This window comes from Planococcus sp. S3-L1, assembly GCF_030063085.1.
In the GTDB taxonomy this organism is placed as follows: Bacteria; Bacillota; Bacilli; order Bacillales_A; family Planococcaceae; genus Planococcus; species Planococcus kocurii.
In genome coordinates this window covers 1-57236 of record NZ_JASISN010000017.1, presented here as the reverse complement: position 1 = coordinate 57236, position 57236 = coordinate 1, and the positions used below count along the sequence as shown (strand labels likewise).

The following is a 57236-nucleotide window of genomic DNA, read 5'->3' as shown; positions in this document are numbered from 1 at the left end:
GGGATCGAAAGAAGGCCGATATCCAAACCTTCTAATAAAGGTAATTTAGTTTTCAGCAAGGTTTCTTGGACATTTGCTGCCAAATCCATTTCTACTTTTAGCTCTTCCTGTTGTTTGATAAGACTCTGTCGTTCTTGAAGTGCCAATCCGTAATTGATCATCATTTCAATCAAAAAATCAAATGAATGCCAGACTATATCTGGCAATTCACCATAAAGTTCTTGAATTGCTACTTTATGCATACTGATCACTTCTTCAGGAGCGATATTCTCCAAGATGAGCTGTCGGCTAAAATTTTGGCCGACATACAAATTTTGTTCTGTTTGTTTTTTCATGTATTCATTTAAAATCTCTTTATATTGATTCTCGATTTCCTGAACCATTGGGTGTTCCCCCTAACGAAGCCACTTAGTAGCTCGTATATCTGTGCCTTCACCTATACTAGTTTCAATTTTAAAATCATCCATTAACCGCTTAACGCCTGGAAGTCCTGCTCCCAATCCGCCAGAAGTTGTAAAACCATCTTCCATCACTTGACGGATATCCGGAATCCCTGGACCATTGTCTGCAGCAATAATCAAAATGCCTTTAAGGCCATTTTGGGTTAATTGTTGAATTTCGATCCTGCCTTTTCCAGCATATAAATAAATATTGCGCGCAAGCTCGCTGATAGCCGTTGTAATACGGGCCTGGTCAACCGTGCCAAAGCCAAGCTCTTTCGCTACATTGCGTCCGAGTTGTCGTGCAGCAACAATATCCCATTCTGTTAAAATTTCAACTGAGGACTCACCGTTCATTGTTAAGCCTCCAATTCCAATTGAAGTTTATCCAAACCATTTTCTAAATCTAGCGCTGTCATAACATCTTCAAGTCGAATTCCCAACTCGATTAAAGTGATAGCAACTGCTGGTTGGATACCGGTAATAACTACTCTGGCCCCCATCAAACTCGACATACTGATGACATCCCCCAGAACTTTCGCAATAAATGAATCGATAAAATCAATCGACGTCAAATCGATGACGACACCACGTGCACTTGTTTCATGTAATTTCGCCAATAAGTCTTCTTGAAATTGAAGAGCCGTTTGGTCATCAAGTTCCCATTGAATCGAGACGATTAATGTATCTCTTAACTTTAAAATTGGAATTCTAAAATTCATCAGTCTTCAACCTCCACAATTTTTCGATTCGTCCAAGCTAACGCCTGTTCTACGCCTCGCTGTAAAGTACTCGTTGTCGTAAAGTCGTTCAAATTAATGCCGAGCGTAACAATTGTCTGGGCAATTTCAGGACGAATTCCGACGAGCATACATTTCGCGCCTACTAAACGTACAGCATCTGCTGCTTGAATAATATGATGTGCGACCATGGTGTCTACTACTGGAACGCCAGTAATATCGAGCAATACAACTTCTGCACGATGCTTCACGACACCTTCCAATAAGTTCTCCATAATCAACTTTGCTCGCTCTGTATCTATTGTGCCTACTAGCGGCATGACTGACACTTTATCGAACACAGGAATTAATGATGCCGACAATTCTTGCAACGCAATTTTTTGCAAGCTTACCGTACGTTCCCATGTTTTTGAGTAGGCTTGAATAGTACTTTCACGAATTGGTGATATCCACTTAGAGAATTCTTCTATATAAGCAGCCAGATTACCTTCATGGATGATTTCTTCTTTTGTTAAGTCTTCGTAAACAATTTCAGCAAAATGATTGATTGCCTTCGTAACAAATGTGATAGACCAACCAAGACGCACAACTTTCTCAGCAAAATCGTTTACACGACTTTCATAAGCTTGATGGCTTTCCAGTAAATTAGAAATCATTAGTTCTGCGAATTCTTGGCTCGTTTGATTCATTAGTTCTTCAGGCATCAACTGAAAAGAACGTTCGTTTTTTTCATCTTTCATTTTTTCTTGCCATTTTGAAACGATTTCGGTTAAGTTGCCCTGTATATATTGAGCCATTTGTTTATTCATATAGATTGAAAACCCTCCCTGTGACACTATGTATCGCTAATTTTATCTGCTACTCTTTATTGTATCGGAAATTCGTTTTTTTCACATCTTTTTTGTCAGTAAGGTTACTTGTTTAAAAAAACACCTCGAGAAAGATTCTCGAGGTGCCTTTAAAAGAATATGTATGCTTAAAATTTAACAAGACCTACGCTGATTTCTAATGCTTCGTCTACTTTTTCCATCAAAGTGTCGTCAAGCTGCGTAATTTTGTCGGTCAGTCGCGACTTGTCAATGGTTCGCAATTGTTCTAGCAAAATAACGGAATCGCGCTCAAAGCCGTATTTCTTGGCGTTGATTTCTACATGAGTCGGTAATTTGGCTTTTTGAATTTGCGCCGTGATTGCTGCAATAATAACAGTGGGACTAAAACGATTCCCTATATCGTTTTGAATCACCAGTACAGGTCGGGTCCCACCCTGCTCAGACCCGACGACTGGCGATAATTCCGCAAAAAAAACATCTCCGCGTTTTACAATCAAGTTGTCACCCTCCGCTTACGAGTCGGACAGTCATATGCTCCGCTTCATACTCAGCGTGAGAACATTCACAAGCAATCGATAGATTGATTTGAGACATCTCCACGTAGCCTTTGATCATCGCTTCTCGAATATGATATGAGTCATACAGATTTTTTGTCACCCGGCTTGTGGAAACATAAATATAATCTCCACTTTCTTGGACATGCTCATTTGAATGAGTTGTCAACTCTGAAATAAATTGCTTTGGCATTTTCACAACCACTTCTTTTGTCTTTGACTTCTCGTACACAGCCGACACCTCCGAAAATCCCGTTCTTCTGTCTTCGTCTGCTTCATCTTACCATTTTATCAAGCTTGTGAAAAGACAAATCGGAAACCTCCTCGCTTTCGGAGTAAACACGCGGTACTCGTTTTGTTAAGATACAAGGAATTTCATATGGAATTGTCTTCAGTCTATCAGCCCACTCATCAATAAAAATTTGCTGCTCTCCTTGACGTCCAATCAACTGGACTTTTTCACCCACAGGCACCTTTTTAGAAAGTCGAATCATACATTGATCCATACAAATCCGCCCAATAATCGGAGTACGTTGTCCGTTTACTAACACATCCTGCCCTTGTAGTCCTCGCAACATGCCATCTGCATAACCAATTGGAATCGTTCCAACCCACTCGTCTCGTGCCGCACGGTAAGTCGCTCCGTAACTTAACGCTTCTCCAGCTTTTACTTTTTTCACATGAACAATTTCTGTTTCCAGGCTCAGTGCAGGATACAAATGAAATTCCATTTCCTGACCGACGTACGGAGAAGGCGCAATGCCGTACAACGAAATTCCTACGCGCACCGCGTCACTCGTCAACTCTGGATGCATGATGGCGGCTGCACTATTGGATACATGGACCATCACAGACGGGTCTTCCAATTGTTTAATGACACTATTCATGGCGTGAACCTGTTGGTTAAATAGAGAAGAATCCTCTTCGTCTGCAGTTGCGAAATGCGTAAAGATCCCGTTAAAACTAAAGTCGTGATCCGCAATAATGCCTAGCGCCTGATCTACTTCATCCAGTTGAATACCAATGCGTCTCATCCCGGTATCGACTTTCAAGTGAATTTTTAGCATCTCTAACTTCTCTTCCAAATGACTCGCAGCCATCGATAACCAATCAAGAGAAATAGCTGTCACAATAATATTGCGCTGTTGCGCAACCCGAATAAATTTGGCAGGTGTCGCACCTAGTACCAGTAACTCCGTTTCAATGCCTTGGTCGCGCAGGAAAAGAGCTTCGTCTGGTGTTGCAACTGCTAGCATATCGACACCCGTTTCGATAACTGCCTTTGCCACCGCTAAAACCCCATGTCCGTAAGCATCTGCTTTTACCACTGCAATCACTTTCGCATCTCCACTTTTTTCTTGAAACACGGTTAAATTTTTTTTGATTGCTTCTAGACTAATGACCGCTTTTGTCGGTCGATACTGTTCTGTCATGTTGACACCACCCAGTTAAATTGTTTGTAGAAGAACTTGTGCCGCTGCAAATTCTTTGGAATGAGTAATCGATACTAGACCCGTTTCCATATGCTTGAAATAAATAGACGGCTTGCCTTTAGCATCTTTTCTAATTTCAATATCTTGAAAAGAACAGGCACCACCAATTCCAGTGCCTTTAGCTTTAGAAAATGCTTCTTTAGCCGCAAAGCGCCCTGCTAAAAACTCTGCTTTTCTCGTTTCTGTTAACCGACTGTATTCAGCCTGTTCAAATTCAGTTAATACACGTTCGCGAAATTTTGGTGACTTGGCATCTATTCGTCGAATTCGCGACAATTCAACGATATCTATCCCAATTCCTGTAATCATAAATGTTTCTCCTTTCAATCACAAACCAGTAACAGGTATAATTAAATGTATGAAATAGAGGTGACAAAATGTTTATTCGAACAGAAAGCTTTAAGCAATACTTGCGGCTATATCCGGTCGTTTCTACTTTGATCACGCTTAATTTATTGGTCTATGTACTGGGTTTATTGCCTTTACTCGGTGATTGGCTTTACTTTTATGGCGTTGGATCCAACTTTTACATTGCTGAAGGTCAGTGGTGGCGATTCATTACACCCATGTTTTTACATGGAGGATTGATGCATCTCCTGTTTAACATGTTCTCCTTGTTCTTGTTCGGACCTGAATTAGAACGTTTGACTGGAAAAGTTCGTTTCATTACAATCTACCTGTTGGCAGGATTTTTCGCTTCTGCGGCTACTTACTTTTTACAGCCGCTCGATTACGCACATGTCGGAGCGAGTGGTGCGATTTTTGGAGTCTTTGGTGCATTTGGCGCATTGGTGTATTACGGAGGACGTGCTTTACCGCAACTCAAACAAATTATACTCCCTATTATCGTCATTAGTATAGTCATGACTTTCCTGACGCCAAACGTTAACGTAACAGCCCACATCGCCGGAATGATTACCGGGTTCCTTATTGGACTCAGCTACTTCCACCCTAAACGAATTGTTAGCTGGCGAGCTAAAAAATAAAAACAGCCGGAATATTACATTCCGGCTGTTTTTTTGGACTTCTTTACTCTTCAACCTCTTTTGTTCCAGATGGTTCATACCAAGACAAAATCCGACTTGCGTCTTCTTTTTCCATGTGGGCAATCGTTGCAGTAGCTCCTGCCATACCCGCTTTAATCGTTGCATGAATCGATGCAATTCCTTTACGACGCTGGAAATAGCTTTGCGTCACTTGAATAACTTGAATCCTTTTTTTCAAAATATAATAGCGATTTTTACTAAGCCCTCTAAATTGCATCGTTAGTTGCTTTTCAGCTAACGAATAGCCGACCGTCCTGTGCTGCCAAACTCCAGAGATGACAATAATCGGCACAACAAAAAACGTTAGCAATCCATATGGATAGAAAAAATAACCTAAAGCGACAATCCCAGGAAACAGCCAAACTAAATTCAGGCGATAGAAAAAGTGAATGCTGCGTTTCGGCGCCTTAACCAATTCCGGTGTCCATTGCAGTTCCGGAAACAGCTCTGTTAGTATAGGTCGCATCCGACTCACTTTCACTAACGGAAACAGACGAATTTTTTCATCCTTATCGCCAACTGAGCCACCTGCACTTTCAACTACGACCGTCGCATATCCAAAAAGCTCACGCAAAGGATTCTGACTCACTTTAATTCCTTGAACTCGCTTTAACGGAATTGAAATTTTCTTTTTCTCTAATAATCCTCTAGTAATATAAATATGGTCTTCATCGCGTTGAAGGCTAAATTGGTAATTTGCGACAATTGTCATAATTACGGAAATAATCCATGCAATCAATAAGATAAAAAAGAGTGTTAACGCAACAATCAATACACCAAAACGCAAAAATAGCATGACTTCTTCATAAATGGCATCATACGGTATAAACTCAGAAAATTGGGAAAGAAAAATTGCGACTGCTGAAATGACTACGCCAATTCCGCCGGAAGTCGTTGCAAGAATCATTAATTCTTTTATAGACATGCGATAAAGTTCTGTAGTCACTTTTTTAGCAGGGACTTCCACATATTCTATCGGTCCCATTTCTGAAAAAACTTCTTCTGTAGGATGTTGCTTAGCTTTTTCTATTTCATTTTCGATACGATCTGCATCTTCTCGCGAAATTGCTGTTAGTTCAGCTTCGGCCTGCCCCACTTTTCCTGAGCCTGCTGTTTCTACTTTCACTTTTACTAACCCAAATGGCCGATGAAAAATTCCTTCTGTATAATTTAGACTTTGAATCCGTTCGAACGGAATATACCTCTTTTTCTTTACAAATAGGCCATACTCAATCCGTAATTCTCCATCCTCGAACCAATACACAAAACGCTTCCACTTAATAATTCCACCAACTAACAGAAAAATTAACACAACGCTTCCTATTAATACCGGAATTAACCCCTGCCATCCTTGATTGAACATCGAGCTAATTCCACCGTCTCTGAATAGATTGACTCCAAAAATAATAATAAACGGTAGGATTAATTCCTTTAATCCTTTAATGAAATTTAAAAAAGCAGAAATGGGATGCAGTTTATAGCGTTCTTTAGACATCATCTTCCGCCACCCTTGCTAAACTAGAAATTCTAGCTCTTAGTTCATCAGCCTCCGCCGTTATCAATGCCGGAATTGTATGAGTGGTTGCCGCTGTCGAAATCGAAATTTGTGCCAAATCATATTTTCGTAAAATTGGTCCTTGCTCAGTATCTACGTGCTGGACACGAACCATGGGTACTAATGTACGGGTCACAATGAACAAGCCATGCTGTAATTCAATTTCCTGTTCTCGCACTTCATAACGCCAGCGCTGCCAACGAATCTTCGGAAATAAGTAAATGAGCAAAAAGCCAAACAGCAAAATAACCGCACCGTAAACAGCATATAACCATTGTGGCCAATCAAAGAAATACGTTAACACACCTGCCCCAATAGCAACCAGCGCAATAACCGTAGTTTCCATACTGCCGTAAACACGCCAAACCGTTAAGCCTTTTCTTGAAATTTGATTTTTGGGCTGATTTTCCATTTATTTCTCTCCAATCGCTTCTTTATCAGTATACGAGTTACTTATTCAGACGTTTCATTCCATTGTACATGATATGTAGACAGCAAAAAAGAACGTACGCCAAACAGTTTCCTGTTCGGCATACGTCCTTTGAATTAATCGGTATTAAGATTCGCTACGACGAGTCGTACGTCCTGGACGTCCGCCGCCAGTTGCACTTCCGCCTTCACGACGACGGCTTGCGCCTGAGCTTGCTCCACGGCTTGATGATGGACGAGCTGAACCTGATGAACGATTACCTTTGTAACCGCCGCCTCCAGAACTGCGTCCGCCGCCGCCTTTACCTTTATATCCGCCGCCTCCACGTGATGGCAAAGGACGTTCTTCGGAAATTGATACTGGAACATCTTCCGGTTCTTTAGTCATTGTTTTAAGAGCTGCTGCAATCAAGTCAACCGCATCATGCTTTTCAAGCATTTGCGCCGCGAATTCACGGTAATCGCCAAGATTGTTTTTCTCTGTCATTTCAAACAATTGTTCCATCGCAACGCGTTTTTGACCAAGTACAGCCTCGTTCGCAGTTGGAGGAATTAAAGCTTCCATTTTTTTCTTCGTAGTGCGTTCAACAATGCCCAAGTAGCCCATTTCACGTGGTGTTACAAACGTTACTGCGACTCCTTTTTTACCTGCACGACCCGTACGGCCGATACGGTGAACATAGCTTTCAGGATCTTGTGGAATATCAAAGTTGTATACGTGTGACACGCCTGAGATATCAAGTCCGCGAGCTGCTACATCTGTTGCTACCAAGATATCGATTTTGCCGGCTTTAAACTGTTTTAAAACAGACATACGTTTTGCTTGGCTCAAGTCACCATGAATTCCTTCAGCAAGGTAGCCGCGGATATTCAAAGCTTTAGCTAATTCATCAACACGGCGTTTTGTGCGTCCGAAAACGATCGCAAGTTCCGGTTGTTGAACATTCAAAAGACGTGAAAGGAAATCAAATTTCTCGCGCTCTACAGACTTCACGTAGAACTGCTCAATGTTTTCAACAGTCATTTCTTTTGATTTGATTTTAACGATTTCTGGAGTTTTCATGAACTTCTCTGCAATGCGACGGATTGCATCCGGCATAGTTGCTGAGAACAACAATGTCTGACGAGTATCAGGAACACTTGCCATAATTGTTTGAATGTCTTCGATAAAGCCCATGTTCAACATTTCGTCTGCTTCATCAAGGATTAATGTGTTTACATTGTCCAATTTAAGCGTACGACGGTTGATATGGTCTAATAGACGTCCTGGAGTACCAACGATAATTTGCGGACGGTTTTTAAGTGCACGGATTTGTCGGCTAATTTCTTGGCCGCCGTATACTGAAAGAATACGTACGTTTTTATCTTGTCCCAATCTGTAAAGTTCTTCAGAAACCTGGATTGCCAATTCGCGTGTTGGTGCGATGATTAATCCTTGAACGTTACCGTCTTTAGTGTCGATTTTTTCAATCAAAGGAATACCGAAAGCTGTAGTTTTACCAGTACCAGTTTGCGCTTGTCCAATAATGTCTTTACCTTCCATTCCAAGACGGATTGTTCCCTCTTGAATTGGTGTTGCTTCTTCAAACCCCATACGTTTTACGGACTTTAAAGTTGTTTCGCTAATATTTAACTCTGAAAATTTTACCAAATTTTTCAATCTCCTTTTGTCTTCATCTGATTTACAAATGGTGTACATTTTAGATGAATTCGTGACAAGGGCGAGCCTTTATGAGGAAGTTTCACGTCGAAAATCATACTCTGTAGTTTTAAGTCAGAGGGGATGTGTGAACAGGAAAAGCTCGGGCTTTGCCGAGCGGTCTGATCGGCGGGCGTTTGATGCCCTATCTATAGAACAAACCGTTTTGCTCAAAAAAATACTCTTCACGGGGAAGAGTTTCTCAAAAATGTATCCATTGCTTTCAAAAGAATAACATGTATTTTTTTTATTTGCAATCAATACGCAAAGGTTCCAATAATCAGTTTACTCTAGTCCTCTGTTCATAAACTCAAAAACGTCCTCGAACCACTCTTCTCGATCTTCGCTATAGCAGATTAAATGTTTGCCAAGCTCCGAACGAATCATCTGTTTTTCAACTGCCCCAATATGGTTATAGATAAAGTCCGCGGCCGAAGCAGGCACGATGCTATCCCTGTTACCTTGGACAATACAAACAGGCACAGTAATCTTAGAATAATAAGGTTCTACCATTTTGACTACTCGCAAAAATTCAATAGCCGAGCTGACAGGTGTATTCGTCAGTTTGTATTGGTAAAGATGCAAAGGTGCATTTTCTGCTATTTTTCCAGATACTATATCTTTTAATGCCTCTTGCACTTCTTTAAGAATCTGTACTGGGCTAATGTATTTAGCAGCAGCACTTAATAGTACAAGCCGGTCGATCTTATAGCGCATGGCCAAATACATAGCAATCAAACCACCCATCGAAAATCCGACAACAATGATGTGATCCGCTGATTTTTTTAGCCTTTTTAAGGCTAATTCCGCTTCCATCATCCAACTTTCTGCCGACATTCTCTTTAGCGCTAGTTTTTCACCGTGCCCTGGCAGTGTCGGTATTTCTACAATCCAGTCGGTTTGTTCGTTTAAAAAATCAACAAAAGGCTCAACTTCAAACGGTCCTCCTGTAAAGCCGTGTATACAAAGAACACCAGTTTTCAATCCACTCGCCTCTTCTCACCACTTAACAACGTGGTATTTCAAACATCACCGTCAATTGCACTTTTCCACAACTACGCTGTGACGAAAGGTTCGATAATGTTTTCTAAAGCCATCCCCCGAGAACCTTTTACCAAGATAACGGAGTCTTTATTTGTATAAGTTTGCAACAGCTTGATAATCGGTTCATATTCCGTTTCGCTCCATAATAGCTTGCCTGCATAACTCGGCTGCAACTTATCGTAAAGCCACTTCATACGAGGACCATATAGACAAACGCCTGCTAAATTATCCGAAATGTACTTACTAAGTGCTTCGTGATAGTTTTGCTCATTGTCTCCAAGTTCAAGCATATCCCCTAGCACTACCCACTTTTTGTCTTTCATTGTCGTTTCACGAATAAAATTTAGCGCTGCAGTCATTGATGACGGAGCTGCATTGTAAGCGTCGTTAATAAACATCGCACCGTTATCTGCTTGAATCATCTGCATCCGCATATCGGTCAGTGCTGCATCTTTTAAAGATTTACGGATTTGCTCTTCCGATAAGCCTGCTTCGAGTGCAACCAAAATAGCGGCAAGCGTATTTTTCACTTGATGCTCCCCTAAAACTGGAATAGTGAATGCAGCGTCTATAATCCCACTAACCATAAAGCTGCTGCCATCTTCAGTAGCTTTAATATCTGTCACTGTCAACTCATTGTTGTCGTCGAATCCAAAAGAAACACCTTGTGGAAAAGTTTCCATAAAGGGTTGCAATAGAGGCTCATCGCCATCATAGAAAAGCTTGCCATGCTGTTGTAAACCTGCAGTAATTTCGAATTTCGCTTCGGCGATAGCTTCACGAGATCCAAGGTCTTGCAAATGTGCTTCGCCTATATTGGTGATAATGGCATAATCGGGACGCGCTAATTCTGACAAAAACTCAATTTGTCCTTTGCCGCTCATTCCCATTTCGAGGACAGCAACTTTCGTATCTTCTTCTAGAGACAAAATGGTTAGAGGCAAACCTAGCTGATTATTAAAGTTACCTGGCGTTTTCTGCACTTTAAAATAAGGCTTTAAGACACTTGCTACCAGATCCTTTGTCGAAGTTTTACCATTTGAACCGGTGATTCCAATCACAATCGCTGACAATTCATCGCGGTACGTACGAGCCATCTCTTGCAAAGCTACTTCGCAATCGTCCACAAATAGCAACGGTAAATCTTCTGGTGCTCCTGGCTCATCGCGCTGCCATAAAGAAGCTACCGCACCTAATTCGATAGCTGAACGGACGTACTTATGTCCATTTACTTTTTCTCCACGAAAAGGGATGAACAAATCACCCGGCTCGAGCGTTCTCGTGTTAATTGAGACCCCTGTAACGTCGAAGCCCTTTAAATTAGTTTTGATGTCTAGCCATTTGGCTACTTGTTCAATCTTTTTTTTCATTTGGTTTCTCCACTCAGTCTATTTTAACTTGCAGTAATTGTTTTTCTTCGTGCCGTTCGATTGCTAAAGCGATAAGGCGTTCAATTAACTTCGGATAAGGCAAACCAGTATGTTCCCACAGTAACGGGAACATACTGTAAGGTGTAAAGCCTGGTAATGTATTCACTTCGTTAATTAGAATTTCACTATCCACTGTGACAAAAAAATCTGCTCGGACAAGCCCAGAACAGTCCAGTATTTTAAAGGCTTTCTTAGCATCTGTTTCTAGTCTTGCATAAACCGATTCGTCTAATTCAGCCGGAATAATCATGGCTGTATTGCCGTCTTTGTACTTCGCCTGGTAATCATAAAAAGCTTTTAATGGCTTAATTTCACCTGCTACTGAACAAGCTGGTTCGTCATTTCCGAGAACGCCAACTTCGATTTCACGAGCTTCCACTCCTTGTTCAATGACGATTTTGCGATCAAATTTCAATGCTTCTTTTACGGCTAAAATTAGTTCTTCGCGATTGTCAGCCTTGCTGATTCCTACACTTGATCCTAAATTAGCAGGTTTCACAAAAAGCGGCCATACAAGTTCTGATTCTATTTTATCCAACCAAAAACCTTGGTTCTGATCCCAGTCTCTTCTTATAAAATACACATAAGGCGTTTGTTTTAAACCTGCCTGCTCAAATAATTGCTTCATTACGACTTTGTCCATACCTGCAGAAGATGCCAGTACACCATTCCCAACATATGGGATATTCATCACTTCAAGAAGACCTTGAACCGTTCCATCTTCGCCATTTGGTCCATGCAACAAGGGAATAATAACGTCCAGCACGTCACTACTTTGTGATGGAAGAAATCCAGAAATATCATTGGGTTTCGAAGATTCTCCAGGCAATTGAAGCTGTTCAATTGTTTTTACTGCGCCTTCAAGACGATCCCCTTTTCTCCACTCGCCGTCTTGCGTGATATAAATTGGGTAAATTTCATATGCTTCAAAATCTATTGCATTTGTAACTGCTAAGGCTGTAGACAGAGAAACTTCATGCTCTGCCGATTTGCCTCCATATAATAAACCGACTCGTTTTTTCATCCAAGAGACCTCATTTCGTTATCCATATTTCTTAGTTTATCACGAACCTGCAGTGACTAATATTTTTTTCATGTCAGCCACCGAAAATTTTCAGGCCAATGACTCCTGCTAAAATACAGGATAGAAAAAATATTTTTGCTAGTTGCTTGCTTTCTTTGAAAAATAGCATACCGACTAGAACGCTTCCTGCAGCACCGATGCCTGTCCATACAGCATAGCCTGTTCCAAGCGCAATTGTTGTTAACGCCAGTGACAGCAAATAAAAGCTAAGCGCGCCGCACAAAATCGTTAGCGCTGTGTACCGTTTTATCTTAAAGCCGTTGGATAGTTTCATAGTAGTGACAAACGCCACTTCAAACAATCCCGCAATTATTAATATCAGCCAATCCATCATGACTGCACGCCCTTACTCGAAGTTTCTTTCCCGTCTAAAACTTTTAACCCAATTATCCCAACTAGCAATAAACTTAAAAAGAACAGCTTTTCTAAACTAGCGTTTTCATTAAATAAAACGATACCTAAAATGGCTGTACCTGCAGCACCAATACCAGTAAATACTGCATAAGCCGTACCGATTGGAATTGTTTTCATCGCAATCGCAAACAACATAAAGCTGATGACGATAAAAACAAATGTTATAAGTGAAGGAACTAAGTTCGTAAAGCCTTCAGCAAACTTCAAGCCGATTGCCCATAAAATTTCTGTAATTCCCGCAATCATGAGATAAATCCAGGCCATGTAATTCCCTTCTTTCTTTTTACACTTGCTCAGTTGGAGTAGAGCATCGATTCAAAAAAATGATACCTGCTGACAGGTATCATTTCCACGTTTTTTGTTTTCTATCGTAGATAATCTTACGTGAAACCCCTTGTTTTGTATATTCTTCAATGTCGGACCAAAATTCATCCAAAAATGAAATCTCTTCTACTGGACGAATGTGCAATTCAATCGTGTTTTTCGTTTTTTCGGGGTCTGCCAATGAAATGAGTACGCCTTCACGATAATTCTTTTTCAAGGATTGAAGAATTTCAGCAGGCAACTCTGGGATTAAGTCTTTTGCTTTACGTCGCCAAAAGTTCTGTCCGTTCTCTTCTCGCCGAATTAAATACGTAAAGTAATTTCCGACCAGCTCATTCAGGCGCTCTAATTTGCGGAAGTAAATTTTTGTGGTTTCTTCTTCTTCACTCGATAAATAGACAAATTCATTTTGAAGAGTTAAATAAAACGGTGTCTTGAGCGGCTCTTTTTTGTGGCCAATATACAGCAATTCGGCTTGTTCTTGAGGCGTCAAAGAATTTAATTGCTTTTCACTCCTAAAATCAATCCAACAAAATTCACTTTTCTTATTTGCACGCGCTCTTCTCAACTGACCAAACTCTTCTTGTGTAGCAAACTCCATATGGGTATGCATATTAAAAGATGCATCTTCATAGGGATGCTTTAATAATAGAAGATTTTTAGGCAATTTCATAGCATCCAAAAAATGGGCAAAAGTCAGTCCGCTGAATAAGGCAAATTGATCAGATTCGTTCAAGTATATATATAAATGCTGTATGTAGACGTCCGCGTTCAACGGTTTTCTCTCCATTTCCTCCACTCCATTCCGTTTCTTATTATACGTTCAAAAAGAAGAAATATGAAACATACCTGCTTCGAAAGCGTCATTACTTTTATCATGCGCATATTGCAGTTATATACGTTATAATAGTTTTCGACTCACAATAATAAAAAGTACAGGTGAAAATACCATGCAAACTAACAAAAGCTTTACCGATCGAATCGACTGGTCGCTAGCTTTCATCTTATTTCTATTCTTCATCATCAGTCTAGTGGCCATTTCTTCTGCTCAGACTTCTGGTCAGTATTTAACGAACTTTGTTCCAAGACAAGCTTTATTTTATGTTGTTTCTGTCGTAATGATTGGGGTTTTGATGTATTTTGATCCTGAACAATACAAGAAGATGGCTTATTACTTATATGGTTTCGGTATTTTCTTGCTGATTCTACTTATGATTTCGCCTGATGGTGTTGGTCAGATAGCTGAGCCAGTCAACGGTGCCAAAGCTTGGTTTCACACACCATTTGTCAACATTCAGCCCGCTGAGTTTATGAAAACTTTCTATATATTAGCGCTGGCAAAAATGATTTCTACTCACCACGAACAAAATTTGATAAAATCCATCAAATCCGATTTTTTTCTTCTCGGAAAAATTGGTCTTTGTCTGGCTATCCCTCTTGGCTTTATCCTGCTTCAACCTGATTTAGGAACTGCTCTTGTTTTTATTGCTATCACTTTAGCCGTTGTGGTTGTGTCAGGAATTTCTTGGAAGATTATTGCGCCGAGTTTTGGTGGTGTCGCTGTTGTTGGCAGCATTTTACTATGGATGACTATTAATGCCCAAGATTTTCTGTCTAGCGCTTTTGGATTAAAACCATATATGTTCGAACGTATTTATACGTGGCTTGACCCGTATTCCTACGCAGAATCTGGCGGATATAATTTAATTGCTGCATTGAATGCTATCGGATCAGGAGAAGTATTCGGCAAAGGTTATCAAGGACGACAGGTTTACGTGCCAGAAAATCATACAGATTTTATCTTTACTGTGATCTCAGAAGATTTCGGATTTGTCGGAGCGAGTACTGTTATCATCTTGTTTTTCATGCTTATCTATCATTTGACCAAGATAACACTGCAATTCAAAGATATGTTCAGCACTTATGTGTGTGCAGGAATTATTGCGATGATTACATTTCACGTATTCCAGAACATCGGCATGACGATTCAACTTTTGCCAATTACGGGGATTCCGCTTCCCTTCATTAGTTACGGAGGTAGTTCGTTGATCGGGAATATGCTAGCACTCGGAATTGTCTTTAGTATGAAATTTCATCACAAGAACTATATGTTCGATAAAAACAAAAAATAAAAACTCCGGCGCAGTGCGCCGGAGTTTTTATTGTTGAGATTGCGCTTGGATTGGTTGCGGCAAGGCAATTGCTTTTATTAACTCGACTCGGGATTTTGTGATTTTTGCTTGGATTCCTAGTTTCGATAAATTTGAAACAATGTTGCGAACGTCTACGTTTTTCGCCATCCAGATCACCTCTTTGTATTTTTCGTTACCTATAAGGACGTATGTAAACTTGCTACGTTTCATAAGCAAGATGCAAATCGTTGACTTTTCTGTGTCTATGTATATAATACCATCATTTCAGAATTTTAAACTTATCATTTTGATGACAATTGCGAAGAAAATGTAAATCCTTTGATTTACATACCCCATAGAGGTATAATATAAGCAGATCTAGGAGAGGAGAATCTTCAGATGAGCGAATTAATTGAAAAACCCTTTGCACTGGATAACTCTTGTCGAAAAAGCCACCATCCCCTCTCTGTTAAAAGGGATTTGACCAACCGTCTGAACCGCGTGGAAGGACAAGTCCGGGGTATAAAAGGTATGGTGGAGAAAGATGTTTATTGCGATGACATCATCACACAACTTGCGGCTACTCAGTCTGCACTAAACAGCGTTACTAAAGTTTTGTTAGAAGGCCATTTAAAAGGGTGCGTTAAAGATCGTCTCGAAAATGGTGAAGAAGAAGTATTAGATGAACTACTTATAACCATCCAGAAAATGATGCGGAAATAATAAGGAGGAAATTACGATGAAAGAACAAATTAATTTACAAGTAGGCGGCATGTCGTGCCAACATTGTGTGAAATCTGTAACAGAAAGTGTTATGGCTTTACCAGGAGTTGACAAAGTAAAGGTCTCTTTAGAAAACGCTTCGGTTGATGTAGCTTATGACGCCTCAGCTATTGATGTGGCTCAAATTGCGGAAGCCATTGAAGATCAAGGATACGATGTTGCAGCTTTAAGTGAGTAACTGCGGAAACGCAGTTATTTTTTTCAAAACATTATACCCCCAATAGGTATATGATTTCAGGAAAGGTGGGAGAATCATGAGTACAAAAAAAACTGAAGTGGCGATTACTGGAATGACCTGTGCAGCGTGTGCAAATCGCGTCGAAAAAGGTCTTCAAAAATTGCCCGGCGTTTCACAAGCTACAGTCAACTTTGCCACCGAAAAAGCTTCGGTCGTCTATGACGATGAGCAAGCCTCTGCATCGGCAATGCAACATAAGATAGAACAATTAGGATACGGAGTGCGACAAGAAGAAATCGACTTTTCTATCCAAGGGATGACGTGTGCCAATTGTTCGGCGCGTATTGAAAAAGTATTGGGTAAAATGGAAGGTGTTCAATTAGCCAATGTCAATCTAGCCATGGAAACGGGACACATTTCGTATAATCCCAACGCTGTCAAGCCTGAGGATTTTGTCAAACGGATTCAATCACTCGGTTATGATGCGATTCTTAATCAGGAAAGCGATGAAGCCACCGACTACAAACAACAGGAGATCAAAAAGAAAACTCGTTTGTTCTGGATATCAGCCGCATTTTCCTTCCCTTTGCTGTGGACTATGTTTAGCCACTTCTCTTTCACGTCCTGGATGTATGTACCTGATATTTTGATGAATCCACTCGTCCAGTGGGGACTCGCAACGCCTGTTCAATTTTGGATTGGCGCTTCTTTCTATAAAGGTGCCTATTTTTCTTTGAAAAACAAATCAGCTAATATGGACGTTTTGGTCGCACTCGGCACATCGGCCGCTTACTTTTACAGTGTCTATTTAGTTCTTGCCAATTGGAATATGAGCCATAATATGGGGTTATACTTCGAAACGAGTGCGGTCTTAATCACGCTGATTATTTTAGGAAAAGTATTTGAAGCAAGAGCCAAGGGTCGTTCTTCAGATGCAATAAAAAAACTGATGAAGCTTCAGCCTCAACATGCATTGGTCGAGCGCGGAGACGAATTCGTCAGCTTGCCCATCTCAGAAGTTAAAGCAGGCGATATTCTATTGATTAAACCAGGAGCATCGATTCCTGTCGATGCTGCTGTTCTTTCGGGCAATTCGGCCGTTGATGAATCCATGCTAACGGGTGAAAGTTTGCCGGTTGATAAAGAAACAGGCGACGCTGTGTTTGCGGCGACCGTCAATTCTAACGGCTCACTTCGCGTGCAGGCTGACAAGATTGGTAAAGATACCGTCTTATCGAATATTATTCGTGTCGTCGAACAAGCACAAGGATCTAAGGCGCCGATTCAGCGACTCGCTGACCAAATTTCCAGTATTTTTGTTCCTGTTGTCGTAGGAATCGCAGTCATTACGTTTATCATCTGGTATTTCCTAGTGTCACCAGGAAATTTTCCAGCTGCTCTCGAAAGTACCATTGCAGTACTCGTTATTGCCTGCCCTTGTGCACTTGGTCTGGCTACACCGACTTCCATTATGGCAGGGTCTGGACGTGCTGCTGAACAAGGGGTTCTTTTTAAAACAGCTGAGTCGCTAGAAAACACCAAACATATCGATACGATTGTCTTGGATAAAACAGGAACGATCACCAATGGGCGTCCTGTTGTAACAGACTTTATTCCAGTAGCTAATTTTGACTTAACGGATTTGAAAAATTTGGCGGCTAGCGCAGAAAGTCAATCTGAACACCCTGTGGCGCAAGCCATCTCTGATTTTGGTGACGCTAACCTAAACGTTAGTTCGTTTAAAGCGATACCAGGACACGGTATTCGCGCAACAGTAGCAAATCGCCAAGTCGTAATGGGCAATCGACGCTTGATGGAAGGAATCGCAATTGACGAATCTCAAGCAGAAATCTTTGAACGAGACGGCAAAACCGTTATGTTCATCGCAGTCGATGGCCAGTATGTTGGACTTGTTGCAGTAGCTGACACGGTTAAAGAAAATGCCAAACAGGCAATTCAGGAAATGCGCGGTATGGGTCTACATGTCGTCATGCTAACCGGAGATCAAGAACAAACAGCAATGGCGATTGCTAAACAAGTCGGCATTGATGAAGTATTTGCAGGCGTTTTACCTGCCGAAAAAGCAGATGTTATTTTAAAACTTCAAGAACAAGGCCGACGCGTTGCGATGGCTGGAGATGGATTGAACGATGCACCTGCTTTAGCTACTGCTGATGTTGGTATGGCAATGGGCACTGGAACAGCGATTGCGATGGAAGCTGCCGACATCACATTAATGCAAGGTGATTTGCTGAGAGTGGTCGACGCGATTCGAATGAGTCGCTTAACTGTCCGCAATATTAAACAGAATCTGTTTTGGGCACTCGCTTATAACACAATCGGCATTCCAATTGCAGCAGCTGGCTTCTTAGCTCCTTGGCTTGCTGGTGCAGCGATGGCTTTCAGTTCCGTATCAGTTGTGATGAATGCGTTGCGACTTCAACGTGTAAAACTAAATAAATAATTATTCATTTTTGAGAGAGCCATTTCTGGCTCTCTTTTTTTCGATCATTGTTCTATAGAAGAAACCAGGGTAAAATAAGGACACATTCTTTTCAGAAAGCGGGAATTTCTTATTATGAAAAAAACCATCTTACTATTGATGTCCGTTCAGTTTTTTGTTTACTTAGGTTTCGGCATTATTATCCCAATTTTACCCGAAGTAATCGTTCAACAAGGTTATTCAGAAATCCATGTCGGTGGACTCATCACAATCTATGCCCTATCTTCTTTTTTCACTGCACCACTATGGGGAAGACTTTCTGATCGAACCGGGCGCAAGAAACTGATCCTTGTCGGTTTAGCCGGCTTTAGCTTGAGTTTTTTCTTATTTTCACTATTTCTAGATCATTTAATGTTATTGTACTTTTCACGTATTGTCGGTGGTCTATTCTCTGGTGCACTTTATACGGCTGTCACAGGCTATGTAGCAGATATCACCACAAATGAAGATCGCAATAAATACATGGGCTTTCTTGGCATGTCGATCGGTCTTGGGTTTATTTTTGGACCTGCAATCGGAGGCTTGCTCGGTTCTGTGTCTCTTTCGTTACCGTTCACGGTTTCTGCAGTACTGGTTCTGCTATTGATGGGCTATGCAAGCCTCGTCTTAAAAGAGCCTGTTCGTAAAGGTGAAGCAACAAAACGCGCACTTTTGCCAAAAGGCTCTAGCACACTCTGGCAATTCCGTATCCGCTATTTATTTTTAATGTCCTTTATGGTTACCATTTTACTAGCGGGGTTAGAATCAACTTTTCAATTGTTTCAAATTGACCAAATTAGTATTACTCCACTTCAGCTTGGTTATTTGTTCATCGCTAGCGGACTGGTTGATGCCGCGATTCAAGGTGGCGTCGTCCGCCGCATAAAAGATGGTGCTGAAACAAAATGGATCATTGGTGCACAAGTCGTTACAGCTCTCGGCTTGGTTCTTCTCCCCTTTACCAACAATTTGATTTTCGCAGGTGTTGCACTAAGCATCTTTACTGCTGGGAATGCCCTTTCTCGTACTGCATTGGTATCACTGACATCAAAAGAATCAGGGGGTAAGTACGGTACAGCTGCTGGATTGACTTATTCAATGGACAACCTAGGTCGCATTATTGGTCCTTTGGCATTTACATGGCTGCTCACCATGCAAGCAGGGGGAATTTATTATTTATCTGCAGCGTTGGCACTAGCTAGCATCTTGCTCATCCTACTGTTTAAAGCTTCTACTAAATCTTTAGCCACAACAAACAAAGCCAATGCTTCTGCGTAATTGGCGTTTCTACTTAGCATAAGCATCGCTGCTAGCGGTGCTTTTTTCGTAGTCGAATTTCTTCTAGCTACACAAACAAAATGATTAGCCACATTAAATGAAGTAGGAGAACGCCTGAATAAAGCAAGTTTGCGAAAAAAAGTGTATAACGCCATGTGCGGGATTGAATCTCGATGAATGGTGTAAAGAGAAAGCTGAAGAGACAACAAGACAATAAGATTTTGATGCCGAGGAGAGCTAAGGGAGATAATGACACTAACAATGGATTGGCTTCGTTTATAACACCAAATGAGAGACCTATATAGGTCAACATCCCATCAAAAAAATTCAAAATGACTAAGCACCAGACATATTTTTTTAACGGGTTACTTTGCTGATCAGAGCTCATGCTTTACACCCCATTTACTAGAAATGCATGACCTTAGTAATGGGTTACCCTTATTTTTTAATTTTCAGACAATAAAAACAGGTATTTGTTCATATATTTTTTATACACTTAGGAATAACCGGTCGATTCTATTAAAACCAAGAAAGTTACTATGCATGCCCCATGTCATTGATTTACCAAGAACTTGGCGACAACAAACTCGCAAAAAAAGCCCATCACTCTTCATGATAGGCTTTTTCTTTTGTATGATAGCGCTGATAGACGTCGTGAAACTCGAGAAAATGCTGCCAATCCTTTTCGAACTCGGGTTGGATGCAAGAAACTTGGAACAACTGACGCACTTTCAAATAATTGCTGGCACAATGTAACTCAAATCCTGAAAGATGAGCATCTTCAACTAAAAATCGAGTCTCTTCTATTATTTTAAATGTGCGAGACGTCGGGTAGCCAGTAGCCAAGTTTGGCCAGTCTTTCGTATCTTCTTTCATTTGTATAAACCGTTGTTTTAAGCGTTCATAACGCGCAGGATACGCTTTTAATGCGCGATGCATGCTTTCTAATAAACTTGCAGAAAACGTAAACGGTACATCTGTTGCATAAAGCCCCAAATCCAAATAACTTGGCAAGTTGTCGTCTGGATCAATTTTGTGGCTACTAAAAACGATAGCGACTCCACTTAATGTTCCAAGTGCTTTGCCACTCGTTGCTGTCGCAAGCCACACATTTTCCAATGACAACGGTACGGCACCAAAACTGCTAATGCAATCTAAACACAATTTCACATTTCGCTGTTTACATGTATCAGCGAGTATACGAAAATCATTTAATTGACCGGTAGACGTTTCGCCATGAGCCATCAAAACCCAACTGACATTCTCTTGTTCCAGCTGACGCGCTATTTTTTCCATTTGAAAAGCTTGACCCCACGCTTCTTCAATTACTTCAAATTCCATGCTTAATCGCTGTGCTTGTTGAACTAACCGTTTGCCAAATTCGCCATTTACTAAAATCAGCCCGTTGGAGTTTAGCCGCTTGATTTGCCCAAGCATTGCTTCGTTTGCTAAAGTACCACTCCCTGAAAGCAGATGTGGAGTCATTTCCGTCATTTCTTCGAGCATGCGGTCTACTTCTTGTCGAACTTCACGGAAAGCCGCGGACCTGTGAGAAATAGGTGGTTCTTGAAAAGGAGTAGCGAGTTCCGCAGTTAACGCCACAGGACCAGGTAAAAATAAGCGGCGCTTTGCTTGTAACCTCGCTGCGACAGAATCATTGTACTGATGGCGTGTCGTTACCATTGGAACAAAGACAGCTGCGCCTGTCCCCATTGGTTCCGCAAATGCTCGAAAGCCCAGCTGTCCATACAGTTTCATCTGACGGACTGTTCCGGAAATCACTGCCGAGTCAAACCCTTGCTCGAGACAATAATCGGACAGGGCGCGTGCTAAAAGGAAAAAAACACGCCCATTACGATGTTCTTTTCGAACGGCCAACAAACGGATTTCACAAACCTTACCGGCATCTGGTAGGAACTCTTCAATAGATCCAATTTTGAGATCCAGCGAAAAAGGACGTTCAGAACGTAGCGCAATCATTCCAACTACCTCCACTCCTGACAACACAATCAAGTAGGTATTCTGTTTATGAAATAGATCCGTGCGCGTCCCACTGTCATTTGCTTGGTGTTGAGGAATTTCTTCCACAAAGGTTTCGTAGTTTAAACGCGCAATGTCCTTAAATTCCGCCTCGGTTCGAGCAACTTTGCACCAATACATGATCTTCCGCCTCCCTTCAGCTTCTAAATGCATCTTCTACTTGGTAAAGACTTAAATCGATATCAACAAGTTCCCCAAGTGCGAGTTTTGCTAGTTGCCCTCCCAAATAAGGACCTGCAGTCAGACCTGAAGCGCCAAGTCCGTTTGCCACATAGAAGTTTTCGTAGCCCGGAACTTGACCAATAAACGGCAATGCACTTGTGGTAGCTGGACGAAATCCGGTAGCAGCACCCGCCATTTCCGTTTGCCCAAGCCCAGGTGCTGCTTCTAATGTTTTATCTAGAATGTGATGAATACCGCCCGCCGTTAATTTGTCATCAAAGCCCACTCCGTTTTCATGGGTAGCTCCAGCGACAATTCTACCGTTCGCAAAAGGCACAATGTATTGACCATAAGGAACCATAGCAACTGGCCAATCGCCTGTACTCTGTTCATCTGCTTGCAACTGAAGAATTTGCGCTTTTTGTGGCACAATATCTAAATCTAATTCCAAGGGTTTGAACAAATCTGCAGCCCATGCGCCTCCTGTCGAGATGACTCGGTCTGCATAGATTTTTTGTCCTTCTACTAGAACGCCAACCACTTGTGAGTTTTCTACAAACAATTCAGCATCGCCGGTTAAACGCTCTGCTCCAAGTTTTACAGCCGAAGAAATCAAAGCGTCTCGAATGGCTTTTCCATCCACTCGAGCCGCTCCGCTGACCCAAAGCGCTCCATATTCCTCTGTCGCATACGGAAAAAGGGCTATTGTTTCTTTTGATGACAGTCTCTTGATGTCTCCCATTTCAGGTGCATCCACTCTTCGTTCATATGCTTTTTGCTCCATCTTATCTAGTTTGCTCTCTTCATGGATGCTAACGATGCCGACTTGTTTGTAACCCGTATCGGTTTCACCTAAAGCTTCAAGCTCACGAATCAATTCAGGATAATACTTGGCACCGCTTTTCGCTAGTCCGTACCATGCTTTGTTTCTCCGCTGCGAAATCCATGGACAAACGATACCCGCTGCCGCTCCCGTTGCTTGTCCTTTATCGCCTCTATCTATTAAAGTGACTGACGCTCCAGCTTTGGCTGCATGGTAGGCCGTAGAGGCTCCTAAAATTCCTGAACCAATAATAAGTAATGATTTCATATAAACACCCAGTTTCCAAAAGTCTTGTGTCTTCATTCTAATCCAGTCAGCCAAGAGACTCAAATCCATCTCATAGATTTAGCCTGATACGGATTCAAATTTAGAATTTCGGGTAAAGCTATTAGTAGTAATGTCAGCAGAAGTTTACCAGAGGAGGAACTATTCTTATGGAAAGAAGTCGATCAACTGAAAATCTATTGCCCATAACTTCTATTCAGAGCGGGTCTGGAGTCGAGATAGCTCCCGATGTATACTGCTATACGGTTCAAGTAGCGAATGTCTTCTTTATCGGCAATCCCACTACTAGTAACGAGTGGGTATTAATTGATGCAGGCATGCCACATGCTGCGAATAAAATCCTCGAGGCCGCAGAAAAACGCTTTGGACCTGAGCATCAGCTCAAAGCCATCATTCTAACACATGGTCATTTTGATCATGTGGGTAGTCTCATTGATATTTTAGAACAATACAAAGTGCCGGTTTATGCGCACCCCCTTGAATTCTCTTACTTAAAAGGCATCACTGATTATCCAAAGCCTGATACGACAGTCGAAGGCGGACTGTTGGCAAAAATGTCAGGCATTTTCCCAGTCAAAGCAATTGACATTTCTGCGCATCTTCATGAACTACCGTCAGATGGCAGCGTCCCAACAATGCCGGGGTGGCAATCGATTCATACACCAGGACATTCAGCGGGTCATGTCTCACTGTTCCGCGAACAAGATCGTCTTCTCATTGCGGGCGATGCTTTTGTTACGGTGAAACAAGATTCATTGTATAAAGTTCTGCGACAGAAAAAAGAAATACATGGTCCACCTGTTTATTTCACAACAGATTGGCGTGCCGCTTGGGAGTCTGTCTGCAAACTGGCTGACCTTAAGCCTTCAATCGCTGCAACAGGTCACGGCAAACCAATGACTGGTGCAGCTCTCGCTAAAGGATTGGTTGATTTGGCAGAGAATTTTCAAAAAACCGCGGTGCCTGCTCACGGTAAATACGTCCACACAAAATAACTACCATTTATCAGCAGAAACAGCTTTCTCGTTCCTGCTGATTCCCAAAAAGAATGACAATTCAAAATACAATGTTTAGAATTTTGTAGTGTGGGTAAATAACTATGATAACCTATTTTACTAAACGACCAATAACACGAAAAGGAGTTGAGTTTTTATGAGTAAGAAAGCATTATTTATTTCGGATCATGGCGATCCATTAGCTGAACTCGGTGGCAAACAAGCGGGTGGCCAAAATAATTACGTAAAGCAATTAGCACTCGCATTAGAAAACAAAGGATGGCAAGTAGACGTCGCAACTCATTGGTGCGATTCTTCAGCACCTCAAATAGAAACGTTTGGGGCAGCATGTCGAGTAATCAGACTGGAATCTGGACATAAAGGATTCGTGTCAAAAGATGAGATGTACACAATGCTTCCTGCCTTTTATGAAGAGCTAAAAAGCACAGTAAATCTGGAATCCTATGATATTGTCCATACTCATTATTGGTTATCTGGTTTAATCGGTAAAAAATTGAAGAAAGACTTTGGATTGCCTTATGTACACACCGCTCACTCACTCGCATGGGCAAAAGAAAAAGCAACAGGAGTTCATGATCAGCGCCGGATAAATGCAGAAGGAGCTATTTTAAAAAATGCAGACTATGTACTTGCTACTACTAATAACGAAAAACAATTGATCCAAACTTTTGTCAACTCTCCTTCTCCCATCAAAGTTATCCCCATCGGTGTAGACCAAGCATTTAAAGTACGTGGAAACCGATCACATTTACGTAAAAAATTCGGTTACCACAACCCTCTCTTTGTTTTTGCCGGAAGACTGGAAGTAACTAAAGGAATTTTTACGCTGCTAAAAGCTTTTCAATTACTAGTAGAAAAAACGGGTCCTACCGATACACCTTATTTGATTATTGCTGGTGGAGATGCTGAATCTATCGATTTGGAAACAAATTTACCTAAAGACAAAAAACTGCGTGAAGCCGTTCGCGGGATTGAACATCGCATCGAGTTCTTAGGTTCGCAGTCTCAAGAAGAGCTGGCATTATTATTTAACTCAGCTACAGCTACAATTGTACCAAGCTTTTATGAATCATTCGGAATGGTCGCCGCAGAAGCCCAGGCCTGTGGCAGTCCCGTTATTGCTTCAGATATTGGCGGATTGAAAAACGTTGTTCAAGACGGTATTACCGGTCTGTTAGTCGAAACAAAAAATGAAATTGACTTGGCGATTGCGATGGAGGTCTTGTCAGCAAACGCATTATTAACTGAACGATTAAGTCGTCAAGCCGTGCAAATTGCGCGCAAAGATTTTGACTGGGACTCTATTTCCAAACGCATAAATACATTGTACGAGGTGATTATCGATGAACAGAGCAACGCATTTGTTGGCAACAGATTTAGACGGAACGCTCGTCGGTGATCGCAATAGTTTAAAAAAATTGTTGGATTTTTATAATGCCCAAACTTATACAGTTTCGTTAATCTATATTACCGGGCGTCATTACCAATCTGCCCTATCTCTCATGTCAGAACAAAATTTACCGGTTCCCCACGTGCTTATTACAGACGTGGGAACCGGCATTTACATAGGCGATTCATTAAAGCCAGACCTTGAATGGTCTGCATTCTTGGAAAAGTCTTGGATGCCCCAACAAATAGATGCGATTGCAAGAGTGATTCCAGGTTTGGTTTCGCAAAATTTGCCAATTACTACACGCTGTTCTTACTTCGCTTCAGATTTAGCCATTGTAGAAGCTTTTCGTTCACAACTAAATAAAGCCGGCATTCCTCACAAGCTCATTTACAGTGGCGGTCGTGATGTCGATATACTTCCAGCTGGTAGCGGCAAAGGACAGGCTCTTCAATACATTTTGGATAAGTACAAGCTAAATACAGCTAAAGTGTTGGTTGCCGGCGATTCTGGAAATGATGTGGAGATGCTGACGCTGGGTTTTCCTTCAGTCATTGTTGGCAATGCACAGCCTGAACTACTCAAACAAACTGAGCACCCGTCTATTTACCGGGCCAAACAAGAATTTGCAGGCGGCATTCATGAAGCTTGGCGCTATTTTTATACAGATTGACCTTTTCCCTTTGAGCAGAAATTTGTTTGAAGGGGTTTTTTCTTCGAAATTTAAGGTTCTAGGGTAAAGGTTTGTTTTTTTATCTATATGGTTTATATTTAGTAGGAGATCATTTTGTAATCAGAAGGTTTGCCATATTTAAAGTCTGTGAATGTCAAACCACACAACAGGAGGAAATTGAGATGAGCAAAGTTTCGAATTTACAAAAAGAGTCCTTGGCTATGCTAAAAGAAACAAGCCGGACCTTTTTCATCCCAATCAGCTTTTTAGAACCTACGTTGAAGAAAACTGTTGGCTCAGCCTACCTTTGTATGCGCGCGATTGATGAAATTGAGGATCATCCCGAACTAGAAGATCAGATTAAAATTCAGTTACTGAGCACCATTCAACAAATGCTGGAAACAGATTTTAATGAGTCCCAATACTTGGAGCTTGTTGCTCCCTATGAAAATTTTCTTCCTCCCGTTACTATGCGTTTAGCTGACTGGATTAGTGTTTGTCCTGAGGAGATACGAGGGAAAGTAATGGAATCTACAGCCATTATGGCTGGTGGCATGTCCAAATGGGTAGAAAAAGATTGGGTCATTAAAACAAAAGAAGATTTAGATGAGTATACGTACTATGTGGCTGGACTCGTTGGCACAATGCTTTCAGACATCTGGTACTGGCATGATGGAACAATAACAGACCCAGATCACGCTATCGCTTTTGGCCGAGGATTACAGGCCGTCAACATGTTGCGAAATTACGATGAAGATTTCGAACGAGGTGTGACGTTTGTGCCGGAAGGTTGGACACGTGAAGACATGTTCAATTACGCCAAAAATAACTTGGCTAAAGCTGACCAGTATGTCAAACCCATAAAAAACAAGCGAATTCTCATGTTCTGCAAAGTTCCGTTAGCTTTAGCACATAGTACGCTAAAAGCGTTGAAGTCCGGAAAAGAAAAGATGAGCCGGATGGAAGTCGAAGGCATTGTAGAACAGTTAAAACAAGAAGAACATTTAAGCTAGCCTGCTCCAGCCTGCTGTTCCTAAAGAGGCTGGATTTTTTGAATCCGCGGCTATGGAAAAGCCTGTTTTTCTTTTAATTGCGTATTTTTAGACACAGGGATTAAAAAATTGTTGCATTTACTTGTGCAAGTTTTTAAAGTTAGGAGAATTCCAATGACAGTAACCATTATTAGTGTTCTCACGGCAGCCATTTTTGTATTAAACATTATGCTTGCAGCAGCGCTCGTATTTCTTGAACGACGAGATGCCTCTTCTACATGGGCTTGGCTACTGGTCTTATTTTTTATTCCGATTTTTGGTTTCTTCATTTATTTGTTTTTGGGCAGACGCTTGAGAAAAAAGACACTTTTCAAGTGGGAAGGCAACAAACGAATCGGTATCGAAAGCCTAATTGCTCATCAAATGAACGAATTGCACGATCACGAGTTTGAATTTAAAGATCCCAACACAAAAAAGTATTCCGATTTAATTTACTTACATTTAAGAAATAATGGTGCTTTGCTGACTCAAGACAACAGTGTTCAAATTTTTAATGATGGTCGTGAAAAATTTGATTCACTACTCAAGGACATCGCAACTGCCAAAAATCATATTCATATCCAATACTACATTTTCAGATTAGATGAACTAGGCACTCGGATTGTCGATGCTTTAACTGCTAAAGCAAAAGAAGGCGTGAAAGTGCGTTTACTTTATGACGATATGGGTTCACGTAGTTTAAGAAAACGGCATTTCAAAGAATTATTAGCAGCTGGAGGAGAAGTCGAAACTTTCTTCCCTTCAATTTTACCTATCATCAATCCGCGGTTAAATTATCGCAATCACCGAAAAATTGTCGTAATCGATGGCCAAGTTGGATATCTCGGTGGCTTTAACGTGGGCGATGAGTACATTGGATTAAGCCGAAAATTTGGGTACTGGCGTGACACTCATTTGCGTATTGAAGGCAGTGCCCTGCACCCTTTGCAAACACGCTTTATCCGTGATTGGAATCAGGCATCTGTACATCATGACATTGCATACGATGAATTTTTCTTTCCTGTTAAACCAGCGCAAGGAAATACGTCTATGCAAATCGTTTCTAGTGGTCCTGACGAAGATTGGGAACAGATAAAAGACGGGTACGTAAAGTTAATCAACTTGGCTAAAGATTATGTTTACGTACAAACACCTTATTTTATACCCGATGCTACTTTCTACGATGCGATTCGCATCGCAGCTTTATCAGGTATCGATGTCCGCATTATGATTCCAAATAAACCAGATCATCCATTTGTTTACTGGGCAACTTACTCTTATGTTGGACAAATGCTAAGAGCTGGCGCACGTGTTTTCACTTACGATAATGGCTTTTTGCATACAAAAATGATTGTCACAGACAATAAGGCGTCTACTGTTGGCACCGCCAATATTGATGTCCGAAGCTTTAAATTGAATTTTGAAGTAAATGCTTTTATTTACGACGAAAAGATATCGACTGACCTTGCGGAACTCTTCCATCGTGATATGAAGCTCTCGACTGAATTGACTTATGAAATGTATTTGGATCGTACACGAATGATTAAAACCAAAGAATCGATTGCCCGCCTGTTAGCACCTATTTTGTGATAAAAGTGATTCTTTTTATAACTTTTACGAATCTAAATTGGCTCATAAAAAAACGTCTCCGAAAAAAGGAGACGTTTTTTACTTTCTTAAATTCCTAAATATTCTTCTAATGTAATGTCTTGTTGATAGATTTCAGTCGCAATGTCTTTACCCACATATCGGAAATGCCAAGATTCATGCATATAGCCCGTGATGTGTTCGCTGCCTTCTGGATAGCGCAGAATAAATCCATACTGATGTGCGTTACTCGCTAGCCACTTGCCGCCTTCCGTATCACCAAACGATGCCGAAGCCCAGTGCTGTTCTTTTCCAGCTTCTCCAATATCAAACGTCAGACCTGTTTGATGCTCCGAATAGCCGGGACGTGCACTGTATCGATCTGCTGCTTGTTGACCATCCTTCGCTACATAGCTATCGTACAATTGCTTTTGTCGCGCAAAATCACGATATGTACTAAATCCGTGCAGATTGAGACCCGCTTCAGCCGCTGCTGCTTTCATTGTCTCAAAAGCCGATCGTGCTTCTGGTACTTCTCCAGGTGCATAAGTTTCGGGTAACGGATGCTGCTTGTTTGCCAATAGCACACCGTTAATAATGGTTGGCGCTTTCGGTAATTCAATGTCTTCTGGATAAACCGTAGCATCTGGCGCTTCTTCAGGTTTTTCAGGTTCAGTTGGTTTTGCAACTTCATCTTTCGGTGTTTCTACAGCAGACTCTTCCGTCGACACAGCGTCTGTCAATGCTTTCATGCTTTGCTCGACATCTAAGTCGTGCATATATAACCATACTGCCGCTAATGCAGCCATAATTGCTGACACACCAATCACCACCCATTTGATAGAGAACTTTTTATTTTTTTGATTTACGCGATTGATAAATTTCATACTAAGCCTTCCTTCTGTCGATTTCTATTTTATTCTATCATTCTTACTGACGAAATTCTTCGTTAACAAGTCGCTTTTTCTCTTTGTTTTTTAAAAATAACGATTTACTTCCAGAAGATGTGACAATGTCTTCTGAAAACTTTACTTTACTTGAGTTTTAAATGGATTTATTAGACAAAAAAAGACCTCATTAATATCAACAAAAAGACCCCCTTAAGTTTTTATCTCTTTTCGAATAACTATTTATAAACACTTAAGGAGCTGGAAGCATTGGATCAACTATCAGAACATGATATCCAGGCATTGATGAATCAATTAGATACACTACTTGAAGAACGCATGAAAGAAAAATATGATTATACAAAAAAAGCACAATCTCGTTAGTGAGATTGTGCTTTTTTTATAATAAGATCGTCCCTAGAACGACAAAGAACAATAGGCCGAACACGACGGACATGCCAAGCATCCATTTAGCTTCCCGGTGCATTCCTTGCGCTTTCATATGACGATAGCGAAAGCTGTTTGTTAGAACGAAGAGCAAAGTCATGAACAGCACAGCTACTTCTAAATAGCCGAACAGGAGAAAAGTCAATGCCGTGACACTCAAAAGTCCAATTGCTATTCCTTGTACAAGTTTCATATTCATATAAGTATCTCCCAAAAAAGAAAGCCGACAATAGTTGCCGGCTCTCTTTATTATTATTTTTTCTCTTCTACTGCTTCCAGTGCTTTTTCTGGATGATTCGAGTAGAACTTACGACCAATAAAGGTTTGGATAATCAGGAGAATCCCGCCGACTGTCCAGTATACCGGTAAAGCTGCCATCGATGTGAATGAAATGAACATAATCATAATTGGAGAAATGTAGACGAACAATTTCATTTGTTTTTGTTGTTGTTCAGGCATAGTCCATAAAGATACTTTTGCCTGGAAGAAATAGACCGCTCCGGCAATCAAAGTCATAATAACGTCCGGCGAACCTAGACTAAACCATAAGAATTCGTGGGCTTGAACATCCGGCGAATGCAGAATAGCAAAGTACAGACCCATGATGATTGGCATTTGGATAACGACAGGCAAGCATCCCATGTTTAACGGGTTTACTTCGTGTTTTTTGTAAAGCCCCATCATTTCCTGTTGCAATTTCATCTGTTCTTCCTTGTCTTTCGTTTCTTTCAAGCGCTTTTGAATGTCTTCCATTTCAGGACGCATAGCATCCATTTTCACTTTCATTCCCTGCTGGCGTTTGTATGTCCGCAGCATAAACGGCATTAATACTAAACGAATGATAACCGTAATCACAACAATTGCCAACCCGTAACTTCCACCAAACAAGTCACCCAAATAATTCAACGACACGTCAAACGGTTTAACAAAAACCGTATAAAACATACCTTCTTTGTTTTCTACCGCCGAACATCCACTCAATAAAACAACAGCGAACGCCATCATCATTAATAATGTAATTTTCTTTTTCAAATTAGTCACCTTCACCTTTTTTAACTACCTTGAAGTATAACGATAAGCACAACAAAATTCAATCCATGAACAGAACACGCGTGTAATTTTTAATTTTTGTGACAAAATTACGGCATTCTATTTGCTAAATTCATTTTAATGGCAAGAAAAAAAGGAGAATTTCTTCTCCTTACTTGGCATTTGGCAATGTATAGCGGAAATATGGAATGTGCTGGCTATCACGAAATTGCTTTGGTGTAACTTCCGTGTACTTCTTAAAAATTCGCGTGAAGTAACTTTGATTGCAAAAATGAAACTGCTTAGAAATTTCTGAAATGCCTTTATCGGAGTGACGAAGATAGTATTGAGACTCTTCTACACGACGAACGTTCAAATATTCAACTAATGTAATACCCGCATGTTCTCTAAATATACGTGACAAATGGCTTGTTGAAATACTAAAGTGTTTGGCAATGTCTTCAACCGATAAATCGCGTTCTACTTCATCATTAATGTAAATAACAACTTTGTTGACTGTTTGATGGCCAAAAGAAGGCTGTTTGCGCTCAGAGATAATGGATACAAAAAACTCAATTAACTCATCAGCTACGAACATGAACTCTGAATCATTCATATGTTTGTCGACCAATTCCACACAAGCAGAGTTAAATGCAAATGCTTTTTTAGGCGGCACACGCATTTCATACAGTTTTCGTGCCATAACAGAAGACAGGATGATGTAATAATTACGGATCGATCGGATAATATCTTTTTCGGAACGAAGTGAAAGCATGTCAATTAATTCTCTTAATGTTTCTTTAGCACGCTCTTTTTCAAGGTGGTGAATTTCATACATTAGCTGTGTTTCAATCTCAAAAAATTTATCCAATCCATCAATTTGGTTTAAACTTTCTGTTTCATTCATAAAGATCTTTGAAATAGTTTCTTGAATGGATGGTGCTGTGATAATATTCATCGTTTCCCCGTCTTTCTTTGTACAAGTTTTTGCGGCATTATCTCAACTATATACTGAAATAAACTAAAATAATAGAGTGAAGCTGCTATTTTTGTATTTTTTTTATGTAATTTGCTCTATATGTGAATTCTTTCTCTTATGCCTTCAGTAATGCTTTAATACAATTTTTATACTATATAAGACGATTTTACTCTTAATAAGTTTCATTTTTACTCACAAAACTTAATTTTAACAGGAATCCAGAGTAATCTATAGAAATCAGACTTACTGTAAATTCCTGTGTGGTCGTCATATCTGTTGTGCCATTACATTTTAACTAGCAGAATACAAATTCCGCTGTTATTCATCCTCGTTTGGTGGAATTAACGCACGGATATGGCGCGGTAATACTTCAATGATAAATGGAGTTGCGCAGCCTTCATCTCCATCAATATTACTAGATAACGGTTCATTTGTTTTAATCGATACTTTTGTTGTATGAATGACTTCTACTGCTGGATCTTCTTCTAACTTTCCTCTAAGTACTGAAGTTGCAATGCGGACAAAAGCTGGCAAAGCAGCATTTTTCACAATATATAGATGCAGTAGACCATCATCTGTTAAGGCGTCAGGCGCTAGTTTTTCAAATCCACCTACTGAATTCGTTAAAGCGACGAGCACTAATTTCGCTTCTCCAGACCATAGCCCATTATCATGTTCAACTTCGAAATAGGTTTCTGAGTCAGCCGCAATGGCCTTTACCCCTTCAATAAAATAGGCCAACGCCCCCAATTTGGTTTTTTTTGCTGGATCGATATCATAAGTGGACTCGGCAATAGCACCAATTGCCAGTATATTCATAAAGAACTGTTCTCCGACTTTAGCAATATCTACACGCTTTTCGTAACCCGTTTTAAGCGCTTCAATAGCGGACGGTGGGTCCAAGGAAATTCCCAAAGCTCGCGCAAAATCGTTGACCGTACCAAGTGGAATCAGCGAAAAAAGTGGCTCATGAGACTGTTCAGCTATTCCTGATACCGCCTCGTTAATCGTACCATCTCCGCCCATCGCCACGATGAAATCGTATTCTTTCTCACAGGCTTCTGCTGCAAAATGGGTAGCATCTTTTGCTTTTTTAGTTTCTCTTGTATCTACTTCGTATCCCATTGAGACGAGTGTCTTTTCAACTTGGTCGCGGTATTCAGAAGCTTGTTCTTTTCCGGAAGATGGATTTAATATAAACATTGCTTTTTTCATCATCAGACCTCCAATGGTATAATACACTTATAGTTGTCATGTGCCTTATGTCTGGGCAGACAAATTCTGAAAACTGTAATTGTTAAGGAAAGTAGGAACCGTCTTGCGTATTTTCATTTATGTGATTATCTTTTTTTCTTTCTTCGACTTGTTCGCCCAGCTACCTATCATGAGTACGTATGCGGTATCTCTAGGCGCTAGTCCTTTTATCGCCGGATTAGCAGTTGGTATGTATTCGTTATCGAATACGTTCGGAAATATTATTTCGGGCATTTTTTCCGATCGAAAAGGCCCATTTGCAATTTTAGTCGTTGGACTATTGTCGACAAGTACCACATTATTCACCTACTCCTTAATTGACGGGCCCTATAGTTTACTCGCCGTGCGATTTCTGCACGGCTTAGCAGCTGGACTTGTAGTTCCCGCGGCCTTCACGTACTTAGCCAATCGAACAGAAACAGCTAAGCGTGGAAAAGGAGCAGCCATATCAGGCGCCTTTATCGGTTTAGCTGCGATTGTCGGGCCAGCTTACGGCGCTGTCTATACAAGTCGAAACAATGTTCCTGAAACGATGCTTCTAACCGGAACGATGATTTTCCTTGTTGGCGTAGCGGCCTTTTTAGCCTTGCGTCGAACCGCCGTAACAAAACACAAAACTATCAAAAACTCTGCGTCTTTGATAGATATTCTAAAAAATATCGGATTGATTCGTTCTTTTTCAGGTGCCTTTTTCCTGATGTTCTCACAAGGTGTGCTGGCTTATATGTTGCCACTTAAAGTTGATAGCCTTGGATTCGATTCTCAACTTAGCGGCTTGTTGTTGAGCACCTTCGGAATTTCTGCAATCTTAGTATTTCTGCTCCCAACCAACCGAATTTTTGACATCGTTAAACCCATTTATACGTTAATCGCTGGATTTACCATCATGGGAGTTTCATTATTCTTTGTAAGTTTGGTGTCAACCGAACTGTTGCTTTATGTGGGTATGTGTTTTTATGGACTTGGATTTGCTTTGCTGTTTCCGTCCATCAATTCCATTTTAATCGATTCGACCAGCACTTCGTCTCGTGGAAGATCCTATGGTTACTTTTACGCCTTTTTCTCCGCTGGTGTCGTTGTCGGTTCTGGTATTACAGGGGCTTTAGCCCTCAATCCCAATCAAGGATTTATTGTCAGTGGCTCTTTATTAGTTGCTTCTGCTTTACTTAATGTGCTGACTTTAAAGAAATAATCGGTAGTAAAAGGGGCTGTCCCAAAAAGTCATGAAACATGACTTTTGACGACAGCCCTTTTGTCTTTTTGTTGCAAGAACAGCTGGAGAAGATTAGGTATGTTTTCTCCACTAATTTTGGTTTCAGAAACGTACGTGAAAGCCTCTTATCTTTATAAATTATCTGTATTAATTTTGGTTTCTGGAGTAGCTGACTTCGTGTTTTCAGCCTTTTCGCTACCAGCGTCGTTTGATGACAACTTCACATCACTAGTTTCGTTGTCTTTCTTTTTTTGTTGTTGTTCGTTGTAGTACTGGATGCTTGCGGCTGCTCCACCTTCTGCAACCATTTTTTCTTCTCGATCTTCTGTAGTGTCTGAGACATTATCATCATTTGCAGTTGAATGATCGTTTTTGTTCAAATTTTGTGATTCCATGTAAGAATTCACCTTCACTTTCGTATCATTAAAAGCCTTAGTGGCTTTTTCACGATTTTCAGGATTTTTAAAATATGCATATGCTCCAGCAGCTAAACCTGCTAATAAGAGACCTCTTCCTCTTGCCATTTACAGCACTCCTTTATCCGTTTTTTTCATTACTTACTATTTACCCCGCTTTTCACAAAGCTAATCCTAAATTAGATGTCAAAAGTATTACAGTTAATTACGCGTCCACTTCATGTCAACGTGCGGAATTCCATCTTCATCATAGCTTTCTGAAGTAGGCTGGAATCCAAAAGATTGATAAAACTCTTGCAAGTATACTTGTCCTTGCAATTGAATTGCCTGCGCCTGCCATTGTTCCGAAATATAGTCGATGCTCTTCTCGATCAATTGTTTGGCTAACCCGCGTCCTCTTGCCTCTTTGTGAACGATAACTCGACCAATTGACGGAAACTCATACTTGAGACCAGCCGGAACTAATCGCGCATAGGCCAATATCGCGTCATTTTCACTGTAAAGTAAATGAATAGCTTGCTGGTCCAAACCATCTATTTCTGGATAAGGACAGTTTTGTTCAACTACAAATACATCAACTCGCAACTTTAGCACATCATATAATGTGCGTGCTGATAAATCATCAAACTGATAGATTTTAAAATCCATATCTTAATAGTCACCCCTTTACTTCTATTATTCCACATTAGTGGCTATTCACCTTTATTTTTGATATGATTGCAGAAAGAATTTCAGAGGTGATTACATGATTCGTACCGGTACATCTGCAGATATCTCATCTGTTCAAGAGATCGCCAAAGTGAGTTGGAATGATACGTATGCAGGAATCATTCCCTCTACTGTTCAAGAAAGTTTTCTCGATAAATCCTATTCTACTCCGATGATGGAGATGCGTTTAAAAAGAACCATTTTATTACTGGCAGAACACGAAGGGCAGCCTGTCGGTTTTGCCAACTTCACGAAAGTCGATGAGGATGGCGATGCTGAGCTAATCGCTATTTACATGAAACCAGAATTTCAACGTTCCGGTTACGGTAAGCAATTATTTGACAGTGGCTTAAGTCATCTTACCAATGGCCATCAGTTATTTGTCTACGTTGAAAGTGAAAATACAAAGGGTCGCAACTTCTATGAAACGAACGGCTTTAAGTTTTTGGAGGAATTCGAAGAATTATTCGAAGGACATCCTTTGCAAACTGCCAAATACGTTTACTACTTAAAAACAGCCGCCTTGTAGAGGTGGCTGTTTTTATAAATTCAATAAAAAAGACCTTCAGGCGATTTCAGCCTGAACGTCTTTTTTATTTGTGGAACACTCCTATAGCGGACGGTAAGGGGTGTCATCATCATTACGTATTTTTGTATCGTCGTTACGTAATGAATCTTCTTTGCGGTGCAACTGATCTTCTTGGTATTTAAAATCATCACCACGTAAATTCTGATTTGACTCTATCCGAGGTTTTCGGACAAAACACATAATGGCAGCGATGTAAAACAGAATAGACGTTAATGACAACAATCCTGCAAACAATCCTGCAATAATAAAGAATACGCCAGCAATCGATGCTTTCCCTTTTTTACGAAGATTGATTAGCGCCACAATCGCCAAAATTGTACTTAGCGCCAATAATGCAATCGTTACCCATCCCACAACATTAAAACCTGAAGACATCATATCTAGCATTAACTGTACATCCTCTGGATTTGTTATTGTCGGATCTGCTAACATTTCCTCTTCCATGAATTGTCGCATCTCTGGCATAGTCGAATAACTGACCATCGCAAAACCGATTAAAGCCATTGCTAAAATGTTAAAAACAATTCCAATAATACCTAATACTTTTTCACCCGCTCGATTCACGGTGTTCTGAATCATGCGATTCACCTCTTTCTTTTGAGTTCTTAAGCTAGTATACGTAATAATTGCAGAGTTTAGTTGCTTACTTTATGCTTTTCCCTTAATTAAATTAATAAAACCTGTTTAAACAGCTCTCTTCTGGGTATTTTATTAATAACAAAGATTTGAAAGGAGTTCTAAAAAATGGAAAAAAATCTAATTTTTAGTCAAGCAGATTTTATGTACGGAGTTGGTGGAGCATCAATTTTGACAGCCATTGTTCTTTTTATAACCAGCATTTAAGTGGAGGTAATGAATGGAAAACTACATAGCAGACTATTAACAAAAAGCAATCCACTCATTTGAAAGAGGATTGCTTTTTGTATGCCTTTTTTGTTGGTATAGCTAATAGAACAGGGTATAATTTTTTATATTTTCACATCGTCGTATTCTTTGTAACGATCAAAAGCAGTTACTGCATAAGAACAAACGGGCTCTACTTTAAAATTATTTTCGCGAGCAAAGTTCACCGCCTGGTCTAATAATTTTTTAGCCAGACCTTTGTTGCGCATTGATTCATCGACAAAAGTATGTTCAATCACCATCACGTCAGCTAACTTCGTCCACGCAATCTCTGCTTTCATAACGCCTTCTACTTCCAGACGGTAAGCAAATTCATCACTGCCTAATTCAACCAATTTAAAATCCATTTTTCAGTCTCCTCCTATTCACTAATTCCTCTTCAACAGATAAAAACACGTCAATTTCAATATGTTCCGTTACTAAAATATCGAAAGTTACGAACGTTTGTTTATATGTATTTCGCCAAGCAGACCTTTATCTCCTGTTAAAAAAACCTAAATAGCTTGCTCTTCTTTACAGAGTAGCTATCCTTTGATTTTTTTCACTTGCGTTAGAAACCCAAATTAACGACATATACCCCGATTTATGAAATTGTTCTTATCTCGAATTCAAGATAACAAACTTATCCTATCATTCACTTTTATTTCCTGCAAACCATTTGATTCAACAAAAAAACAGACACATTCTCGAAAGGAGAGTATGCCTGCTTCAAATTAGTTTATCCAACCGCTAACTGTATCGGCTATTTTTTTAAAGAAAGATTTCACACTTTCCCAGAAGCCTTCGTCATTAACGATTGTCGTAAGCTTATCCTCAATCGTCTTACTCAAGTCTTCCAATTGCGTTGACCACTTTGAAAAGTCAATATCCAATTGACGAATGCGGTCCATCAAATCTACTAATAATTGACGGTCTTCTGGACTCAACTCAATTTGAAGTTTGCTCAATTGTTCTTCAACAATTTGTTCTACTTCTTCGCGAGATGCAGGATTTTTTTCAGCAATTTGTTTTTTGATTTCAGTTAATAACTCACTGACTTTAGCATCTTCTATCCCGCCATCTGCAAGTTCAGTTGCCACAGTTAACTCATCATTGGCGACATCTGTCCGTTCTGGATCCAACTTTTCACCATTTACTTCATAGGCTTTGTAGATTCCGACAAGTGCCGAATGGCCAGTTACCGCTTTTGGTGCCGCAACTTCTACTGTAGCGTTTTCGATACCCGCTGTCAGCATAGCATTTCCATACATTTCAGAAGTCACTTGTGTGATGTTTTCTGGTGTCACGATGTTAATGACTAATCCTGCGCCTTCATCTTTACGAGTAATTTTAGCAGATGAATACATATTGGCACGGGAATCTCCGTCTTTAATGTACTTGATCAAATCTTCACCGGTCACTTCAATTTCTTCTACATCTACTTCTTCTGCGACATCTAGGCTGTCAGCTACAGATGCTTTTTCATCAGCTGATAAATTCCCTCCATAGACGACGATTGGCAGACCGAATTTCTCGTTAATGCCGACATTTGCCGAACTGTATGACGGCAATACGACAGACAGTGTAAACAGTAATGCTATGACAGTCATTATTTTTTTCATGTTAACTTGCCCCTTTCTTCAAATTAATACGAAATTAACTTGAAAAGGTTCCTTTACTTAGTTGACTTAGTCCATCCTTCTTCTTGGATGATCTGCCGATTTTTATACAATTTACCAATAGCACGCTTAAAAGCAGCTTTGCTCATGCCGAAAATTTCTTGAATTTCGTCTGGAGAAGACTTGTCGGTAAATGGCATTTGTCCGCCTGACTCTTCTAGATAACGCATAATTTGTTCAGAATCGTCCAGTAAGCGTTCTTGTTTGCGCGGCAATAAAGAACCATTCAATGTTCCATCATCTTTTACGCCAATAATACGAACTGTTTTTTCTTCTCCTAAACGCGGCTCTTCTTGACGTTCAGTTTCATGGATGAAAATTCGGTGCATATCAGGTACAGATAGCATAAACGTACCGACTGGCAATAATCGATAAGCACGTGCCTGTAAGTTTTGGTTGAAAACTGTTTCCGGAGCTGGTTGCATCAATTCTAGTACTTTTTCTTCGGTTGCTAGACGTCCGTACAAATCACCGTGACGATCTGTTCGAAGTGTCATAAAAATATGATCACCTTGTTTTGGCCACAACTCCAAAATTTGTGGAAGGTCCGCAGGCAACAAATACACTTCACGTGTCGTGCCAATATCCACTACTGCACCTTCACGCTGAGATACTTTTAATACTTTAGCCCAGCCATACTCACTTGGCAGAATATGCGGAATCATCGGAGTTGCTGAAACGCCACCTTGTCGATTGCGGTAAAGAAAAACTTCAATTTCTTCTCCAATTTCCTGGCCTTCTTCTATTTCTGATTCGTTCATCATTACTTCATCGCCTGAGCCATCTGATAAAATCCATTGCGATGTCGAACGATCTTTCACTTGTAGTAATGCTTTTAATCCTGGGTGTAACGCCATAATTAGCTCCTCCTATTTCTGTTCACTATCTTTTCCTTCTTTTTTTAACTGTTCCAGTTTGTCCCTAAAATCCGGGCTTTCTTCAAGTAGTTGGACCAAATCGGTAATCCGATCGATTGAATTCCAGCTCAAGTGGTGTTCAATGCCTTCAACATCTTCATAGATTCGTTCTTCATCTACACCGATCAATTGGAGAAATTGCTCGAGCAAGCCATGTCGTTCCAATAACCGTTTGCCAAGTTTCTGGCCTCTAGGCGTTAACACAAGGCCTCTATAGCGTTCGTATATCAAGTAGCCATCTTTATCCAGCTTCTGTACCATCTTAGTTACAGATGAAGGTAACACGGATAAGGCCTCCGCGATATCCGATACACGCGCATAGCCTTTTTGCTCAATTAAAGAATAAATGATTTCAATGTGGTCTTCCATACTTGGAGTAGGCAAAATTCTTTCCTCCCTCACGTAGCTATGTTCAGTTTACTATACCGCCATCATTGAAACAACTGGACTGAGTTCACCGTAAAACAATTCATTTTTCAGAAAGGTTTAAGGCAATTATCTTAGGGGTAAGTACTTAGTATAATAAATATTTAAGTAGAAAGGTTAGGTGAAAAAAATGGCACGTATTCTTTGGATTATTCTTGCAGTTATTATTGTAGTATGGCTTATCGGATTCTTAATGCAAGTTGGTGGCGGACTCATACACATTCTTTTAGTTATTGCTGCAATTATTCTAGTTATCAACTTAATTACCGGACGAAAGGGCTTATAACTGCCTTATTTATCACAAACAAAAGAGTTGTCTCAAAAGTCATCTTACCTGACTTTTGGTGGCAACTCTTTTTTGTTTATTCGTCTAATAGCAAAAGCAGGAGGAGAGAACATTCTCCTTACCTGCTTTTTTAAAGCTTATTGGTGGATTTTAGCATAAACACACGTATCGCGAAGTTTGTTTCCTACACGGGAAATCGTATCGTTGCGCAAAATGCCTTCTAATTCGAAATTTAACCGGTGTGCTACTGCACGGCTGCGAACATTGTCAGGATCACAGCGAATTTCGACACGATTAGCGCCCAGTTCCTCAAAAGCAAATCGCGTAATGCGCTCTACTGCCTCTGTAACAAACCCTTTCCCCTCAAAACGGCTATCGACCCAATAGCCAATTTCAAATTTCCGCACTTCCCAGTCAATCCGGTGAAGTCCCGTAGAACCAATAAATTGCCCAGTTTCCTTCAAGAAAAAATGCAATCGCAAATCTTTACGCAATTTAAAATCTGCGGCAGCTTCAATTAACGTCGCTTCGGTTTGTGCCAGGTCGGGCTTTTGTTGCGCAAATGGCAGCCAAGGTCGGAATGCTTCTAGAGAATGCATAACAGCTTCGTAACTAGCTTGTGCATCTTCTCTTCTAGGTGCCCGTATGAGCAATCGCTCCGACTCAAACTCGTCGGGAAAATCGAGTAGAACCGGATTGAAAGGTGATTCTTGCGTCTCGATTACGGTATCGTCCCACAAGACCGGCGTGGTAATTCCTGCCTGCCAGTCTTCACGGGTCATGCCATAAGTCACTGCATCGTAATAGCGGTTTTCCCGTGGAGAAAACCACGCTTGCCGCAAATGAGCTTCTTTGACAAAGCCTGTTCGTTCAAAAGCTTTACGCATCGCAAAATTATCATGGCGCGTATTACCTTCTAGACGAATTTTCTTTTCTGATAATGAAAAAACAAAATCTGCAATCATTTTTAATGCTTTTGGACCATAGCCCTTGTTACGATAAGGATCCGCAATTCGCAAATCAAAAAGGGGAATATCGTCTTGCAAATCAAATATTTTCACTAAGCCGACTTGTTGGTTTTCTTCGTCTTCAATCCAAAACGTCGTTACTTGATCTGACTTATAACCGCCTTCTTCAATTGTTTTCTCAATCAAAGCTCGGACTGGATGTTCATGACCATGAAAAGGCCACGAATTTGTTGTCATAAAATGAATTAGCTGTTCCTGCTCTTCCATTGTCCACTCAGTTAACTTCAATACAAAACCTCCAAACGTACCTCACTTCTGAACTTTCACAAGACGTAACGCATTCAAAATAACCAATAGCGTGGCACCCATGTCTGCAAAAATAGCAATCCATAAAGTTAACCAGCCTGGAATAATTAACAGCAATGCAATAATCTTGAGTCCTAACGCAAAGACGATGTTTTCTTTTATTATACGCAATGTCTTTCGGCTGAGTCGAATCGTGTAAGGAAGTTTTTCCAAATCGTCCGCCATCAATGCGATGTCCGCTGTTTCAAGTGCGGCATCTGTTCCTGCTCCGCCCATTGCAATACCAATACTTGAAGCCGCTAAAGCCGGTGCATCGTTAATGCCATCTCCGACCATTGCTACTCGCCTATACTGTTTTTGCAGTTCTTTAATTGCTGATAATTTATCTTCTGGCATTAATCCTGCTCGGACATCTGTGACGCCGATTTCTGCTGCAATGGCTGTTGCTGTTGCTGGATGATCTCCAGTCAACATGATAATTTGGTTGATGCCCATTCCTTTTAGTTTTTCGATAATCGAAGGGCTTTCTGTACGAATAGCGTCGGCTACCGCGATAATGCCGAGCAATACCGTTTCTGAAAATACAGCTGTCACAGATTTTCCACTCTCTTGCAGTTTACGCGCTTTTTCAGGAATACGTAAGCCTTTTTCTTCAGCCCAATTTAAACTACCGACGTAAAGAACTGTTTCATTAACAGTGGCATATGCACCTTTACCTGTAACGGAATTGAAGTTTTCAGAAGGATATGTGCTTGCTGCTTGTTTTGTGATAGCTCTAGCTAAGGGATGCTGCGACATTGCTTCTACGGATGCTGCAAGATTCAACAACTCTTGTCGTTCAATTGCGTCTTGCACTAAAACATCCGTCACTTCAGGATATCCTTTCGTTAACGTTCCCGTTTTGTCAAAAGCAACGGCATTGATCCGTCCGGTTTCCTCTAAATGAATACCGCCTTTAATGAGTACTCCTTGGCGTGCAGCATTGCCGATAGCTGTCACTATCGCAACGGGCGTAGAGACAACCAATGCGCACGGACATCCTACTACAAGTACGGCTAATCCTTGATACACCCAAATTTCCCAGTTACCCGTTAGAAATCCTGGAACTAATGCGACTAAAAAAGCGATGACAATGACTGCTGGTGTGTAGTACTTTGCAAACTGATCGATAAATTTCTGAGTCGGTGCTTTTTCAGCTTGTGCTTCTTCGACAAGATGAATGATTTTGGCGATGGTAGTATCTTCGACACGTTTTGTAACCGTGACTTCAAGTGCTCCTTCTTCATTCATCGTGCCTGCAAAAACTTCATCTCCGACTGTTTTGACTGCAGGAATTGACTCTCCTGTAATCGCTGCCTGATTAACGGCGGATTGTCCGCGTAGAACAGTTCCATCCATGGCGATCTTTTGTCCCGGTTTAACAATTAGCACGTCTCCTATGCGAATATCTTCTGTATCCAACTCCATCAGTTCGCCGCCGCGTTGAATGAATGCACGCGCTGGCGCTAAATCCATTAAGCTGCGAATCGACTGACGGGCTTTGTTCATAGAGAACGATTCTAACGCTTCACTGACAGCGAACAAAAAGACCACTACAGCACCTTCACGCCATTCGCCAATAATGACGGCACCAATGATTGCAATCGTCATTAAGGTTTTCATATCGAACTGGAAGCCACTGAGATTTTTCAGCCCAGTCCAAAACATATGATAACCACCTATTGCCATAGAACCCGCAAATAACGCAATCGACCAAGGATGCGTTTCGTCTAGTTGAAACGATACGATAATTCCAGCGATCAATAGCAGTAGTGATAGAACGGTCTCTATCGTCTGGCGTCGTTGGTAGAAAGGAACATGCTTGATCTTTTGTTTTTCAGGATAGACACGGATATGATCGAAAGCACCTGCTTTTTCAAGCGCTTCGATCGTTACATTCCCATCAATCGTTAGTTTAGACGCACCAAAATTCAAATTAACATTTTTGATTTCAGGCAAATTCAAGACGTTTTTTTCAAATTTAGCTGCACAGCTAGTACACGATAAATTTTCCAAACGATAGGTTTTAACCAATCTCCACACCTTCTTTCGTGTGTTCGTGAGCAATTGTCACCAATTGACGAACATGATCATCAGACAAGGAATAGTAAATTTGTTTTCCTTTGCGCTCAGATTTCGCCAATGCTCTTTCTCTTAAGTAACGCAAATGATGGGAAGCTGTTGCTGTAGAGGACCCAATGACCGCTGCAATATCACAGACGCACATTTCCTCTTCTATTGTTAAGGCGTATGCGATACTCAGTCTTGTTTCATCCGCCAGCGCTTTAAATAAGTTCGCTACATCGCTCAGGTCGGTCATACTTTCTTGTACACGATCAACAACTTCTGGATGGACCTTCGTCACTTCACACAATTCTTTCATACGGCACCTCTTTCATTCAAATAAATGTTTGATTGTTTCTTTCAGTATATTCGCTCTAGCAGCGACAGTCAAACGTCCATTTGAATGAATTGTATTTACATACTAAAAAAAAGGTGATACAGTTTTATAGCCTGTTAGTGAACAAATTCACTAACTAATACGTTGCTACCCGTTCTAAAGCTGTTAGACAATGAGTGATTTCTCATTAGTTTTCATAAAAAAGATGAGGTATGAAGTCAACCCACTAAGACTTTTAATAGAAACAGTTGATTTTCAACAGCCTGGATCAAGGAAAATTATAATAGAAGGAAGTGAACATTTTTGAATACACTATCTTATAAAGAACAATGGTTCGGCAATATCCGCGGAGACGTTTTGGCCGGAATTGTTGTCGCACTTGCACTTATTCCGGAAGCGATTGCTTTCTCAATCATCGCGGGTGTCGATCCGATGGTTGGTTTATACGCTTCGTTTTCAATTTCCGTCATCATCGCTTTTGTCGGTGGACGGCCAGGTATGATTTCGGCAGCAACGGGAGCTATGGCACTCGCTATGGTCTTGCTAGTTCGTGATCATGGTCTGGACTATTTACTAGCCGCCACCGTGCTAACGGGTGTGTTGCAGTTAATTTTTGGTCTTTTAAAAGTTGCCCGTTTTATGAAATTTATCCCACGGGCTGTCATGATTGGTTTTGTCAACTCGTTAGCAATTTTGATTTTCATGGCACAAGTACCGTTTATTTTCGGCATTAATGCGTTGACTTACGTTTTTGTTGGCGTTACGTTGGCGATTGTTTATATTTTGCCTCGTTTTTTCACAGCTATTCCAGCACCTTTGATTGCAATTCTTGTCTTGACAGGTGTTGTTATATACAGTGGAATCGATATGCAAAATGTCGGTAGTCTTGGTACCATTTCACAAACATTGCCAAGCTTCTTTATCCCGAGCGTACCATTTAATTTCGAAACTTTACAAATTATTTTCCCAACTGCCTTAGCACTTTCCGTTATCGGTTTGCTCGAGTCTTTATTAACTGCGTCGATTATTGATGATGCAACAGAAACTGGATCCGATAAAAACCAAGAAGCGCGGGGACAAGGCATTGCAAACATTATTACTGGCTTTTTCGGTGGAATGGCAGGTTGTGCGATGATCGGACAATCAGGCATTAACGTTCAGTCTGGAGGACGTGGACGATTGTCAAGCTTTGTTGCTGGGGCCTTCCTAATGTTCCTCATTATCGTTTTGGGCAATTGGGTTGTCCAAATTCCAATGCCTGTTCTAGCTGGCATTATGGTAATGGTTTGCATCGGTACTTTTGACTGGAGTTCGTTCAAGTATTTAGCGACAGCTCCAAAAGCTGATGCGATCGTTATGTTGTTAACAGTTGTAGTTGTTGTTTATACACATGATTTATCAAAAGGTGTATTTGCCGGTGTTATTTTAAGCGCTATGTTGTTTGCCGCTAAAATTTCTAAGGTCGAAGTGCGTAAAGAAGGATTAGAATCCAATGTGTCGAATAGATATACCATACATGGACAATTATTTTTCGCTTCTTCACAAGATTTTGTTTCTGCATTCGACAAAGTTGAAGCTTCTGAACAAGTTGTATTGGACTTTTCGGATGCAACGGTATGGGACGACTCAGGCGTTGGAGCAATCGACCGGGTCATGAACAAACTGCAAGCACAAGGACAGTCTGTTGAGATTGTCGGGTTAAATACTTCAAGTCAAAAGCTTGTAGACAAACTAGCAACCTTCAGTACTGCAAGTAAAGGCACATCATAAGGAGAATGCTTTATGTATGAGAAAATTTTAGTGGCAGCAGATGGCTCGGATCATTCAAAACGAGCTGCTCATGAAGCCGTCAGAATGGCCAAAACTAATCCACAGGCTTTTGTCACTTTGCTTTATGTCATCGATTATGAAAAAGCACGGACAGAAATTCTTCATGGCCAAAGCAGCGACGAAGTTCATTTGGAACGTCGTAAGCATCTAGTACCACTCGAAGAAATCTTCCGGTCTGCTGGTATTAACTTTGAAACGAAGACGCTTCACGGTGTTCCTGGACCAACCATTGTCAAACATGCTAATGAGACTGGTTACGATGTCGTCTTGATCGGCAGCCGCGGATTAAACACATTGCAAGAAATGGTACTTGGCAGCGTCAGCCATAAAGTGGCTAAACGCGTTGAGGCACCCGTTATTATCGTCAAATAAATTTAGCTACTTAATAAAAGATCCCTTTGCGATTTTCGCAAAGGGATCTTTTAAAGCATGTAACCATAGCCTAAGCTAAACAGCACAACTCCACTGACTACAGTGAGTAAAACGTAGCCGCCGCCTGTTAACCATTTGCCGCCCTCTAAATCTTTTACAACATCCAAAGCCATCGTTGAAAACGTTGTAAAAGCTCCAAGAAATCCAGTAATCCAAAAAACCGACAAATTGCCGCTGCCTATAAATAGACCAAGTACCAATGAACCAATACTGTTAACTAGCCAAGTTGCGACTTTTGGCTGCCATAATCGACTTTCAACCAATAAGTAAAATACGTAACGCGTGATTGCTCCTAAAAATCCACCAATTGCGATACCGATCATGACGGTACTCCTTTTCGACCAGTCCACAGACCTGCTCCTGCTGCTGCAATGCACGCAACTGTCATCGTCATAGCAAAAACCAAGCCCCACCAGATAGACGACTCTAGCTGGTGGAACCAGTCAGCTGAAAATGCTGAAAACGTCGTAAACGACCCTAACAACCCGGTTGATATCAATAACCTCAGCTCTGCCGATTTCCGAGTTAATCGAACAGCCGCTAGTCCAATTAAAAAGCTACCCGCTATATTGACAAGCCAAAGACCCAATCCTTCTGCGACCGCCATGTATATGCTTGCACGCAAAAGCGATCCGATCATTCCGCCAAGCCCTACCGCCAGTATTCTTTTCATTTCAACCGCCTCGCATCTGTTTTCTTCCAGTATAACTTATTCAGCTTTTAATATTAATATCGATCCTTCCACGTCATCGATGATTTCGGTTTCGTGGAAATCCCCTTCAGCCCAATCGTCCACTTGGTTATGGAAGTAATCCGATTTCAAATGCCCACTCAGTCCAGGACCCACAATATGATAAGCGCTCGATAAATCCGCAAGATCTGCTACAAAACGCCACGATGCTCCGTGATCAACATTACCTTCTGGCGTAGATGCCGCAGCTTGCACGGTAATGTTAGAACCTCCAATTGGCACGGGATCTGGATTAAGAAATTCAGCGAAAATTGGAGATGCACTTGCTAGTGGATGTGGGAAAGTTAATTGATGTTGCTCTCCCCAGTTCCACTCAGCCAAGTCCGTCCCTTGTTCACCTTCAATTTCAGTAACCGCTGTCTCTAGTGAATCCACAAGCCATTTTTCCACACCACCGTATTCCGTTACCCAAACGCCTTCTTTCCCAGCAAATGCATTGCGCATCATTTCATCCGTGATGTGATTTTTTCCATCCAACATTTTAAAAACGTCTTTCGGAAACTCTTCGGCAAGCAAAGTCTCCGGTAATTGCTTAATCCATTTATGGAACACTAAAGGCGCAGCCTGTTCTTTACTATCAACTTGGTCCCACTCTTCGAGCATTGTCAATACTTCATCGTAGTCATCCGTTTTACTACGTACCGTAGCAATCATATCCACTAAAAATTCAGCGGCGTATAAATTCTTCTGATCCATCTGCAAATCCATCATATCCTGCGCTGTCAATTCATCTGATGCTTCTAGCACCTCCGCAATCCGTTCATAACGATACGGTTGCGCCCAGAAATCAGTAATGTGATAAGGATAAGCATTGTCAATCACTTCATTATTCGCTGTCGCAATAAACCCTTCTTCTGGATTGACCGATCGTGGCAGCTCATCAAAAGGTATATAGCCTTCCCAGCCGTAGTCAGCTGAATCTCCCGGAACTGGTAATTGTCCATCTCCTGATTTTCGGATAGGAATCCGACCATTTGCTTTATAGGCGATTGTTCCATCTGTGGAAGCGAAGACAAAGTTTTGCGCAGGTGCTTGAAAATCTTCTAGCGCCAGTTCGAATTCTTCCCAATTGGATGCTTTATTGAAATTTAGTACTGCTTGTAATTCAAGTGTCGGCTCAAGAGCTGTCCACTGCATGGAAAAGACCGCTCCTGCCTGTTCTTTGTCGTACAGTATATTCGAAACAACAGGACCATGCCTTGTCACCAACACTTCAAAGTCTTCCGTTTCTCCGTCTTTCACCTTGATGGGCTCTTTCCTTACTTCTGCTTGTTCCCATGCTCCTTCATAACGAAACTGTGTCGGATCTTCAGGATTGGGTGTTTCGATATAAAGGTCCTGAACATCCGGTCCAACATTAGTAACACCCCAAGCAATTTCTTCATTGTGACCAAGAATAATTCCAGGAATACCAGCAAAAATAACTCCACTTACATTTTGTTTAGGTGATTCTAAATGCATCTGGTACCAAATAGACGGAGTACTAAGACCAAGATGCGGATCATCTGCGAGCAAAGGTTTACCACTCGCTGTTTTGTCACCTGACACCACCCAGTTGTTGCTGCCGTTAAATTCAGGTGGAATCACAGAAGTGTCGAATTCACCTGCTACTTTGACTGACTGTTGTTTATTTGCCGCCAAAATTGCCGGTGCGTTTTCAGGGTATTGGATAAATAACTCGCGCGCTTTGTCTTCTGGAAATTCGTTCAATGCCCAGTGGCGAACAGCAAGTGTGTTCCAATGTCCTCCAAGATCATAAGCCATGAATTTGCCGATTGTCAGCGAATCTACTGTTGTCCACTCGGTAGGTTCATAACCGAGAAGCGCAAATTCAAAACTCAAATCACCATTTTCTTTTGCCTCTTCCATATAAGCATTGACGCCTTCTGTATACCATTCTAGTACTTGCTTAGCTTCTGCATCGTAGCCTTCCCAAGATTTTTCAGCAGCATCTCGCAAACTAAAAGTTCGGAAAAACTTATCAGTATCGACTGCATCTGCTCCGATTACTTCTGCCAATTGCCCACTCGCTTGTCTGCGCGATAAATCCATTTGGAACATCCGGTCCTGCGCCTGCACATACCCTTGCGCCCGGTAAAGATCTGCGTCTGTGTCTGCCTGTATATGAGGAACTCCAATTTCATCGCGTGTAACTGTTGCATCGGTATCCAATATAGCTACTGCCACTTGTCCTTCAATAACAGGCTTAGACTTGGTTATGTAAACGCTTACAAATATGAGTGCTGCTACCGCCACTGTGACAAGAACACCCAGAACACCTAAAAGCCATTTAAGCCACGTCTTTTTTTTCACTTTTTTCTCCATTAACTTTCCTCCTCTTTCTTATCGTACTTCATTCGACTAGCGAAGGAAAAATACCTTTTTTCTAAAAAATCCTGCGCTCAGTTACCCACTCTAAAGAGGCTGCGAAGTCTTTCTTGTATTTTACACCTAAAAAAAATGCCCCTTTTAAGGGACATCCGACAAATCAAGTTCGATCTTCTCCTACAATCTTCACTTCAAGTTCTAAATCAATACCGAATTTTTCCATAACAGTTGCTTTAACCATCTCAATTGTCTGGATATAATCGTTGGCTGAGGCATTGTCTTTATTAACAATAAACCCTGCATGTTTAGTAGAAACTTCCGCACCGCCAAACCCTCGTCCTTGCAAGCCGCTATCTTGAATTAACTTTCCTGCAAAATTACCAGGCGGTCGTTTAAAGACACTGCCTGCGGAAGGAAATTCCAACGGTTGTTTCGTTTCACGCTGATACGTCAATTCACTCATTTTGGCATCAATAACCGTTTGTTTACCCACCTCTAATTCAAACTCAGCAGACAACACGTAAAATCCTTCTTTTGTAATAATGCTCTTTCGATAACCAAGACCTAAATCGTCCTTAGACAACACCCGTTTTTCTCCTTCTTTCGAAAGAACTGTTGCTTGAACGATAATATCTTTAATTTCTCCGCCATAAGCACCGGCATTCATCGCCATGGCTCCACCGATAGAACCTGGGATTCCACAAGCAAATTCAAATCCTGTCAGTTGTTTTGCTGCAGCGGTTTTTGATACCTGTTTAATATTTGCTCCACCTTGAGCATAAACTTTCGTACCTTCTATATGGATCGTTTGTAAACTCTTTAAAGTTAGAACGATGCCACGAAACCCTCCATCTCGAACGACCATATTCGATCCATTTCCAAGAAGTAATAAAGGGATATTGTTTGTATATGCGTATTTCACTGTAAATGCAGTTTCATCTTCAGTCGTTGGTGCCACAAAGATATCAGCTGGCCCACCCATTTTAGTTAATGTATGAAGGTGTAGCGGTTCATCCATTTTAACGTGATCATCTGCTAAAAAAACACGCAAATCTACCAACCATTGTTCTTTCGTCATCTAAAGCAAATCCCTTCTAAACTTATAGCTTCTACTAGTATCTAATTTTCAGCCTGATTTGACAAGCAATATAACAAAGTTCAGGTCAAAAGTCCAATTAAACATTCTCTCGAATCTGAGACTTGTTCATCAAAAACGATTGACTTTGAAATTTGATGAGGCTATATTTAGGGTTGTAAGTCGGACCAGGAGGTAGTTGATTTGAAAAAGTGGACGATCGACGCAACACATTCAGAAATTAGCTTTTCTGTAAAACACATGATGATCTCGAATATAAAAGGTTCTTTCACTTCTTATGAAGCAAACGTTGAAGCCAATGAAGAAAATTTGCAGGGTGCATCAATCGACTTTAAAATCGATGTCACCAGCATCAACACCAATAACTCAGACCGCGACCAACATCTTCTTTCCGCTGACTTTTTCAACGCTGAGCAATTTCCATACATCACATTTACCGCTAATGACATTGTAAAAAAAGACAACAATTATGAATTAACTGGTGACTTCACCATGAAAAACATCACACGACCAACTACTTTCAAAGTAGCGTACGGCGGCAAAGGTACCAACTTATGGGGCAACGAAATAGTAGCATTTACCGTAGCCGGAAAAATAAATCGTCAAGACTTCGGTCTAACGTGGAACCAGGCGCTTGAAGCAGGTGGCGTGATGGTCGGTGAAGACATCAAAATCACACTGGAATTACAAGGCACTCCCGCTTAAAAAGCCCAGTAAAAAGCAGTGAGAGGATTTTTCCTCTCACTGCTTTTTACGTATTGGTGCTACACGGGCGCTTGCGCTTTTTTTGTCCAGACTCCTGCGCCCAACACCTCGGGTCATAAGTCATCCCGGCTGTGCGGCAAAATGCGCCGCTCTGCCAGTCTGTCTTATGCCTGTCGGTGCTACACGGGCGCTTGCGCTTTTCTATACTTCTTCGATCTTTTTCAATGGTTTAACCGCGGGTCCGTTTAGTACGTCTCCGGTATAGGAGAACCGCGAACCGTGACATGGGCAGTCCCAAGAACGCTCGGCGTCATTCCAAGCAACATCACATCCCATGTGGGTACATGCGGTATCGACGAGATGGACTTGACCGAATTCGTCCCGGTAACCGCCTGCTTTTTTCTTGCCGACTTTCACTAATGCCCCTTCGTCTTTGCCTAAGTCTTCAACTTTTCTTGATGGTCTTTTCAGCTTACCTGTAACCAATGCCTTAGCAACGGATGCGTTATCTTTCGCAAAATTCTTGGCGTCTTCTGTTTTGACTTTTGTGCGGGTTGGATTAAACAAAGCAGCATACCGATTTTCGATACCGAGCACTTGATCTGACAGCATCATACCTGCTAATGCGCCGTTCGACATGCCCCACTTATGAAAACCAGTCGCTACTAGAATATTGTCATAGCCCGCAGTAATTGTTCCGATGTAAGGGATTTTGTCGAGCGTCGTCATATCTTGAGACGACCAGCGATACGGAATCTCTTGAATTCCGAAATGCTCGTCGCCAAACTTCTCAAGATTATGATAATGCTCCATCGTCTGACTTGAGCTTTTACCTGTCGTATGGCCATCGCCACCAATTAGCAATAGTTTTTCGCCATTTTCATCTATTGCATAACGCAGAGAACGCGAAGGCAAATCTCCGCTAATGTACATATCATTTGGAACATTGCCGCTTACTTTAGCTGCAATGGCATACGAACGATTGACGGATAAACGCGAAAAATACAAACCGTCAAAATCATTGAATGGGTAATGGCTAGCAACAATCACTTTATTGCATGATAAATGTGAAAGATTTTCAGTTTGAATGACCGGATCGTTTTTGCTCAAAATTTTTATTGCACGTGTCTGTTCGTAAATTTTCCCGCCTAGTCGCTCAATTTCTTTCACCAGGCCTGCCAAAAATTTTACTGGATGAAACTGTGCTTGATTGCGCATGACTACCGCTTCTGTAATAGGAAACGGCAACTCCGCCTCTTCTTTTGCCAATTCGCCGTCAATGCCTAGTTGCCGATAGGCTTCCGCTTCTTTTTCAATCAGTTTTGCACCTGTAGCTGTATGCGCATAAACAAACGCATTGTGATGAGAAAAATCACAATCGATATCAAGTTCATGGGCAGTTCCTTCTATAAATTTCAACCCTTCCATGTTCGCCTGATAATAGAGTTTTGCTTGTTCTTGTCCGACTATGTTAATCAACGAATCATAATACAGGCCATGCTGCGCTGTTATTTTCGCCGTCGTACGCCCTGTTACGCCATCGACTAATTTCCCAGCTTCAATCAATGTCACTTTTCTACCAGCTTTTGCCAGCAAATAAGCACTAATGATCCCCACCATTCCTCCCCCTACAACCGCTATATCTGTAGACTCATTTTCTTGCAAAGCGGGGTAGTTTGGAATATCTTTGTATTCTCTCCAATAAGACTTTTGCTCTTCCGGAACTCGACTCTCGCCATTACTCTGCACTTGCGTCATTCCTCCTTAGAAAGCTTTTTATAGATGTCTACCCCTATTACAAATTCTTAATCAGCTTAGCTATTCGAAAAGCATCATTCTCCAATTATTTGGATATACTGTCGGAAAGAGCTCGAATACTGTCCAGATTTCAGAAATACTGTCCATTTCATCTCCTTTACTGTCCAATTCGCTGGATTTACTGTCTAAATTAAAAAATACGACCCGTTAAGGTCGTCTTTATCACTTTATATTATGCATTTACTTTAACTAATGAATTGGCAACTTGTTCTACACGCTGCATTCCCTCAGCTTTGATTTCTTCCGCGCGATCAGGGTACATATTGTGTCCCTCAATGATCACTTCTTCAATGTCAGTGATTCCGAAGAAGTCCATAATCAACCGAATGTAGTTGACACTCATTTCAGCTGGGGCCATTTCTGGTGTTGAATAAACTCCTCCACGTGCGTTCAAGATAATGACTTTCTTATTAGGCACAAGACCGACTGGGCCTTCAGCCGTATATTTGAATGTCACACCTGCACGGTAAACGTAGTCGATGAACGTCTGCAATGGCGCAGGAATTGTTTTATTCCATAATGGGAATGCAAAAACAACCACATCAGCTTCCATAAATGCATCCATTGCTTTGTTAGCCGCTGTCAAAATGCGCTGTTCTAGCTCAGTCATTTCTTCGGCCTTTGCTGATTTTTGCATTGCATCAAAAAAGTCCTGGCCGAAATACGGCATATCTTCTTTGAAAACGTCGAACGTATTGATATCAAGTTCTGTATCTGTGCCGATCGAATCCATAAACACTTCATACATTTTGCTCGATACCCCTTCAGATGATGGGCGATTATTTGCTTTTACTACTAAAACGTTTGTCATTAGTTTAAAACTCCTCTTGTCATCATATAAAAACTAGTACTATCGATTTGAAAATCTCATTAATTTTAATAAAAAAACAGAGTAAAAGTCAATTACTCTGCTCAGGTATTTTATAAGCCATCACACGAATCTCCTGTGCAATAGCTGGTTTTCTTACCAAGCGGTTTTAATTTAGGACGAATTCCTTCTTCTTCAGCAATTTGCTCTAACGCTTCCACAAAAGCTTCTACTGGCTGGGCTCCGGAAATGGCATACTTACGATTGACCACAAAAAATGGTACGCCTTGCACGCCGATTTGACCAGCTTCTGCAATGTCCAACTGGACCTGTCCCATAAACTGGTCCGATTCCAACACTTTTTCTGCTTCTTCACGCGGCAAATCAATCGTTTCTGCGAGTGTCAATAAAACCTCATAATTGCTGACATTTTTTGCTTCCACAAAATAATGATGCATTAGCTGTTCAGTCAGCTCTGCATCTTTCCCTTGTGTTTCAGCCCATTTCACTAAACGATGAGCAGCTAACGTGTTCGCTTCTACCATATTATCAAAATTGTATTCCAAACCAACAGAGCGGGCATGCTGCGCCACGCCTTCAGTCATTTCTTTCGCTTGTTCTATAGTCTGTCCATATTTTTTCGCTAAACTTTCATAAGTTGGAGTAGTGGAATTGATTGGCGCATCTGGATTCAATTGATAAGCCTTAAACGTAACTTCCGCCTGACTTTCAAAACCCGATTGAACCAGCGCTTTCTCTAAAGTCCTCTTGCCTATATAACAGAATGGGCACACATAATCTGACCAAACTTCAATTTTCATATCGTTCACCTCGACATTAACTATAGCAACGAAAACAACAGCACTCAATTTTTTTGCCTGTGACAAAGAAAAGCGCAAGCGATCGTACTAAACCTGACGGGCATAAGGCGCGGTGGCGAAGTGGTATCTTTTCAGCCACATAGAGAACAAGGAAAGTAGCTGAAGAGATTCTCAATTCTAGCTCAACTAAAAAACTGATCCCCATAAGGGAATCAGCTTAACGCTTCTGTAATTACAGGAACAATTTGCTTTTTGCGTGACACAACGCCCGGTAATAAGACACGGTGATCAACCACACTTGACTTAAATGCACTTTCGATGATGTCTGCTCTTTTACCAAGCACGATAGCCACTGAATTATTATTAAGGATATCCGTGACAACAAACATGAATAAATTTAATTTTTTTGTTAGAATAGCATTTGTCATTAATACTTCTAGTTCTTTTTGGCGAACCATAACTTCTTCTACATCAATTGCGTTAACTTGAGCAACTTCAAAACGGTGGTCGCCTGCTTCGAATTCTTTTGAATCCAATGAGATTAAGTCTTCTAACGTTTTATTGCTCAAATCAGCTCCAGCTTTCAATAAATCCAGACCATAGCTTTGTGCATCGACGCCAGCAATTTCTGCGAGTTCTGCAGCAGCCTTGACGTCTTGCTCAGTACAAGTCGGCGATTTAAAAAGAAGCGAGTCCGAAATAATGGCGGATAGCATCAAACCTGCTATATTAGAAGGGACTTCCACATTATTTTCTTTAAATAGTTTTAAGATGATGGTAGTTGTACAACCAACTGGCTCTGCACGGAAATAAAGAGGATCCATCGTTTCAAAATTGGCGATGCGGTGATGGTCCACCACTTCGATCACTTGAACATCTCCGATATCATCAGCACTTTGCTGACGTTCGTTGTGATCCACTAAAATTACTTGTGTAGCTTCCTTCGCAACTTGTGTCACCAATCTTGGCTCATCAAACTTAAAAGTGTTTAAAGCAAATAAAGTTTCGTTGTTTACTTCACCTAAACGAACTGGTTCAGCAAGCATGCCCATTTCATTTTTTAAATACGCATATGAAATAGCCGAACAAATTGAATCTGTGTCCGGATTTTTATGACCTAATACTAAAACGTTTGACATGAATAGTAGCCTCCTGAAATACTTAGTTTCTGTTTTTATTCTATCATATTAACAGCAATTGAAAAAATTAGACTTTATAAATAGTAAATACAACTAACAAACCATTAAGTTTATAGAATTATCAGTATTTTTAAAATTTATTATGTACTTTAGCATATGCCAATGGTATAATATGACTAACTAATCTAAAGTTAGGTGGAAGGAAGAGATGCCTGTGACTATTTTACTGGAAAAGAAATACATTCCTCTGGCTAATTATTTTTCCGGAGTGACAAATTCTTCAATACGATTAACATTTTCTGAAATCGAGCAAATTATGGGACAGAATTTACCTAATGCCGCCTACTTGAATAAAAGCTGGTGGAAAAAAGTAAAAGCACCAGCTAAACATTTTCATGCATGGGCAGATGCTGGTTATTTTGTTAGCGACGTCGAGCCAGATCGCTTTGTCGTCTTTGAAAGAATCGACTCTACAAATGGAACAGGCACAGACGATGATGAAGATCAGGATATTCTATTGATTCGAACAGCAGAGCATGGGGATGCGCGGTCTCTTGCCGCTCTACAAAAAGTTGTAGAATCTGAATCTGATTTCATGCTCTACGCTAAAGACGAACGTACACAATCCACACAAAAAGTTCGCAAACAAATTATCGAGTGGAAACAAAGTGGCTATTCGACTATTATCATTGCCATTCTCAATGGACAGCATGTGGGCTATTTGATGATTGTGGGCAATGACGCAAAACGTGCTGCACACCGCGCCTTCATCGATCTTGGTCTACAAAAAGATGCACAAGGGAAAGGAATCGCTAAATCCTTGCTTAAAAAAGCTGAAGAATGGTCTAAAGAAAAAGGCATTAGCCGGCTAGAAGTGACGGTCGTCGAAGAAAATGAATCGGCCCGTAACTTATATGAAAAAGCTGGTTTTAAATCTGAAGGCATTCGACAAAAATCCATGATAATAAACAACAAACCCCATAACGAAATTTATTTAGCTAAGTTTTTAGACTATCCGTTTGTCAATTTAAGCTAGACAGACCCATTCCATTTAGGTGACTCAAAAATGCCTCCAAGGGTGTGCGATAATCCAGCGACTTCCGTGGGATGTTATTCCGTTTGTCAGCCACTGAGGAAATG

At 40.9% G+C, this 57236-nt stretch carries 62 protein-coding genes and 1 pseudogene (1 of these 63 running past the window's edge); 18 read left to right on the top strand and 45 right to left on the bottom strand.

The window, feature by feature from the left end; all coding sequences use genetic code 11:
* The 8 genes from QMF37_RS14220 to acpS all read right to left on the bottom strand — a co-directional run.
* Positions 1–383, bottom strand: partial view of a PP2C family protein-serine/threonine phosphatase gene (locus QMF37_RS14220; protein WP_078080119.1) — the beginning only. The gene continues 619 nt to the left of window position 1, outside the view; only the first 383 of its 1002 coding nucleotides appear in the window; the start codon lies at positions 381–383; the stop codon falls past the left edge of the window.
* A gap of 12 nt (positions 384–395) precedes the next feature.
* Positions 396–797 (bottom strand): anti-sigma regulatory factor, encoded by a 402-nt coding sequence (locus QMF37_RS14215; protein WP_058386375.1) that lies wholly within the window; start codon positions 795–797, stop codon positions 396–398.
* A 2-nt stretch (positions 798–799) separates the two neighbouring features.
* Positions 800–1162 (bottom strand): STAS domain-containing protein, encoded by a 363-nt coding sequence (locus QMF37_RS14210; protein ID WP_006830185.1) that lies wholly within the window; start codon positions 1160–1162, stop codon positions 800–802.
* Complete coding sequence (locus QMF37_RS14205; RefSeq protein WP_071153533.1) at positions 1162–1989, bottom strand: RsbT co-antagonist protein RsbRA; 828 nt, start codon at positions 1987–1989, stop codon at positions 1162–1164. The genes QMF37_RS14210 and QMF37_RS14205 overlap by 1 nt, the downstream gene beginning before the upstream one ends.
* A gap of 167 nt (positions 1990–2156) precedes the next feature.
* Positions 2157–2507, bottom strand: a complete 351-nt coding sequence (locus tag QMF37_RS14200) for a type II toxin-antitoxin system PemK/MazF family toxin (protein WP_008432415.1) — start codon at positions 2505–2507, stop codon at positions 2157–2159.
* A 4-nt stretch (positions 2508–2511) separates the two neighbouring features.
* Positions 2512–2796, bottom strand: coding sequence for a hypothetical protein (locus tag QMF37_RS14195; RefSeq protein WP_058386377.1), 285 nt, complete (start codon positions 2794–2796; stop codon positions 2512–2514).
* A 43-nt stretch (positions 2797–2839) separates the two neighbouring features.
* Entirely contained in the window at positions 2840–3997 is a 1158-nt protein-coding gene (gene alr / locus QMF37_RS14190; RefSeq protein ID WP_283478613.1) for an alanine racemase, read from the bottom strand.
* A gap of 15 nt (positions 3998–4012) precedes the next feature.
* Positions 4013–4366, bottom strand: coding sequence for a holo-ACP synthase (gene acpS / locus QMF37_RS14185; protein ID WP_058386379.1), 354 nt, complete (start codon positions 4364–4366; stop codon positions 4013–4015).
* A gap of 68 nt (positions 4367–4434) precedes the next feature.
* On the opposite strand from acpS, the gene QMF37_RS14180 reads away from it, so the two are divergent.
* Positions 4435–5043 (top strand): rhomboid family intramembrane serine protease, encoded by a 609-nt coding sequence (locus QMF37_RS14180; RefSeq protein WP_283478612.1) that lies wholly within the window; start codon positions 4435–4437, stop codon positions 5041–5043.
* A gap of 43 nt (positions 5044–5086) precedes the next feature.
* Here QMF37_RS14180 and QMF37_RS14175 read toward each other — a convergent pair whose 3' ends face one another.
* From QMF37_RS14175 to QMF37_RS14135, 9 genes are all read right to left on the bottom strand, one after another.
* Positions 5087–6598 carry a PH domain-containing protein gene (locus QMF37_RS14175; protein ID WP_283478616.1) on the bottom strand — a complete coding sequence of 504 codons (1512 nt, stop codon included), beginning with the start codon at positions 6596–6598 and terminating at the stop codon, positions 5087–5089.
* The gene (locus QMF37_RS14170) at positions 6591–7070 is read right to left on the bottom strand and encodes a PH domain-containing protein (RefSeq protein WP_071153531.1); all 480 of its coding nucleotides are present in this window, start codon (positions 7068–7070) and stop codon (positions 6591–6593) included. Before QMF37_RS14170 ends, QMF37_RS14175 begins: the two co-directional genes overlap by 8 nt.
* A gap of 144 nt (positions 7071–7214) precedes the next feature.
* Positions 7215–8738: a degradosome RNA helicase CshA gene (gene cshA, locus QMF37_RS14165; protein WP_143039510.1), complete on the bottom strand. Its 1524-nt coding sequence runs from the start codon at positions 8736–8738 to the stop codon at positions 7215–7217.
* 333 nt (positions 8739–9071) lie between these two features.
* Complete coding sequence (locus QMF37_RS14160) at positions 9072–9770, bottom strand: alpha/beta hydrolase (RefSeq protein WP_283478611.1); 699 nt, start codon at positions 9768–9770, stop codon at positions 9072–9074.
* A 71-nt stretch (positions 9771–9841) separates the two neighbouring features.
* Positions 9842–11200, bottom strand: a complete 1359-nt coding sequence (locus QMF37_RS14155) for a UDP-N-acetylmuramoyl-tripeptide--D-alanyl-D-alanine ligase (protein ID WP_283478609.1) — start codon at positions 11198–11200, stop codon at positions 9842–9844.
* Between the two features lie 13 nt (positions 11201–11213).
* Positions 11214–12284 carry a D-alanine--D-alanine ligase gene (locus tag QMF37_RS14150; RefSeq protein ID WP_071153529.1) on the bottom strand — a complete coding sequence of 357 codons (1071 nt, stop codon included), beginning with the start codon at positions 12282–12284 and terminating at the stop codon, positions 11214–11216.
* A gap of 73 nt (positions 12285–12357) precedes the next feature.
* Positions 12358–12675 (bottom strand): DMT family transporter, encoded by a 318-nt coding sequence (locus QMF37_RS14145; protein WP_071153544.1) that lies wholly within the window; start codon positions 12673–12675, stop codon positions 12358–12360.
* A complete protein-coding gene (gene sugE, locus QMF37_RS14140) occupies positions 12675–13022 on the bottom strand; it encodes a quaternary ammonium compound efflux SMR transporter SugE (protein ID WP_071153528.1) in 348 nt (115 codons plus the stop codon). The genes QMF37_RS14145 and sugE overlap by 1 nt, the downstream gene beginning before the upstream one ends.
* A gap of 79 nt (positions 13023–13101) precedes the next feature.
* A complete protein-coding gene (locus QMF37_RS14135; RefSeq protein WP_283478607.1) occupies positions 13102–13872 on the bottom strand; it encodes a hypothetical protein in 771 nt (256 codons plus the stop codon).
* Between the two features lie 160 nt (positions 13873–14032).
* On the opposite strand from QMF37_RS14135, the gene QMF37_RS14130 reads away from it, so the two are divergent.
* Positions 14033–15214 (top strand): FtsW/RodA/SpoVE family cell cycle protein, encoded by a 1182-nt coding sequence (locus tag QMF37_RS14130; RefSeq protein WP_078080117.1) that lies wholly within the window; start codon positions 14033–14035, stop codon positions 15212–15214.
* A 27-nt stretch (positions 15215–15241) separates the two neighbouring features.
* Here the strand turns inward: QMF37_RS14130 and QMF37_RS14125 are convergent, their stop codons facing one another.
* A complete protein-coding gene (locus QMF37_RS14125) occupies positions 15242–15382 on the bottom strand; it encodes an Lmo0850 family protein (protein WP_169793164.1) in 141 nt (46 codons plus the stop codon).
* Positions 15383–15613: 231 nt separating this feature from the next.
* Here QMF37_RS14125 and QMF37_RS14120 point away from each other — a divergent pair, with 231 nt between their 5' ends.
* From QMF37_RS14120 to QMF37_RS14105, 4 genes are all read left to right on the top strand, one after another.
* Entirely contained in the window at positions 15614–15937 is a 324-nt protein-coding gene (locus QMF37_RS14120) for a metal-sensitive transcriptional regulator (protein ID WP_058386389.1), read from the top strand.
* A gap of 16 nt (positions 15938–15953) precedes the next feature.
* Positions 15954–16175, top strand: coding sequence for a copper chaperone CopZ (copZ, locus tag QMF37_RS14115; RefSeq protein WP_283478606.1), 222 nt, complete (start codon positions 15954–15956; stop codon positions 16173–16175).
* Between the two features lie 76 nt (positions 16176–16251).
* Positions 16252–18639 (top strand): heavy metal translocating P-type ATPase, encoded by a 2388-nt coding sequence (locus QMF37_RS14110; RefSeq protein ID WP_283478605.1) that lies wholly within the window; start codon positions 16252–16254, stop codon positions 18637–18639.
* Between the two features lie 114 nt (positions 18640–18753).
* Positions 18754–19935 carry an MFS transporter gene (locus QMF37_RS14105; RefSeq protein WP_078080115.1) on the top strand — a complete coding sequence of 394 codons (1182 nt, stop codon included), beginning with the start codon at positions 18754–18756 and terminating at the stop codon, positions 19933–19935.
* A 67-nt stretch (positions 19936–20002) separates the two neighbouring features.
* On the opposite strand, the gene QMF37_RS18295 is transcribed toward QMF37_RS14105, so the two are convergent.
* From QMF37_RS18295 to QMF37_RS14095, 3 genes are all read right to left on the bottom strand, one after another.
* On the bottom strand, positions 20003–20323 hold the full coding sequence (locus QMF37_RS18295; RefSeq protein ID WP_369678758.1) for a DUF5658 family protein: 321 nt from the start codon (positions 20321–20323) through the stop codon (positions 20003–20005).
* Positions 20324–20538: 215 nt separating this feature from the next.
* On the bottom strand, positions 20539–22095 hold the full coding sequence (locus QMF37_RS14100) for a GNAT family N-acetyltransferase (protein ID WP_283478603.1): 1557 nt from the start codon (positions 22093–22095) through the stop codon (positions 20539–20541).
* Positions 22096–22111: 16 nt separating this feature from the next.
* A complete protein-coding gene (locus QMF37_RS14095) occupies positions 22112–23227 on the bottom strand; it encodes an NAD(P)/FAD-dependent oxidoreductase (protein WP_078080811.1) in 1116 nt (371 codons plus the stop codon).
* Between the two features lie 167 nt (positions 23228–23394).
* On the opposite strand from QMF37_RS14095, the gene QMF37_RS14090 reads away from it, so the two are divergent.
* The 5 genes from QMF37_RS14090 to cls all read left to right on the top strand — a co-directional run bounded on the left by QMF37_RS14090 (position 23395) and on the right by cls (position 28945).
* Complete coding sequence (locus tag QMF37_RS14090; RefSeq protein WP_078080113.1) at positions 23395–24240, top strand: MBL fold metallo-hydrolase; 846 nt, start codon at positions 23395–23397, stop codon at positions 24238–24240.
* Between the two features lie 157 nt (positions 24241–24397).
* Positions 24398–25660 carry a glycosyltransferase gene (locus tag QMF37_RS14085; RefSeq protein WP_078080112.1) on the top strand — a complete coding sequence of 421 codons (1263 nt, stop codon included), beginning with the start codon at positions 24398–24400 and terminating at the stop codon, positions 25658–25660.
* Positions 25605–26324 (top strand): HAD-IIB family hydrolase, encoded by a 720-nt coding sequence (locus tag QMF37_RS14080; RefSeq protein ID WP_078080111.1) that lies wholly within the window; start codon positions 25605–25607, stop codon positions 26322–26324. Before QMF37_RS14085 ends, QMF37_RS14080 begins: the two co-directional genes overlap by 56 nt.
* 182 nt (positions 26325–26506) lie before the next feature.
* The gene (locus QMF37_RS14075) at positions 26507–27337 is read left to right on the top strand and encodes a squalene/phytoene synthase family protein (protein WP_078080110.1); all 831 of its coding nucleotides are present in this window, start codon (positions 26507–26509) and stop codon (positions 27335–27337) included.
* A 153-nt stretch (positions 27338–27490) separates the two neighbouring features.
* On the top strand, positions 27491–28945 hold the full coding sequence (gene cls, locus QMF37_RS14070; protein ID WP_058386398.1) for a cardiolipin synthase: 1455 nt from the start codon (positions 27491–27493) through the stop codon (positions 28943–28945).
* An 86-nt stretch (positions 28946–29031) separates the two neighbouring features.
* Here the strand turns inward: cls and QMF37_RS14065 are convergent, their stop codons facing one another.
* The 5 genes from QMF37_RS14065 to QMF37_RS14045 all read right to left on the bottom strand — a co-directional run bounded on the left by QMF37_RS14065 (position 29032) and on the right by QMF37_RS14045 (position 33499).
* Positions 29032–29829: a M15 family metallopeptidase gene (locus QMF37_RS14065; RefSeq protein WP_071153526.1), complete on the bottom strand. Its 798-nt coding sequence runs from the start codon at positions 29827–29829 to the stop codon at positions 29032–29034.
* Positions 29830–30229: 400 nt separating this feature from the next.
* The gene (locus QMF37_RS14060; RefSeq protein ID WP_058386400.1) at positions 30230–30475 is read right to left on the bottom strand and encodes a hypothetical protein; all 246 of its coding nucleotides are present in this window, start codon (positions 30473–30475) and stop codon (positions 30230–30232) included.
* A gap of 53 nt (positions 30476–30528) precedes the next feature.
* Positions 30529–31308 carry a membrane protein insertase YidC gene (yidC, locus tag QMF37_RS14055; RefSeq protein ID WP_058386401.1) on the bottom strand — a complete coding sequence of 260 codons (780 nt, stop codon included), beginning with the start codon at positions 31306–31308 and terminating at the stop codon, positions 30529–30531.
* Positions 31309–31477: 169 nt separating this feature from the next.
* Complete coding sequence (locus tag QMF37_RS14050) at positions 31478–32263, bottom strand: AraC family transcriptional regulator (RefSeq protein ID WP_058386402.1); 786 nt, start codon at positions 32261–32263, stop codon at positions 31478–31480.
* Positions 32264–32602: 339 nt separating this feature from the next.
* Complete coding sequence (locus QMF37_RS14045) at positions 32603–33499, bottom strand: diacylglycerol/lipid kinase family protein (RefSeq protein ID WP_058386403.1); 897 nt, start codon at positions 33497–33499, stop codon at positions 32603–32605.
* Positions 33500–33602: 103 nt separating this feature from the next.
* Between QMF37_RS14045 and QMF37_RS14040 the strand changes: the two genes are divergently transcribed.
* The gene (locus tag QMF37_RS14040; RefSeq protein ID WP_283478600.1) at positions 33603–34730 is read left to right on the top strand and encodes an MFS transporter; all 1128 of its coding nucleotides are present in this window, start codon (positions 33603–33605) and stop codon (positions 34728–34730) included.
* A gap of 152 nt (positions 34731–34882) precedes the next feature.
* Here the strand turns inward: QMF37_RS14040 and QMF37_RS14035 are convergent, their stop codons facing one another.
* Positions 34883–35275, bottom strand: coding sequence for a hypothetical protein (locus tag QMF37_RS14035; protein ID WP_071153525.1), 393 nt, complete (start codon positions 35273–35275; stop codon positions 34883–34885).
* 93 nt (positions 35276–35368) lie between these two features.
* Positions 35369–35815, bottom strand: a complete 447-nt coding sequence (locus tag QMF37_RS14030; protein ID WP_058386406.1) for a GNAT family N-acetyltransferase — start codon at positions 35813–35815, stop codon at positions 35369–35371.
* Positions 35816–35912: 97 nt separating this feature from the next.
* Here QMF37_RS14030 and QMF37_RS14025 point away from each other — a divergent pair, with 97 nt between their 5' ends.
* A complete protein-coding gene (locus QMF37_RS14025; RefSeq protein WP_058386407.1) occupies positions 35913–36404 on the top strand; it encodes a GNAT family N-acetyltransferase in 492 nt (163 codons plus the stop codon).
* 81 nt (positions 36405–36485) lie between these two features.
* Here the strand turns inward: QMF37_RS14025 and QMF37_RS14020 are convergent, their stop codons facing one another.
* The 5 genes from QMF37_RS14020 to mntR all read right to left on the bottom strand — a co-directional run bounded on the left by QMF37_RS14020 (position 36486) and on the right by mntR (position 40326).
* Positions 36486–37043, bottom strand: a complete 558-nt coding sequence (locus QMF37_RS14020) for a DUF4064 domain-containing protein (protein WP_058386408.1) — start codon at positions 37041–37043, stop codon at positions 36486–36488.
* 389 nt (positions 37044–37432) lie between these two features.
* The gene (locus QMF37_RS14015; protein WP_071153524.1) at positions 37433–37714 is read right to left on the bottom strand and encodes a GNAT family N-acetyltransferase; all 282 of its coding nucleotides are present in this window, start codon (positions 37712–37714) and stop codon (positions 37433–37435) included.
* Between the two features lie 366 nt (positions 37715–38080).
* The gene (locus QMF37_RS14010) at positions 38081–38968 is read right to left on the bottom strand and encodes a DUF1002 domain-containing protein (RefSeq protein WP_058386410.1); all 888 of its coding nucleotides are present in this window, start codon (positions 38966–38968) and stop codon (positions 38081–38083) included.
* A gap of 53 nt (positions 38969–39021) precedes the next feature.
* Entirely contained in the window at positions 39022–39882 is an 861-nt protein-coding gene (locus QMF37_RS14005; RefSeq protein ID WP_058386411.1) for a CvfB family protein, read from the bottom strand.
* Between the two features lie 12 nt (positions 39883–39894).
* The gene (gene mntR, locus QMF37_RS14000; protein WP_058386412.1) at positions 39895–40326 is read right to left on the bottom strand and encodes a transcriptional regulator MntR; all 432 of its coding nucleotides are present in this window, start codon (positions 40324–40326) and stop codon (positions 39895–39897) included.
* 172 nt (positions 40327–40498) lie between these two features.
* Here mntR and QMF37_RS13995 point away from each other — a divergent pair, with 172 nt between their 5' ends.
* The gene (locus QMF37_RS13995; protein WP_143039509.1) at positions 40499–40654 is read left to right on the top strand and encodes a lmo0937 family membrane protein; all 156 of its coding nucleotides are present in this window, start codon (positions 40499–40501) and stop codon (positions 40652–40654) included.
* 137 nt (positions 40655–40791) lie between these two features.
* On the opposite strand, the gene QMF37_RS13990 is transcribed toward QMF37_RS13995, so the two are convergent.
* The 3 genes from QMF37_RS13990 to QMF37_RS13980 are packed head-to-tail and all read right to left on the bottom strand — an operon-like array spanning position 40792 to position 44350.
* Positions 40792–41910 (bottom strand): GNAT family N-acetyltransferase, encoded by a 1119-nt coding sequence (locus QMF37_RS13990; protein WP_283478598.1) that lies wholly within the window; start codon positions 41908–41910, stop codon positions 40792–40794.
* A gap of 21 nt (positions 41911–41931) precedes the next feature.
* Entirely contained in the window at positions 41932–44001 is a 2070-nt protein-coding gene (locus QMF37_RS13985; RefSeq protein WP_071153520.1) for a heavy metal translocating P-type ATPase, read from the bottom strand.
* Complete coding sequence (locus QMF37_RS13980; RefSeq protein WP_058386415.1) at positions 43994–44350, bottom strand: ArsR/SmtB family transcription factor; 357 nt, start codon at positions 44348–44350, stop codon at positions 43994–43996. Before QMF37_RS13980 ends, QMF37_RS13985 begins: the two co-directional genes overlap by 8 nt.
* Before the next feature lie 321 nt (positions 44351–44671).
* Here QMF37_RS13980 and QMF37_RS13975 point away from each other — a divergent pair, with 321 nt between their 5' ends.
* Complete coding sequence (locus tag QMF37_RS13975; protein WP_283478596.1) at positions 44672–46138, top strand: SulP family inorganic anion transporter; 1467 nt, start codon at positions 44672–44674, stop codon at positions 46136–46138.
* Between the two features lie 12 nt (positions 46139–46150).
* Positions 46151–46570 carry a universal stress protein gene (locus QMF37_RS13970; protein WP_058386417.1) on the top strand — a complete coding sequence of 140 codons (420 nt, stop codon included), beginning with the start codon at positions 46151–46153 and terminating at the stop codon, positions 46568–46570.
* Positions 46571–46620: 50 nt separating this feature from the next.
* Here QMF37_RS13970 and QMF37_RS13965 read toward each other — a convergent pair whose 3' ends face one another.
* The 4 genes from QMF37_RS13965 to murB form a co-directional block, all read right to left on the bottom strand.
* The gene (locus QMF37_RS13965) at positions 46621–46953 is read right to left on the bottom strand and encodes a fluoride efflux transporter FluC (protein ID WP_149456405.1); all 333 of its coding nucleotides are present in this window, start codon (positions 46951–46953) and stop codon (positions 46621–46623) included.
* The gene (locus QMF37_RS13960) at positions 46950–47303 is read right to left on the bottom strand and encodes a fluoride efflux transporter FluC (RefSeq protein ID WP_058386419.1); all 354 of its coding nucleotides are present in this window, start codon (positions 47301–47303) and stop codon (positions 46950–46952) included. The genes QMF37_RS13965 and QMF37_RS13960 overlap by 4 nt, the downstream gene beginning before the upstream one ends.
* 36 nt (positions 47304–47339) lie before the next feature.
* On the bottom strand, positions 47340–49706 hold the full coding sequence (locus QMF37_RS13955) for a penicillin acylase family protein (RefSeq protein ID WP_283478594.1): 2367 nt from the start codon (positions 49704–49706) through the stop codon (positions 47340–47342).
* 163 nt (positions 49707–49869) lie between these two features.
* Positions 49870–50787, bottom strand: a complete 918-nt coding sequence (murB, locus tag QMF37_RS13950; protein ID WP_078080106.1) for a UDP-N-acetylmuramate dehydrogenase — start codon at positions 50785–50787, stop codon at positions 49870–49872.
* Positions 50788–50988: 201 nt separating this feature from the next.
* Here murB and QMF37_RS13945 point away from each other — a divergent pair, with 201 nt between their 5' ends.
* Complete coding sequence (locus tag QMF37_RS13945) at positions 50989–51510, top strand: YceI family protein (RefSeq protein WP_078080105.1); 522 nt, start codon at positions 50989–50991, stop codon at positions 51508–51510.
* A gap of 201 nt (positions 51511–51711) precedes the next feature.
* On the opposite strand, the gene QMF37_RS13940 is transcribed toward QMF37_RS13945, so the two are convergent.
* The 4 genes from QMF37_RS13940 to QMF37_RS13925 form a co-directional block, all read right to left on the bottom strand.
* Entirely contained in the window at positions 51712–53259 is a 1548-nt protein-coding gene (locus QMF37_RS13940; RefSeq protein WP_078080104.1) for an FAD-dependent oxidoreductase, read from the bottom strand.
* A gap of 241 nt (positions 53260–53500) precedes the next feature.
* Complete coding sequence (locus QMF37_RS13935) at positions 53501–54139, bottom strand: FMN-dependent NADH-azoreductase (protein WP_071153518.1); 639 nt, start codon at positions 54137–54139, stop codon at positions 53501–53503.
* Positions 54140–54249: 110 nt separating this feature from the next.
* Positions 54250–54957: a DsbA family oxidoreductase gene (locus QMF37_RS13930; protein ID WP_071153542.1), complete on the bottom strand. Its 708-nt coding sequence runs from the start codon at positions 54955–54957 to the stop codon at positions 54250–54252.
* Between the two features lie 212 nt (positions 54958–55169).
* On the bottom strand, positions 55170–56096 hold the full coding sequence (locus QMF37_RS13925; protein ID WP_071153517.1) for a manganese-dependent inorganic pyrophosphatase: 927 nt from the start codon (positions 56094–56096) through the stop codon (positions 55170–55172).
* A gap of 208 nt (positions 56097–56304) precedes the next feature.
* On the opposite strand from QMF37_RS13925, the gene QMF37_RS13920 reads away from it, so the two are divergent.
* Positions 56305–57132 (top strand): GNAT family N-acetyltransferase, encoded by an 828-nt coding sequence (locus QMF37_RS13920; RefSeq protein ID WP_283478591.1) that lies wholly within the window; start codon positions 56305–56307, stop codon positions 57130–57132.
* On the opposite strand, the pseudogene QMF37_RS13915 reads toward QMF37_RS13920, so the two are convergent.
* A pseudogene (locus QMF37_RS13915) lies at positions 57119–57236 on the bottom strand (IS30 family transposase); the annotation flags it as partial. The gene QMF37_RS13920 and the pseudogene QMF37_RS13915 sit on opposite strands and share 14 nt — an antisense overlap.

What these genes read in the sequence shown, in the direction of transcription:
- QMF37_RS14215 (WP_058386375.1), bottom strand. Translation starts at nt 797, where the DNA reads ATGAACGGTGAGTCCTCAGTTGAAATTTTAACAGAATGGGATATTGTT.
- QMF37_RS14210 (WP_006830185.1), bottom strand. Translation starts at nt 1,162, where the DNA reads ATGAATTTTAGAATTCCAATTTTAAAGTTAAGAGATACATTAATCGTC.
- QMF37_RS14205 (WP_071153533.1), bottom strand. Translation starts at nt 1,989, where the DNA reads ATGAATAAACAAATGGCTCAATATATACAGGGCAACTTAACCGAAATC.
- alr (WP_283478613.1), bottom strand. Translation starts at nt 3,997, where the DNA reads ATGACAGAACAGTATCGACCGACAAAAGCGGTCATTAGTCTAGAAGCA.
- acpS (WP_058386379.1), bottom strand. Translation starts at nt 4,366, where the DNA reads ATGATTACAGGAATTGGGATAGATATCGTTGAATTGTCGCGAATTCGA.
- QMF37_RS14180 (WP_283478612.1), top strand. Translation starts at nt 4,435, where the DNA reads ATGTTTATTCGAACAGAAAGCTTTAAGCAATACTTGCGGCTATATCCG.
- QMF37_RS14175 (WP_283478616.1), bottom strand. Translation starts at nt 6,598, where the DNA reads ATGTCTAAAGAACGCTATAAACTGCATCCCATTTCTGCTTTTTTAAAT.
- QMF37_RS14170 (WP_071153531.1), bottom strand. Translation starts at nt 7,070, where the DNA reads ATGGAAAATCAGCCCAAAAATCAAATTTCAAGAAAAGGCTTAACGGTT.
- QMF37_RS14155 (WP_283478609.1), bottom strand. Translation starts at nt 11,200, where the DNA reads ATGAAAAAAAAGATTGAACAAGTAGCCAAATGGCTAGACATCAAAACT.
- QMF37_RS14150 (WP_071153529.1), bottom strand. Translation starts at nt 12,284, where the DNA reads ATGAAAAAACGAGTCGGTTTATTATATGGAGGCAAATCGGCAGAGCAT.
- QMF37_RS14145 (WP_071153544.1), bottom strand. Translation starts at nt 12,675, where the DNA reads ATGGATTGGCTGATATTAATAATTGCGGGATTGTTTGAAGTGGCGTTT.
- sugE (WP_071153528.1), bottom strand. Translation starts at nt 13,022, where the DNA reads ATGGCCTGGATTTATCTCATGATTGCGGGAATTACAGAAATTTTATGG.
- QMF37_RS14135 (WP_283478607.1), bottom strand. Translation starts at nt 13,872, where the DNA reads ATGGAGAGAAAACCGTTGAACGCGGACGTCTACATACAGCATTTATAT.
- QMF37_RS14130 (WP_078080117.1), top strand. Translation starts at nt 14,033, where the DNA reads ATGCAAACTAACAAAAGCTTTACCGATCGAATCGACTGGTCGCTAGCT.
- QMF37_RS14125 (WP_169793164.1), bottom strand. Translation starts at nt 15,382, where the DNA reads ATGGCGAAAAACGTAGACGTTCGCAACATTGTTTCAAATTTATCGAAA.
- QMF37_RS14120 (WP_058386389.1), top strand. Translation starts at nt 15,614, where the DNA reads ATGAGCGAATTAATTGAAAAACCCTTTGCACTGGATAACTCTTGTCGA.
- copZ (WP_283478606.1), top strand. Translation starts at nt 15,954, where the DNA reads ATGAAAGAACAAATTAATTTACAAGTAGGCGGCATGTCGTGCCAACAT.
- QMF37_RS14110 (WP_283478605.1), top strand. Translation starts at nt 16,252, where the DNA reads ATGAGTACAAAAAAAACTGAAGTGGCGATTACTGGAATGACCTGTGCA.
- QMF37_RS14105 (WP_078080115.1), top strand. Translation starts at nt 18,754, where the DNA reads ATGAAAAAAACCATCTTACTATTGATGTCCGTTCAGTTTTTTGTTTAC.
- QMF37_RS18295 (WP_369678758.1), bottom strand. Translation starts at nt 20,323, where the DNA reads ATGAGCTCTGATCAGCAAAGTAACCCGTTAAAAAAATATGTCTGGTGC.
- QMF37_RS14100 (WP_283478603.1), bottom strand. Translation starts at nt 22,095, where the DNA reads ATGTATTGGTGCAAAGTTGCTCGAACCGAGGCGGAATTTAAGGACATT.
- QMF37_RS14095 (WP_078080811.1), bottom strand. Translation starts at nt 23,227, where the DNA reads ATGAAATCATTACTTATTATTGGTTCAGGAATTTTAGGAGCCTCTACG.
- QMF37_RS14090 (WP_078080113.1), top strand. Translation starts at nt 23,395, where the DNA reads ATGGAAAGAAGTCGATCAACTGAAAATCTATTGCCCATAACTTCTATT.
- QMF37_RS14085 (WP_078080112.1), top strand. Translation starts at nt 24,398, where the DNA reads ATGAGTAAGAAAGCATTATTTATTTCGGATCATGGCGATCCATTAGCT.
- QMF37_RS14080 (WP_078080111.1), top strand. Translation starts at nt 25,605, where the DNA reads ATGAACAGAGCAACGCATTTGTTGGCAACAGATTTAGACGGAACGCTC.
- QMF37_RS14075 (WP_078080110.1), top strand. Translation starts at nt 26,507, where the DNA reads ATGAGCAAAGTTTCGAATTTACAAAAAGAGTCCTTGGCTATGCTAAAA.
- cls (WP_058386398.1), top strand. Translation starts at nt 27,491, where the DNA reads ATGACAGTAACCATTATTAGTGTTCTCACGGCAGCCATTTTTGTATTA.
- QMF37_RS14065 (WP_071153526.1), bottom strand. Translation starts at nt 29,829, where the DNA reads ATGAAATTTATCAATCGCGTAAATCAAAAAAATAAAAAGTTCTCTATC.
- QMF37_RS14060 (WP_058386400.1), bottom strand. Translation starts at nt 30,475, where the DNA reads ATGAATATGAAACTTGTACAAGGAATAGCAATTGGACTTTTGAGTGTC.
- QMF37_RS14050 (WP_058386402.1), bottom strand. Translation starts at nt 32,263, where the DNA reads ATGAATATTATCACAGCACCATCCATTCAAGAAACTATTTCAAAGATC.
- QMF37_RS14045 (WP_058386403.1), bottom strand. Translation starts at nt 33,499, where the DNA reads ATGAAAAAAGCAATGTTTATATTAAATCCATCTTCCGGAAAAGAACAA.
- QMF37_RS14035 (WP_071153525.1), bottom strand. Translation starts at nt 35,275, where the DNA reads ATGGCAAGAGGAAGAGGTCTCTTATTAGCAGGTTTAGCTGCTGGAGCA.
- QMF37_RS14030 (WP_058386406.1), bottom strand. Translation starts at nt 35,815, where the DNA reads ATGGATTTTAAAATCTATCAGTTTGATGATTTATCAGCACGCACATTA.
- QMF37_RS14025 (WP_058386407.1), top strand. Translation starts at nt 35,913, where the DNA reads ATGATTCGTACCGGTACATCTGCAGATATCTCATCTGTTCAAGAGATC.
- QMF37_RS14020 (WP_058386408.1), bottom strand. Translation starts at nt 37,043, where the DNA reads ATGATTCAGAACACCGTGAATCGAGCGGGTGAAAAAGTATTAGGTATT.
- QMF37_RS14015 (WP_071153524.1), bottom strand. Translation starts at nt 37,714, where the DNA reads ATGGATTTTAAATTGGTTGAATTAGGCAGTGATGAATTTGCTTACCGT.
- QMF37_RS14010 (WP_058386410.1), bottom strand. Translation starts at nt 38,968, where the DNA reads ATGAAAAAAATAATGACTGTCATAGCATTACTGTTTACACTGTCTGTC.
- QMF37_RS14005 (WP_058386411.1), bottom strand. Translation starts at nt 39,882, where the DNA reads ATGGCGTTACACCCAGGATTAAAAGCATTACTACAAGTGAAAGATCGT.
- QMF37_RS13995 (WP_143039509.1), top strand. Translation starts at nt 40,499, where the DNA reads ATGGCACGTATTCTTTGGATTATTCTTGCAGTTATTATTGTAGTATGG.
- QMF37_RS13980 (WP_058386415.1), bottom strand. Translation starts at nt 44,350, where the DNA reads ATGAAAGAATTGTGTGAAGTGACGAAGGTCCATCCAGAAGTTGTTGAT.
- QMF37_RS13970 (WP_058386417.1), top strand. Translation starts at nt 46,151, where the DNA reads ATGTATGAGAAAATTTTAGTGGCAGCAGATGGCTCGGATCATTCAAAA.
- QMF37_RS13965 (WP_149456405.1), bottom strand. Translation starts at nt 46,953, where the DNA reads ATGATCGGTATCGCAATTGGTGGATTTTTAGGAGCAATCACGCGTTAC.
- QMF37_RS13960 (WP_058386419.1), bottom strand. Translation starts at nt 47,303, where the DNA reads ATGAAAAGAATACTGGCGGTAGGGCTTGGCGGAATGATCGGATCGCTT.
- QMF37_RS13955 (WP_283478594.1), bottom strand. Translation starts at nt 49,706, where the DNA reads ATGGAGAAAAAAGTGAAAAAAAAGACGTGGCTTAAATGGCTTTTAGGT.
- murB (WP_078080106.1), bottom strand. Translation starts at nt 50,787, where the DNA reads ATGACGAAAGAACAATGGTTGGTAGATTTGCGTGTTTTTTTAGCAGAT.
- QMF37_RS13935 (WP_071153518.1), bottom strand. Translation starts at nt 54,139, where the DNA reads ATGACAAACGTTTTAGTAGTAAAAGCAAATAATCGCCCATCATCTGAA.
- QMF37_RS13930 (WP_071153542.1), bottom strand. Translation starts at nt 54,957, where the DNA reads ATGAAAATTGAAGTTTGGTCAGATTATGTGTGCCCATTCTGTTATATA.
- QMF37_RS13925 (WP_071153517.1), bottom strand. Translation starts at nt 56,096, where the DNA reads ATGTCAAACGTTTTAGTATTAGGTCATAAAAATCCGGACACAGATTCA.
- QMF37_RS13920 (WP_283478591.1), top strand. Translation starts at nt 56,305, where the DNA reads ATGCCTGTGACTATTTTACTGGAAAAGAAATACATTCCTCTGGCTAAT.